The 57428-nt window shown below is 68.9% G+C and carries 46 protein-coding genes and 9 pseudogenes (2 of these 55 cut by a window edge); 24 read left to right on the forward strand and 31 right to left on the reverse strand.

Annotated features, from left to right (window positions below):
- The 3 genes from ACWC5O_RS30960 to ACWC5O_RS30970 form a co-directional block, all read left to right on the forward strand.
- On the forward strand, window positions 1-763 hold the 3' portion of the coding sequence (locus ACWC5O_RS30960; RefSeq protein WP_450588032.1) for an esterase/lipase family protein. Its footprint begins 485 nt before the window's first position; 763 of the gene's 1248 nt are visible here — the last part of the coding sequence; the start codon falls outside the window, past its left edge; it ends in the stop codon at window positions 761-763.
- Window positions 764-892: 129 nt separating this feature from the next.
- A complete protein-coding gene (locus ACWC5O_RS30965) occupies window positions 893-1765 on the forward strand; it encodes a hypothetical protein (RefSeq protein ID WP_450588034.1) in 873 nt (290 codons plus the stop codon).
- 557 nt (window positions 1766-2322) lie between these two features.
- Window positions 2323-2550: a hypothetical protein gene (locus ACWC5O_RS30970; RefSeq protein WP_450588035.1), complete on the forward strand. Its 228-nt coding sequence runs from the start codon at window positions 2323-2325 to the stop codon at window positions 2548-2550.
- Window positions 2551-2746: 196 nt separating this feature from the next.
- On the opposite strand, the gene ACWC5O_RS30975 is transcribed toward ACWC5O_RS30970, so the two are convergent.
- Window positions 2747-6442: an nSTAND1 domain-containing NTPase gene (locus ACWC5O_RS30975; protein WP_450781117.1), complete on the reverse strand. Its 3696-nt coding sequence runs from the start codon at window positions 6440-6442 to the stop codon at window positions 2747-2749.
- Window positions 6443-6571: 129 nt separating this feature from the next.
- Between ACWC5O_RS30975 and ACWC5O_RS30980 the strand changes: the two genes are divergently transcribed.
- Complete coding sequence (locus ACWC5O_RS30980) at window positions 6572-7255, forward strand: hypothetical protein (RefSeq protein ID WP_450588041.1); 684 nt, start codon at window positions 6572-6574, stop codon at window positions 7253-7255.
- A 390-nt stretch (window positions 7256-7645) separates the two neighbouring features.
- Window positions 7646-8152, forward strand: a complete 507-nt coding sequence (locus ACWC5O_RS30985; RefSeq protein WP_450588043.1) for a SigE family RNA polymerase sigma factor — start codon at window positions 7646-7648, stop codon at window positions 8150-8152.
- A gap of 1155 nt (window positions 8153-9307) precedes the next feature.
- Here ACWC5O_RS30985 and ACWC5O_RS30990 read toward each other — a convergent pair.
- The 7 genes and pseudogenes from ACWC5O_RS30990 to ACWC5O_RS31020 form a co-directional block, all read right to left on the reverse strand.
- On the reverse strand, window positions 9308-11653 hold the full coding sequence (locus ACWC5O_RS30990; RefSeq protein WP_450588045.1) for an FtsX-like permease family protein: 2346 nt from the start codon (window positions 11651-11653) through the stop codon (window positions 9308-9310).
- The gene (locus tag ACWC5O_RS30995; protein ID WP_450588256.1) at window positions 11650-12342 is read right to left on the reverse strand and encodes an ABC transporter ATP-binding protein; all 693 of its coding nucleotides are present in this window, start codon (window positions 12340-12342) and stop codon (window positions 11650-11652) included. The genes ACWC5O_RS30990 and ACWC5O_RS30995 overlap by 4 nt, the downstream gene beginning before the upstream one ends.
- A gap of 301 nt (window positions 12343-12643) precedes the next feature.
- Window positions 12644-12959 (reverse strand): annotated as a pseudogene (locus ACWC5O_RS31000) (transposase); the annotation flags it as partial.
- A gap of 124 nt (window positions 12960-13083) precedes the next feature.
- Window positions 13084-13773 carry a hypothetical protein gene (locus ACWC5O_RS31005; RefSeq protein WP_450588047.1) on the reverse strand — a complete coding sequence of 230 codons (690 nt, stop codon included), beginning with the start codon at window positions 13771-13773 and terminating at the stop codon, window positions 13084-13086.
- 39 nt (window positions 13774-13812) lie between these two features.
- On the reverse strand, window positions 13813-14397 hold the full coding sequence (locus ACWC5O_RS31010) for a hypothetical protein (protein ID WP_450588049.1): 585 nt from the start codon (window positions 14395-14397) through the stop codon (window positions 13813-13815).
- Window positions 14398-14701: 304 nt separating this feature from the next.
- Window positions 14702-15166, reverse strand: coding sequence for a YjfA family protein (locus ACWC5O_RS31015; protein ID WP_450588051.1), 465 nt, complete (start codon window positions 15164-15166; stop codon window positions 14702-14704).
- Between the two features lie 187 nt (window positions 15167-15353).
- Window positions 15354-16205: pseudogene (locus ACWC5O_RS31020) on the reverse strand (transposase); the annotation flags it as partial.
- A gap of 267 nt (window positions 16206-16472) precedes the next feature.
- On the opposite strand from ACWC5O_RS31020, the gene ACWC5O_RS31025 reads away from it, so the two are divergent.
- Entirely contained in the window at window positions 16473-17300 is an 828-nt protein-coding gene (locus tag ACWC5O_RS31025) for a hypothetical protein (RefSeq protein ID WP_450588053.1), read from the forward strand.
- Here the strand turns inward: ACWC5O_RS31025 and ACWC5O_RS31030 are convergent.
- The 8 genes and pseudogenes from ACWC5O_RS31030 to ACWC5O_RS31065 all read right to left on the reverse strand — a co-directional run bounded on the left by ACWC5O_RS31030 (window position 17288) and on the right by ACWC5O_RS31065 (window position 28752).
- The gene (locus ACWC5O_RS31030) at window positions 17288-18265 is read right to left on the reverse strand and encodes an ATP-grasp domain-containing protein (protein WP_450588055.1); all 978 of its coding nucleotides are present in this window, start codon (window positions 18263-18265) and stop codon (window positions 17288-17290) included. The two genes, ACWC5O_RS31025 and ACWC5O_RS31030, sit on opposite strands and share 13 nt — an antisense overlap.
- Window positions 18262-19011, reverse strand: coding sequence for a hypothetical protein (locus ACWC5O_RS31035; RefSeq protein ID WP_450588258.1), 750 nt, complete (start codon window positions 19009-19011; stop codon window positions 18262-18264). Before ACWC5O_RS31035 ends, ACWC5O_RS31030 begins: the two co-directional genes overlap by 4 nt.
- Before the next feature lie 5 nt (window positions 19012-19016).
- A complete protein-coding gene (locus ACWC5O_RS31040; protein ID WP_450781119.1) occupies window positions 19017-19922 on the reverse strand; it encodes a hypothetical protein in 906 nt (301 codons plus the stop codon).
- Between the two features lie 143 nt (window positions 19923-20065).
- Complete coding sequence (locus ACWC5O_RS31045; RefSeq protein WP_450588059.1) at window positions 20066-23767, reverse strand: hypothetical protein; 3702 nt, start codon at window positions 23765-23767, stop codon at window positions 20066-20068.
- A gap of 4 nt (window positions 23768-23771) precedes the next feature.
- A complete protein-coding gene (locus ACWC5O_RS31050; protein WP_450588061.1) occupies window positions 23772-27368 on the reverse strand; it encodes a hypothetical protein in 3597 nt (1198 codons plus the stop codon).
- A gap of 313 nt (window positions 27369-27681) precedes the next feature.
- Window positions 27682-27883, reverse strand: a pseudogene (locus ACWC5O_RS31055) (amino acid permease); the annotation flags it as partial.
- Window positions 27884-28165: 282 nt separating this feature from the next.
- Window positions 28166-28573 carry an integrase core domain-containing protein gene (locus ACWC5O_RS31060; RefSeq protein ID WP_450588062.1) on the reverse strand — a complete coding sequence of 136 codons (408 nt, stop codon included), beginning with the start codon at window positions 28571-28573 and terminating at the stop codon, window positions 28166-28168.
- Window positions 28525-28752 (reverse strand): hypothetical protein, encoded by a 228-nt coding sequence (locus ACWC5O_RS31065; protein WP_450588269.1) that lies wholly within the window; start codon window positions 28750-28752, stop codon window positions 28525-28527. Before ACWC5O_RS31065 ends, ACWC5O_RS31060 begins: the two co-directional genes overlap by 49 nt.
- 334 nt (window positions 28753-29086) lie before the next feature.
- Here ACWC5O_RS31065 and ACWC5O_RS31070 point away from each other — a divergent pair, with 334 nt between their 5' ends.
- From ACWC5O_RS31070 to ACWC5O_RS31080, 3 genes and pseudogenes are all read left to right on the forward strand, one after another.
- Window positions 29087-29230 (forward strand): hypothetical protein, encoded by a 144-nt coding sequence (locus ACWC5O_RS31070; protein WP_450588064.1) that lies wholly within the window; start codon window positions 29087-29089, stop codon window positions 29228-29230.
- 351 nt (window positions 29231-29581) lie between these two features.
- Window positions 29582-30484, forward strand: coding sequence for a Vgb family protein (locus ACWC5O_RS31075; RefSeq protein ID WP_450588066.1), 903 nt, complete (start codon window positions 29582-29584; stop codon window positions 30482-30484).
- Window positions 30485-30609: 125 nt separating this feature from the next.
- A pseudogene (locus ACWC5O_RS31080) lies at window positions 30610-30954 on the forward strand (transposase); the annotation flags it as partial.
- Between the two features lie 20 nt (window positions 30955-30974).
- Here the strand turns inward: ACWC5O_RS31080 and ACWC5O_RS31085 are convergent.
- Window positions 30975-31523: a GNAT family N-acetyltransferase gene (locus ACWC5O_RS31085; RefSeq protein ID WP_450588068.1), complete on the reverse strand. Its 549-nt coding sequence runs from the start codon at window positions 31521-31523 to the stop codon at window positions 30975-30977.
- Window positions 31524-31750: 227 nt separating this feature from the next.
- Between ACWC5O_RS31085 and ACWC5O_RS31090 the strand changes: the two genes are divergently transcribed.
- The 3 genes from ACWC5O_RS31090 (at window position 31751) to ACWC5O_RS31100 (ending at window position 34409) form a co-directional block, all read left to right on the forward strand.
- Entirely contained in the window at window positions 31751-32614 is an 864-nt protein-coding gene (locus ACWC5O_RS31090; protein ID WP_450588070.1) for an LLM class flavin-dependent oxidoreductase, read from the forward strand.
- Window positions 32615-33046: 432 nt separating this feature from the next.
- A complete protein-coding gene (locus ACWC5O_RS31095; RefSeq protein ID WP_450588072.1) occupies window positions 33047-33463 on the forward strand; it encodes a hypothetical protein in 417 nt (138 codons plus the stop codon).
- 709 nt (window positions 33464-34172) lie between these two features.
- Entirely contained in the window at window positions 34173-34409 is a 237-nt protein-coding gene (locus ACWC5O_RS31100) for a hypothetical protein (protein WP_450588074.1), read from the forward strand.
- Between the two features lie 94 nt (window positions 34410-34503).
- Here ACWC5O_RS31100 and ACWC5O_RS31105 read toward each other — a convergent pair whose 3' ends face one another.
- Window positions 34504-35214, reverse strand: coding sequence for a hypothetical protein (locus ACWC5O_RS31105; protein WP_450588076.1), 711 nt, complete (start codon window positions 35212-35214; stop codon window positions 34504-34506).
- Window positions 35215-35523: 309 nt separating this feature from the next.
- Between ACWC5O_RS31105 and ACWC5O_RS31110 the strand changes: the two genes are divergently transcribed.
- Both ACWC5O_RS31110 and ACWC5O_RS31115 read left to right on the forward strand, forming a co-directional pair.
- A complete protein-coding gene (locus ACWC5O_RS31110; protein WP_450588077.1) occupies window positions 35524-35808 on the forward strand; it encodes a DUF1540 domain-containing protein in 285 nt (94 codons plus the stop codon).
- Between the two features lie 284 nt (window positions 35809-36092).
- Window positions 36093-36236, forward strand: coding sequence for a hypothetical protein (locus ACWC5O_RS31115; RefSeq protein ID WP_450588079.1), 144 nt, complete (start codon window positions 36093-36095; stop codon window positions 36234-36236).
- 50 nt (window positions 36237-36286) lie between these two features.
- On the opposite strand, the pseudogene ACWC5O_RS31120 reads toward ACWC5O_RS31115, so the two are convergent.
- Together ACWC5O_RS31120 and ACWC5O_RS31125 are read right to left on the reverse strand one after the other, a co-directional pair.
- Window positions 36287-36466: pseudogene (locus ACWC5O_RS31120) on the reverse strand (IS630 family transposase); the annotation flags it as partial.
- Window positions 36467-36507: 41 nt separating this feature from the next.
- Window positions 36508-36684, reverse strand: a pseudogene (locus ACWC5O_RS31125) (transposase); the annotation flags it as partial.
- Between the two features lie 435 nt (window positions 36685-37119).
- Between ACWC5O_RS31125 and ACWC5O_RS31130 the strand changes: the two are divergent.
- Entirely contained in the window at window positions 37120-37398 is a 279-nt protein-coding gene (locus ACWC5O_RS31130; RefSeq protein ID WP_450588081.1) for a hypothetical protein, read from the forward strand.
- Between the two features lie 437 nt (window positions 37399-37835).
- Here ACWC5O_RS31130 and ACWC5O_RS31135 read toward each other — a convergent pair whose 3' ends face one another.
- Entirely contained in the window at window positions 37836-39308 is a 1473-nt protein-coding gene (locus tag ACWC5O_RS31135) for an FG-GAP and VCBS repeat-containing protein (RefSeq protein ID WP_450588083.1), read from the reverse strand.
- 220 nt (window positions 39309-39528) lie between these two features.
- Window positions 39529-40015: pseudogene (locus ACWC5O_RS31140) on the reverse strand (oxygenase MpaB family protein); the annotation flags it as partial.
- On the opposite strand from ACWC5O_RS31140, the gene ACWC5O_RS31145 reads away from it, so the two are divergent.
- Window positions 39990-40469: an FtsX-like permease family protein gene (locus ACWC5O_RS31145; protein WP_450588085.1), complete on the forward strand. Its 480-nt coding sequence runs from the start codon at window positions 39990-39992 to the stop codon at window positions 40467-40469. The pseudogene ACWC5O_RS31140 and the gene ACWC5O_RS31145 overlap by 26 nt on opposite strands.
- A gap of 269 nt (window positions 40470-40738) precedes the next feature.
- On the opposite strand, the gene ACWC5O_RS31150 is transcribed toward ACWC5O_RS31145, so the two are convergent.
- Window positions 40739-40876 carry a hypothetical protein gene (locus ACWC5O_RS31150; RefSeq protein WP_450588087.1) on the reverse strand — a complete coding sequence of 46 codons (138 nt, stop codon included), beginning with the start codon at window positions 40874-40876 and terminating at the stop codon, window positions 40739-40741.
- 272 nt (window positions 40877-41148) lie between these two features.
- A complete protein-coding gene (locus ACWC5O_RS31155; RefSeq protein ID WP_450588088.1) occupies window positions 41149-41484 on the reverse strand; it encodes a YciI family protein in 336 nt (111 codons plus the stop codon).
- Between the two features lie 118 nt (window positions 41485-41602).
- On the opposite strand from ACWC5O_RS31155, the gene ACWC5O_RS31160 reads away from it, so the two are divergent.
- Entirely contained in the window at window positions 41603-41926 is a 324-nt protein-coding gene (locus ACWC5O_RS31160; protein WP_450588090.1) for a M55 family metallopeptidase, read from the forward strand.
- Here the strand turns inward: ACWC5O_RS31160 and ACWC5O_RS31165 are convergent.
- Window positions 41899-43512, reverse strand: a complete 1614-nt coding sequence (locus ACWC5O_RS31165) for a phospholipase D-like domain-containing protein (RefSeq protein WP_450588092.1) — start codon at window positions 43510-43512, stop codon at window positions 41899-41901. The genes ACWC5O_RS31160 and ACWC5O_RS31165 overlap by 28 nt on opposite strands.
- A 262-nt stretch (window positions 43513-43774) precedes the next feature.
- On the opposite strand from ACWC5O_RS31165, the pseudogene ACWC5O_RS31170 reads away from it, so the two are divergent.
- Window positions 43775-43874: pseudogene (locus ACWC5O_RS31170) on the forward strand.
- 21 nt (window positions 43875-43895) lie between these two features.
- On the opposite strand, the gene ACWC5O_RS31175 reads toward ACWC5O_RS31170, so the two are convergent.
- Entirely contained in the window at window positions 43896-44318 is a 423-nt protein-coding gene (locus ACWC5O_RS31175; RefSeq protein WP_450588094.1) for a hypothetical protein, read from the reverse strand.
- 295 nt (window positions 44319-44613) lie between these two features.
- On the opposite strand from ACWC5O_RS31175, the gene ACWC5O_RS31180 reads away from it, so the two are divergent.
- Both ACWC5O_RS31180 and ACWC5O_RS31185 read left to right on the forward strand, forming a co-directional pair.
- A complete protein-coding gene (locus ACWC5O_RS31180) occupies window positions 44614-48351 on the forward strand; it encodes a CHAT domain-containing protein (protein ID WP_450588096.1) in 3738 nt (1245 codons plus the stop codon).
- 539 nt (window positions 48352-48890) lie between these two features.
- Window positions 48891-50984 (forward strand): HelD family protein, encoded by a 2094-nt coding sequence (locus tag ACWC5O_RS31185; protein WP_450588098.1) that lies wholly within the window; start codon window positions 48891-48893, stop codon window positions 50982-50984.
- Window position 50985: 1 nt separating this feature from the next.
- On the opposite strand, the gene ACWC5O_RS31190 is transcribed toward ACWC5O_RS31185, so the two are convergent.
- From ACWC5O_RS31190 to ACWC5O_RS31210, 5 genes and pseudogenes are all read right to left on the reverse strand, one after another.
- On the reverse strand, window positions 50986-51660 hold the full coding sequence (locus tag ACWC5O_RS31190; protein WP_450588100.1) for an HAD family hydrolase: 675 nt from the start codon (window positions 51658-51660) through the stop codon (window positions 50986-50988).
- Between the two features lie 80 nt (window positions 51661-51740).
- Window positions 51741-52307: a LysE family translocator gene (locus tag ACWC5O_RS31195; protein WP_450588101.1), complete on the reverse strand. Its 567-nt coding sequence runs from the start codon at window positions 52305-52307 to the stop codon at window positions 51741-51743.
- A 127-nt stretch (window positions 52308-52434) separates the two neighbouring features.
- A pseudogene (locus tag ACWC5O_RS31200) lies at window positions 52435-52539 on the reverse strand (IS5/IS1182 family transposase); the annotation flags it as partial.
- Window positions 52505-52852 carry an RICIN domain-containing protein gene (locus tag ACWC5O_RS31205; protein WP_450588103.1) on the reverse strand — a complete coding sequence of 116 codons (348 nt, stop codon included), beginning with the start codon at window positions 52850-52852 and terminating at the stop codon, window positions 52505-52507. The pseudogene ACWC5O_RS31200 and the gene ACWC5O_RS31205, both read right to left, overlap by 35 nt.
- A 580-nt stretch (window positions 52853-53432) precedes the next feature.
- Window positions 53433-53825, reverse strand: a complete 393-nt coding sequence (locus ACWC5O_RS31210) for a hypothetical protein (protein WP_450588104.1) — start codon at window positions 53823-53825, stop codon at window positions 53433-53435.
- A gap of 648 nt (window positions 53826-54473) precedes the next feature.
- Here ACWC5O_RS31210 and ACWC5O_RS31215 point away from each other — a divergent pair.
- The 4 genes from ACWC5O_RS31215 to ACWC5O_RS31230 all read left to right on the forward strand — a co-directional run.
- Entirely contained in the window at window positions 54474-54806 is a 333-nt protein-coding gene (locus ACWC5O_RS31215; RefSeq protein WP_450588106.1) for a DUF1877 family protein, read from the forward strand.
- 302 nt (window positions 54807-55108) lie between these two features.
- Window positions 55109-56806: a tetratricopeptide repeat protein gene (locus tag ACWC5O_RS31220; protein ID WP_450588108.1), complete on the forward strand. Its 1698-nt coding sequence runs from the start codon at window positions 55109-55111 to the stop codon at window positions 56804-56806.
- Between the two features lie 42 nt (window positions 56807-56848).
- Complete coding sequence (locus ACWC5O_RS31225; RefSeq protein WP_450588109.1) at window positions 56849-57115, forward strand: hypothetical protein; 267 nt, start codon at window positions 56849-56851, stop codon at window positions 57113-57115.
- A gap of 37 nt (window positions 57116-57152) precedes the next feature.
- Window positions 57153-57428: the 5' portion of a DUF2231 domain-containing protein gene (locus ACWC5O_RS31230; protein ID WP_450588111.1), read on the forward strand. It continues 273 nt past the right edge of the window; 276 of the gene's 549 nt are visible here — the first part of the coding sequence; it begins with the start codon at window positions 57153-57155; the stop codon falls past the right edge of the window.

Below are 57428 nucleotides of genomic sequence, written 5' to 3' on the forward strand. Positions count from 1 at the left end.
CCCGCACCGCGGCGCGTGGCTGCCCCTCGGAGTCCAGGCGTTCGCCCACTTCGTGAAGGACCACTGGGGCAACACCAACCCGTTCCTCAGCCTCTACTCCGACCTGGTCAACAGCCCGGCCGCACGCCAGATGCTGCGCTGGCACGTCGAAACCGGCACCGAGGTCACCCTCGACGTCGCCGCCGGCCAGGACCAGGAACGGACCGACTTCCTGGAAGCACTCCAGCGGATGGGCGACTGGCCCCAGCGCCCCCGCCTGCTCGGTGTCGCCAACGGAACGGGCACCGGCGCCGGGAACAACATCCCCGCCGACGACACCGCGATGGCCGCCCTCGGACCGAAGGCGAGCGCCCAGCTCCGCACCCAGGGCCAGGGACGGCAGACCGTCGCCCAGATGGCGGAGGCGCGCCAGGCCCCGGTCTCGATCAACACCACCGGCTTCCCCGAACTCGACAGCGCTCCCGGCGGCCTCTTTCCCAAGGCACCTCTCCTGGAAGACGCCGCCAACTTCGGCATGGCTGCCGTGCTGGCCGCGATGGTCAACGAACAGCCGGGGGAACTCACCCACAACACCTCCACCTTCGTCCCCACCATCAGCGCCGTGGCGTCGGCCGACATCGACGACCACACCGCCCTCTACACCAAAGTCGACCGTGAGAGGAGCGAACTCCACGACTTCCTTTGCGCCACCACCAATGAAGGCCACACCGTCATGACCCCGGAGCTGGGCCAGTGGATCCTGGCCCAGCTCCAGGAAACGTAACCACCGGCCAAGGACGCCTTCGGCGGGTACGGTTTCCGCGAATGGCTGCAACGCCGAACGCACCTGGCCGAGGACGTCCCCGACGACCCCGAGGACACCGAAGCAGGCAAAGACCTCCCGGCCGAGGTCATGCGGCAAATCTGCGAGCACCTGCCCTGTCTCGCCGGCACGAAGCGGAACGGCAACGAGAACCGGGTGGCCACGGAATTGCTGATCGACACCGGCCGGCGGCCAATGGAGATCTGCCAACTGCGGTGGGACTGCCTCAAGCAGGACGCCACAGGCCAGAATGTCCTGCTCTACGACAACTACAAGGCCGGCCGCAAAGGACGCCGACTGCCGATCTCCCAGGCCACCGCAGGAATGATCACCAGGCAGCAGCAACTGATCCGCGCCAACTTCCCCCTGACCCCCACCGCTGAGCTGATGCTCCTGCCGACACGGGTAGGCAACCCCCACGGCCGCAAGCCACTGGCGTCCGGCTGGCTGTCCAGCCGCCACCGCGAATGGATCCGGTCACTGCCCGAGTTTCTGGTCCCCACCCACGTCGAAATCAGCGGGCAGCAGGTCACCAAAATGCTGCCCTTCGACAAATCCAAGATCTTCCTCTACGCCTACCGGCACACCTACTGCCAGCAGCACGCTGACGAGGGCATCCAGCCCGGCGTCCTCCAAAGCTTGATGGACCATCGCCAACTCGCCACTACTCAGCGTTACTACCGGGTGAGTGAGCAGCGGAAACGCGAGGCCGTCGACTGCGTCTCGGCGATGCAGTTCGACCGGCAGGGCAACCGCATCTGGCGGCAGGCCAAGGAACTGCTGGACGACGAGTACGCCCGCCGCGCCGTCGGTGAAGTTCAAGCACCCTACGGCGTCTGCGTCGAGCCGTCCAACGTCGCGGCCGGCGGTCACGCCTGCCCCGTCCGATTCCGCTGCGTCGGATGCGACCACTTCCGCACCGACGCCTCCTACCTCCGGCGACCTGGAGGCATACCTCGCTGACCTGCTGCGAAACCGAGAACGCCTGGCCGCGTTCACCTCCGCCGATGACTGGGCAACAGCCGAGGCCACACCCTCTGACGAGGAGATCGCCCGAGTCCGTCGTCTTGTCCCGCGCGTCCGGGAGGACCTCGACGCCCTCACCGACGAGGACCGCACGCAGATCAAGGAAGCCACCACCGTCCTCCGCCGAAGCCGACGGCAGATCGTCGCGCTCGGGATGCCCCGCGTCGGACCGCCCATGCCCGACTTTCACCCCGGCAGAACAGCATGACCAACATGATTGACGGGCGGCGGGCCGACTCGGCCCGCCTCCGCGAGCGCGTTCTCAAGGCCCTCGACACGATGCTGCGAAGCGACGCCGACATCACCGTTTCGGCTCTCGCCCGCACGGCGCGAGTGGTCCTCTACCGGCACCGCGACCTGCTCCAGCGTGTCCACGCGGCCGCAGCCGCCCCCCTCAGGAAGGGCGAATCGCAGCTGTCAGCCGGGCCTCCCTGCAGGCCGACCTGGCCAACGCGCGGGAACGGAACAAACGCCTTGCCGCGCGGATCCGGCAGTTGGAAAAGTGCCTCTCCCAGGCCCTCGGCGAAACCCCCTGGGCCGAGTCCGGCCTGGGCGCGCCAGCCGACATCGACCAGCTTCAGCAACGCATCACGATGCTGGAACAGAACCTCGCCGACTTCCAAGGCCAGCTCGATGAACGGACCGACGAACTGGAGGCGGCCCGCACGGCCAACCGCGAGCTGACCCGGGCCCTGAACCAGAAGGGAGCCGCGGACGGGTAGCTCGGCTCGATGGGCGGCAGCAGATTGCACAGCCAACCGACGGAATCGGCGGACAGGGCGAGCAACTCCGGCTCAAGGATGTCTTGCTCGCGGGGCCGTGGCGCGTCCGGGATGCGGTCAGGACCATGCCATCTCGTTTTTGAGTTGAGGCCCTCTTGATCGGAACGGTGTGTGAGCACGGCTGTGATGGCGTCATTCACGGAGAGGTGGCGTCGGACGGCAGGTAAAGCGAGCGTTCACTCGGAGTGAGGGATCTACGAACTGCCTGTTGAATCTTTCTTATCGCGGAGAGGGGGCCGGGAAGCGAGACATCCCAAAGTCGGATCTTGCCATCGTGGCTGCCGCTGGCCAGGGTGCGGCCGTCCGGACTGAACGCCACCGGCGCCGTGCGGCCGGTCAGGGTCGCGCGCAGCCCGCCTGTCGCCACATCCCACAACCGGACCTTCCCGTCATTGCCACCACTAGCCAGAGTGCGGCCGTCCGGGCTGAACACCACCGACTCCACCGGGTCGGTGTGGCCGGTCAGGGTCGCGCGCAGCCCGCCTGTCGCCACATCCCACAACCGGACCTTCCCGTCATTGCCGCCACTAGCCAGGATGTTGCCGTCTGGACTGAACACCATGGGATCTATCAGGTCGTTGGCTTTGGTGACCTTTCTGGTGGCGCGTAGATGGCCTGTCGCCACGTCCCACGACCGGATCGTCCCGTCGTCGCTGCCGCTGGCCAGGGTGCGGCCGTCCGGGCTGAAGGCCACCGACCACACGTCGCTGGTGTGGCCGGTCAGGGTCGCGCGCAGCCCGCCTGTCGCCACATCCCACAACCGGACCTTCCCGTCATTGCCGCCACTAGCCAAGTTTCGACCGTCCGGACTGAACACCACGGTCCGCACCACGTCGGTGTGTGCGTCCAAGGAAGCTCGGAGACGCCCTGAGGCTATCTCCCATAGCTGGATCTTCCGTTCTTCCCGGCCGACAGCCAGGATGCGGCTGTCCGGACTGAACGCCAGTGACTCGACGTTGTTGGTGGTATTCAGAGTGGCGCGCCGGTGCCCCGTCGATGCGTCCCACAGTTGCACCTGGCCCTGAGATTCACCGCTGGCCAGGGGGCGACCGTCCGGATCGACACCACCGCTGGCCAGGATGTGGCCGTCCGGACTGAACGCCGTGGTTCCGTCAATGTAGGTACCGTTCAATGTGGCGCGCGGACTGCCCGCATCCCACAGGCGCACCGTGTTGTCACGGCCGCCCGTAGCCAGGGTGCGACCGTCCGGACTGAATGCCACCGCCCATACATCGCCGATATGCGCGTTAAGGGTGGTCCGCAGCCCTCCCGTTGTGACATCCCACAACTGCCCATTTCCATCGAGCCCGCCACTGGCCAGGGTTTGACCGTCCGGGCTGAACGCCACCGACGTCACCACGCCTTCGATCTGGCCGCCCATGACGGTGCGCATTCTTCCTGTCCTGACGTCCCACAACCGGATTTTCCCGTCTCCACTACCGGTCGCCACGGTGCGACCGTCCGGTGCAAACACCACTGAATCGCCAGCCTGCATGGGGCCGGTCAGCGTGGTGCGAGGCCGACCCGTCGCCGGATCCCACAATCGGACCTCCTTGTCATCCCCGCCGCTGGCCAGGGTCCGGCCGTCCGGGCTGAACGCCACCGACCACACGGTGCTGGTGTGGCTGGTCAAGACACTGCGCGGCCTGCCCGTTACGACATCCCACAGCCGGACCTTCCCGTCGTCCTCGCCGCTGGCCAGGGTCCGGCCGTCCGGGCTGAACGCCACCGACCTCACGATGTCAGTGGCATTCCACGTGGCGAGCAGATGGCCCGTGCCTGCATCCCACAGGCGCACCGTCTTGTCCTCGCCTGCACTGGCCAGGGTGCGGCCGTCCGGACTGAACGCCACAGAATCCGCGGCCTCGGTATGCCCCCTCAGAATAGTGCGTAGCCGCCCGGTCGCCGTGTCCCATAGCCGTACTGTCGTGTCGTTACTTCCGCTGGCCAAGGTGCGGCCGTCCGGACTGAACGCCACAGACTTCACGGCCTCGGTATGCCCAGTCAGACGGCACTGGAGCGGGCGAGCCGCTGCCACGAGGAGGCTGACAGTAGCCTCCTTTGTCCGACTAGTTCGGTACGCCTGGACTGCCAAGAGTGAGGCCAAGTCGGGGTCAGTCTCCAAGAGACCGGCCGACTGCGCCGCGAGCTGGCGGGAGAGCGCCATCCGCTGTGCCGTGAGCGCCTGCTCTCGCTGCTGCTCACTGGTCCGATACTGCTGCCACGCAATCAGTCCAGCGGTAAGCGCGAGCACAAGAAGGATGGACAAGGTCACGGTGAACTGACGCAGCCGCCGTGTAGTGCGGCCCGCTGCTTCCTCCTCTCGTTGGCGTGCCGTAACGCTGCACGTGAGGAAGTCGCGTTCCAGAAAGGTGAGTTCGCTCTCGGCGCTAGTGCGCATGAAGGTCTCTTCGGCTGCAGCGAGCCGGGTGCCGCGATACATAGCACCCGGGTCGCGCTCAAGATCGTTCCACGTCCGTGCGGCTTCGGTGAGCTGACGATGAAGACGCAGGCGGTCACGTGCTTCGTTGATCCATGACTGCAGCCGGGGCCACGCCGTGATCAGGGCTTCGTGAGCCAGGTCAACGGTGCCGTGCTCAAGGGTGAGCAGGCGGGCACGGGCGAGGTGTTCGAGGACCTCGGCCGTGTCTTGAAGGTCAGCGAAGTCGAGTTCCGTGCGTAGCGTGGGCCGTCGGGTGTCGGGGGTCCCCTCGCCCGGGGTGACCAGGCGCAGCATGATCCGGCGGGCGAGGTTGGTCTGGGCCGGGGTGAGGCGGGCGTAGGTGTCTTCTGCTGTGCGGGCGATTGCGCCGCGCAGGCCGCCCGCCGCCTCGTAGACTTCGAGCGTCAGGGCACGGCCGTTGCGCCGGCGCCACGTCTCCAGCAGTGCGTGCGACATCAGCGGCAGCGCGCCGGGTTCGTCTTCGACCTCGGCCAGGATGCTGGCTGTCAGGGAGCGCTCGACGATCAGGCTGGCGGTCTGGGCCGGTTTGACGATCGCCTCACGTAGTTCGTCCTGGCCCATCGGCCCGGCCAGCAGCATCGCGTCCTGCAAGGCGGCAGTGAGCCCCGGATGTTCAGCGCAGCGGCCGAGAAAGTCGGCGCGGACCGCAATGACCACCTGCAGCCGGGCATCCGGGCTGGTGGCGCCCAGGAGCCGATCGATGAACTCGTTGCGTTCGGCGGCGTCGGTACAGAGGGTGTAGAGCTCTTCGAACTGGTCCACGATCAGCCATGTGTCCCCGCCGCTGTCCTTCGGGATCAGCCGCTGTCCATGGGTGCGCAGGGGGTGCTCGCCAGGAGTGAGGACGCGCAGCGCGGCCGGCTGTGAGCCGGTCGGCTCAGGGGTGCGGAGGCGGGGAATGAGGCCGGCACGCAGTAGAGAGGACTTGCCACTGCCCGAGGGGCCAAACACCGCGGTGAACCGACGGGAACGGGTCAGATCGACCAGGCGGTCGGTGAGCTCGTCGCGGCCGAAGAACAGATCGGCGTCGCCCGGCTCGAAGCGGGCCAGGCCCCGGTACGGAGGCTCGACGTCCTCATCCTCGGCCCGGGGTTCCGCCGCTACTTCAGCGGCCGCCTGCCGCCAACGCTTCTCCCACTCCTCCGGATCACCGCCGCACGCCCTCACATAGGCCAGCACGACGGGCAGGGTCGGCAACCGCTCACCACCAGCGGCCTGCGACAGCGTGCTCGCCCCCTGCCCCCCGCGCTGCGCCATCGCCCGATACGTCGGGCCCCCTGCCTCAGCACGGAGCTTGCGTAACTCGGCCGCGAACCGCGCCACCGGCCCGATGCTGGGATCGAGTGGGCTCTCCGGACGTCCCGCCATCGACAGCTCACCCCTCTAGCCGCCCGTCTCCCCCGTGGACACGGCGCGAGGCCGGACAAGGTACGCAACCTCACGGGAGAAGCGCAATCCGAAGGCGTCTCCTTTGGCCATCGCCGCAACGCCATGCCCATGACCTGCACCGAGTCCATTGTTCAGGGCGGCGGAACCGGCTGCCCATTCAATCCCCGACCCGCTGAACTCGATGGCAAGCACCGGTTCGGATCCGCTCCACGAGCCGACATTGAGCCGGTGCCTACGCATCAATGCGTCTACAACGAGAGGAATCACGTGAACATGCGCAACCGCGTAGCACTGGCGATGACCACCGGTGCCACCGCAGTCGGCTTGGCCCTGGCCGCGCCGGCCGCCCAGGCGGACATCGCTGCCAGCGCCCATCCGGTGACCGCCCACGCCGCACCTGCTCCGTTCCAGGCAAAGGCGGGGCGTCAGACCGCAACTGCCCCAAGTGCGGAGGCGACAGTCAGCACTCAGTCACTTCTCTGGGAGGCCAACGTCTCCGCCAGCTACCTCAACAACCACGGGAAGAAGTGGGTTTCGGGGACATTCACGCCCGCGGACGGCGGGATCACCGCCGTCTGGAAGTGCTGGAACAACCACGATGGCGGCACGGCCAGGGTCCGGATCTACAACGTCGAGAAGCGCAAGTTCATCGAAAACAGCAGCCGCTACCTGCAGTGCAACAACAAACTCAAGACCATCACAGGTGACGCCTATAGGAAGGGCGAGGGACTTCGATTCGTCCTCCAGGTACGGGGCAAAGCACACACCACTCTCGTCGGGGCGGACCAGTAAACAACTCGGGGCTCGGCCGCCGTGCGCGAGCGAGAGGCCATGAACGCAGTGCACCTTCCCAGCCCGGAGTGCAGGGGGCAGTGAATCGACTGCCGGCACAAGTTCTTCCTAAACACCAAGCTCACCGTTGACTGCCGCGCACACAGCGGCCGCTGCGGTGGCGGAGTCCACTCCATGGACCTGGGACTGAACGGAACCGTCGAAACCCCTGCCCTGAGCAACACAATCTGGGTCCGCGTCGACGCCTATCGCAACGGAAAGGGCGTCCTGCGCGGCGAAAACAGCCAACAGTGACAACACATGCCAGGGTCCGGGCCTCGCGAGGGGTAGGCCCGGACCCTGGCCACGCCTGATGGCACCACTCACGCCATATCGAGAGGAACTCGACCCATGTATCCGCGTAAGCAGCCTGACCTGGCATCGGACTTCGAAGAGTACGTCCGCATACGGCATGCCGCTCTGCTGCGCAGCGCCCAGCGCCTGGTTGCCGACCCGCTCGACGCCCAAGACCTGCTCCAGACCGCGCTCGCACGAACGTACCTGCACTGGCACCGCATAGCGGACAAGCGACTCGCAGACGCCTACCTGCGCCGCGTAATGATCAACACCCGCACCGAATGGTGGCGGGCACGAAAGCTGCAGGAGCTCCCCACCGAGCAGCTGCCGGACACGAGCATCGAGGACCCCACCGAGCAGCCGTCCGACCGCCAGTTACTGATGGACCTCATGAAGACACTGACACCCCAGCAGCGCAGCGTCGTCGTACTACGGCACTGGGAGCAGTTGACCACGGAAGAGACGGCCGCTGCCCTCGACATGGCGGCTGGCACGGTCAAGAGCACGCTGCACCGGGCGCTCGCCCGGCTCCGCGACGAGCTACAGCGCAGCTACCTGTAAAAGCAGGTAGTGGCATGTGGGTTGCTCGGCTACAACAGTCAGTCATCCCGCGCTGCTCCTCATCGGACAGCTTCACTCGATCGGCGACAGCGCCACACCTCTTGCACCAATTACAGTGGGTGGTACCGGCGCTGAGCTGCACAGATCTCCGATGTCCTGCATTGCGCCACATCGTTTCGCCCAGAGAACCCATGTCCTCCAGGTGGTACTGGTGGAAGCGGATCGAGTGGTCCTCAGTCGCGTTCACCACGTTGATCGGCACCGTTATCTGGATCTGGTTCATGGGTGTGAGGGACGTGCGGTCAGGTCTCATCCGACCGTGTGGCCGATGAGTGTCTGATAGGTCGCTGGGGTGTGTGGCGCGTTAGTCCGTACGTGATCCATCGAGCTGAGAAAGCTGTGCCACCGAGCTCTTCAATGGTGGCCGTGGGTGGTCGTCGACGGGGGCTTCCGGCTTCATCGTGAGGCGACTGCGCTCCTCGACCAGGTGCGTGGTCTGGGCCGGTCGGTGAACACCGAGCGGAATGGGTCGAGTCGGGTGGCTCTGTATCTGACCTGGTGTGATGAGCGTGGAAGCTGCGGTGGTCGGAGCCGGGCTTCGAGAACTTGCTGAGGTTCCGGGACTGGCTGGTGAGCGTCCCCTGCCGCCGCGAGGCCGCACGAACCATTCGACGATCCGCTTCCGGCAGGACGGCAGCGCCAACGCGGTTCTGGGGTCTCGTCTGTGCCGAGGGTGTCCGCGAGCACGTCCAAGCGGCCATCCAACGGCAGGAACGGGCCCCGTCACCGCAGCTGCCCAAGGCCGCAGAGCAAGGCCCGCCAGCCTGCACGCCGACCTGGCCATGGCACGCGAGGAGATCAAGGAACTCCGCACAGAACGCGATCAGCTCCGGGCCGCTGTGCGACAGCAGCTCGGACATCAGCTCGGCCAGATCAGCAACCGGAAACTGACCGAGCGGATCACCGAACTGCGACCGCCGCACCCGCCTCAGCCCGCCAATTGGGCCGGGGACGTGATCAACGAGGCGCTGCCCAGGAGACCAGGCTCGCGAGATTCCCCGCGTGCCGCCGAGGGGCATGCCCGGTTCAGGCAACTCGCTCCCGCGCCAGGGGCAAGCCCACCTCATGATTCGTCGTTGTGACCGCGCTCCCTGCTCACTCGGTGCGCAGTACCCGGGCGATGGTCTGCCGTGCCGCCGCGCGTGCCGGGATCACCGCACCCAGTGCCGCGATCGCCACCCCGGCCAGTACCAGCAGTGTCATCGACCCGGGGTGCCAGACGTCCAGCATTCGTGCCGGGAAGGTGAGTTGGGCTGCGTGTTCGGTTATCGGGATCACCACGTGGTACGCCGCGACTCCGAGCGGCAGTCCCAGGATCCCGCCGAGCAGGCCGAGTCCAGCCATGGACGCCACCATCATCACCGTGATCTGGCGTGGCGTCATGCCGATCGACTTGAGCATCCCGAGGTCGCGCCGGCGCTCCCGTGCGCTGAGCACGACGGTGTTGAACACGCCCATCGCGGCGACCAGCGTCAGCATCAGGGTCAGCGCGGATGCGGAGCTGATGACTGTCACGGCGTCCGCGTTCAGCATGGTGTTCTTTGTCGGGTAGAGCCCCGGGTCGGCGGCTTGTACGGCCTTCGTGTAGGCGTTGAAGTCGGCGCCGCGGGTGAGCCGCACCCAGTACTGGTTGGCCTGCGCGTCCGGTGCCAAGGCTGTCACCGTCGACCAGTCCGCGCGCATCCAGTCCTGCGGGCCGGCCAGGATCTCCCCGACCAGGGTCACGCGCTCCTGCCGGCCGTCCGCCACGGTCAGGGTGAAGGAGTCACCGAGCCGCAGCCCCTGCTTGGCGAGGAATCTGCCGGAGGCCACCACCTCGCCGGGCCTGCGCATCCAACGGCCCCGCGCCAGGCCGTCCGGGAGAGTCGACCGTCCCCCGCGCACGCCCTCGATCGCCACTCCTTCGCTCCGGCCGAGGATCCGTACGTTGATGAAGCCCACTGCGGCCACGTCCGCGACATGCGGCAGACCGCGCAGGAGATTCTGTGTCGCGGCGTCGTCGTGGTGCGGGGCGGTCTGATCGAACCTGGTCTGTCCTCGCCAGACGGTCGACTGTGCCTTGCCGAAGTCCTGTTCCGCGTGGCCGTAGGAGACCATGGTGGCCGACAGACCGGTGGCGAAGGTCACCGTCGCCACGCCGAGCAGGACCGAGGCGACGGTGAGCAGCGCCCGTCCGGGCCGGGCGAAGGGCAGGCCCAGGCCGAGGGTCACCGAGCGCGGGAGCCGGACGCCGGTCAGCCACCGCTGTACGGCCGGCCCCCTTCCGCCGTGCGGTGCGCTGCCCGCACTGATGACGCGTGCCGCGGAGAGCCGGTGGGCGCGCAGGGCCGGGATCAGCGCGGCCAGCAGCACCGTCACGGGCATGCCGAGTGCGGCCGTCGCGTACGCCCAGGAGCCGATCGTCGGCTCCACGTTCGCGGTGCCGAGCTGTGCGCCCTGGAAGACCTGGTGCAGCAGCGGCCGTGCCACCACCCCGCCCAGCGCCGTGCCGACCGCCGCGCCCGCCGTGGCCGGGACGCAGACCATCACCAGGTAGACGGCGACGACCTGATTGGGCGTGAATCCCAGGGACTTGAGCACGCCGATGTGCCGGAAGCCGGAGACCACGGCACCGCTCACCACATTGCCCACGATCAGGACCGCCACCAGCAGGCCGAGGATCCCGAAGGCCATGAGGAACGGCACGAAGGTGTTGGGATTGGCTGCGACCTGCGCCTTCAAGGTCAGGTACGACTGGTGGGCGACCATCGATCCGGACGGCAGGCCGACCCTGACCGCCGCGGTGTCCTCGGCGACCTGACGGGGTGTCGCGGCGCGGTCGAACCGGTACAGCATCTGGTACGTCGTGGGGTGCAGGGCCGTGATCTGCCGCGGGGAGACCCATGCCTGCGCGGTCCCGCTCATGCTGGACGCGAGGCCCACCACGCTCAACGGCTGCTGCCCGGGCAGTCGGATCCGCTTGCCGAGCGGCGAGTGCGCCCCGCTGCCCATCCCGGGCGCATCCGGCAGTGACAGCACGATCTGGCCGGGCCCAGTGGCCCAGTGCCCTGCGAAGAGGTCCAGCCGGTCGACCGGGCCACCGGGGTCCGCGCGCCCCACGACCGTCAAGGGGCCCGGCGCCATCCCGGGCATCTCGGACGCCACGTTCTCCGGCATCTCGATCACGGCTTCCGGAAATGGTCCGGCCGAGGCCCGTACGCCGGGACGGTGCGCGGTCCGGGCCAGCTGCGCGCCGGAGACCTTCGTCGCGTCGAAGGTGGCGATGACGTGTGCGCCGTGCACCCGGCCGAAGAGTTGGTCGAAGGGTCCGGACACGACGTCCAGCAGCCCGAGCGCGACCACCAGAGCCATGCTGGAGACCAGCACCACCACCCCGATCACCGAGGTCTGCAGCCGGCGGCGGCGCACGGCCGCGATCGAGGCCCGCCACGCCGCGCTCATGCCGTCCGCTCCAGGGTTCGCTCGCCGGTGATCCGACCGTCCGCCATCGTCACCAGCCGGCTGGCGCACCGGGTGGCCAGCCGCTCGTCATGCGTCACCAACAACAGGGCCTGACCCAAACCGTTGAAGTCGATGAGCAGGTCCATCACCTGCTCCCCCGCGTGGCTGTCCAACGCGCCGGTCGGCTCGTCGGCCAGCAGCAGCGCGGGGCGGTTCATCAGCGCACGGGCCACCGCCACCCGCTGGCGCTCGCCGCCGCTCAGTACGGACGGGTAGACGTTCCTGCGGTCAGCGATGCCGAGTTCGTCCAGCAATTCCAGGGCCCGGCGCCGGGCCTGACGGGCCGGTGTCCCGGTGAGCTGGGCGGCCAGGGCGACGTTGTCGATCGCGGGCAGGTCGTCGATGAGGTTGAAGAACTGGAAGATCATGCCGATCCGGCGGCGCCGGAAGAGCGCCAGCCCGGTCTCGTTCATCGCGCCCAGGTCGTCGCCATGGACACGTACCTTGCCGGCGCTCGGCCGGTCCAGCCCGGCGATCATGTTGAGCAGGGTGGACTTGCCGCAGCCCGACGGCCCCATCACCGCCACCGCCTCCCCGGCACCGATCTCCAGCGACACCCCGTTCAGGGCAACGGTGTCCCCGTACTCCTTGCGTAACCCGCTCACCCGGACAACCGCCTGCTCCCGCATGGCGACCACCCCGGCCTCTGTGGCCGTGCCACTGCTCTCTTCGCTGATCATGACAAGGACGTTAGGCGGCGCCGCCCGACCCGGTCGTCAGCCCCCGGATGTAACCCAGGGCGGTGCTCATCCCGGGGATGTACGAGGATGGCCCCGCAGGTGGAACCCGGCGCACCTCTGGCCCGGACAGAGGTTGCCCCTGCGACCCCAAGGCGCCCACAGAGGAACCGGCGGCGCCGGTGAGACACAAGCCCTTCGACTGGTCGTGCACGAGCCATCCTGACCACCGCGCTTGGGATGGTCATCCAGCTCAGCCGCTGGCCCAGATCAAGATGGCCGCCAGGTGCAGGGCCGCCCGGTAGGCCAGAGCAAGTTTGTCGGTGCGCATCGCCAAACCACGCCCTTGCTTGAGGCGAATTGATGCACCGTTCGACGGTGTTGCGCTGCTTCTATGCCTCGGCATCGAAACCCGGCGGACGGCCTCCCGCACGGCCTCGCCGCAGGCGGTGTCCAACCTGCTCGGCGGGTTGCGGGATGACGGCACGGATGCCGCGTCGGCGGAGATGCCCGCGGATTGCGCGGGATGCATACGCACGATGCGCGAGGACTACCTCCGGTCGGGTTCGGGTGTACTGGGCGATGCAACCGGGCATGGCCTGCGTCCGTGAAATCTGCGATTCGGCCGGATGGTGCCAGTGTCCCGTTGAGGGCAAGGGATCGCAGCTTGTCGGGTCGGCGCTCGCCCCGGGGTCAGACGATGACGAACGGTGGCTTCGTCGCGAAGCAGTTGGCGATCATGAAGTTTCCCTGCTGCTTCGCTATGTTCTTCATCGCCGTCGTCGTGTTCGCGCCGTTGGAGTAGAACCACCACAGGTAGTTGGTCTCGTACGTCCAGGCACCGTCGTAGGCCCATTCGGAGTCGGCGCCGCTTCCCGCGTAGACCGACCACGGCGGGAAGTTCGCGTTGTGACCCTTGCCTCCCATGTGCCGGGCCTCGTGAAGGAGCGTGGACGCCCGTTCCACGACTACCTGCGCATACCAGAAGTCCTTGTACAGCTCGATCCTGTCGTCGACGAGCGGCCCGTAGATGGCGCGCGCGGTGGCGGTGCCGTCGCCGCAGAGGGCGCGGAGGTCGTCGACGTTCTCCCGAACGTACCGTCGGGCGAAGTTCAGGATCGGGCTGCTGTACGAGTCGTTCTGCCAGTCCGGCGCCGAGTAGGTGAGCGCGTACAGACCGGTGAATGTCCTGGCCAGGGGGAGGTCCGTGTTGTAGGGGTCCTCGTAACCCCATCCGTTCTTCCATGTCGCGGAGGCCGAGGAGTTCTTGAAGCCGTAGCTGTTCCAGAAGAAGTCCACCATCGCCTGACTGGCGATCAGCGGACTGTAGAAGTCGTCGCCGCTCAGAGCTTTGCTCGGTACGGTGGCTCCGCACACTGCCATGTCCAACACTCCAACCTGCGCTGACGGTGGTGCCCACCGCTACCGTGTGATGTCCGGCGGCGCGAGACCGTCCCCGGCACCGGGGTGGTTGACGTGGGTGCCGCCCTCGGGCTGGGGAACGTCCTCGATCCGCAGCCGGCGTGTCTTGAGCAGCTCGCGGTCCTCCGGCGCGGTTGCCTCGCGCAGCCGCTCCTCGTACTCGCCGCCCAGTTCCTGCAACGCCGCGACGGCTGCCGCCTTGACGGTCCGGTTCTCGTGGGCGACCGCGGCCAGGAGGCTCTCGGCGGCGGCGGCCGAACCGTCCGCGGCGAGCCGAGCGAGCCCTTCGACAGCGATCATGCGGATGACTACTTCACGGGCCCGGGTGCTGAAGCCGTGACCGTCGGCACTTCCGCGTTCCGGGGGCAGCCCTGCCGCCACGACGAGCCGCAGAAACTCCTCCAGTGCGCCGTCGCGGAGGTCCGTGGCGACCTGGGCCAGTGCCAGCCGCTCCAGGTACGCGTCTTCCGGCAGTTCCCGTACGGCTTCCGAAAGAGCTCTTGCGACCTCCGTGCCGGGCTGCGAGCGCACCAGGTCGAGTGCCTCCTGGTACGACCTCTCGGCATGCGGTCCCGACGCCGACATGCGGCTGACGGCGAGTCGCAGTGCGTCGGGAATGTCACCGTGCCCGTTGAGGGGAAACTCGTTCCGGCGCCCTCTCGGAGCGAAGGACGGCTCATGCGCGGGGTACGGCTGCCGGAACTGCGGGGGTGGGAATTCTGATCCGCTGCTCGATGCCATTTCGCCCCCTGTCTGGATTTCAACATCGCTATGGGCCAGACCCCCCATACATCAGGCTGACACAGGGGGCGAGACCACGCATCCGAGTGACGCCGCCGAATCCGAGGCCTTCAGGAGGACCACCACGGTGTGAGGGCGGTGAGCCGGCTCAGTACGAGATCGTGCACGCCGTCCCGGACTCGGCCGGCAGCGACGGAAGTTCGACACACGCCCTTGCCTTCACGCCCTTGTCGTCCACCATCGGGCTGTACACGCTGTTCCCGTCCCCGGGCATGACCGTGGTGCTCGTCACCGCCAGCATCGTCCCGTTGTCGTCCTCGCTCCGCACATAGGCCCTGTCGCCCGGCTTCCCGTACCAGAGCTGCGCCCAGGCGGCCCTGCACTGCGCGCTGTACCGCAGCCGGACGATGCGGCCGTCCAGTACGGCGTCACCGATCGTCACGGCGTCGTCGACACAGTGGGTCTCGATGGGATCGAGGTTGAAGCAGGAGCCGGCGTAGCAGGTCGGCGCCGCCTTCGGTGCGGCGTGTGCGGGGGCGGAGACGGCCACGATGGCCACCGTCGTGACCAGTACCGCGGCCAGCGACACCGCCGGACGGCCTGTGCTCATCATGACGTCCTACCTTTCGCGACTGGCTGACCTGATCATTCGTAAGAGAAAAAGGGGGGACGAGAGTCCTGGAGACCGGAAGCCGGAGAAGAGGACGTGCGTCGTGAGGGCCGAAGCAGTCGTTGCCGCCGCCGATTCCACAACACACCGCCTGCCGGGCCCCCGCAACTGGGCTCTTCCAACGTGATCTTTAACCTGGGCGGCGGGGCTTCGGGTTGGTTGAGCTCTTCGTTCGTCGTTTCGCCGGTTGTGTTTTGCGGCGTGTGTGCACGTCGTGGCGGGGTGTGGGCCGGGTGTTCTTTCGGCCCGGTGGCCGTCCGGGGCCGGGGCGGGAGGTTTTCGGTGCTCTGGCCGGGCAAGCGGTTTGTGGGCGGATGTGCCGCAAGTCGCGGCGGACGCGGGCGGGAGTGAGTCTGTCCGGGGAACTGGGTTTCTCCCAGGGCGACGCAGGTCGGCTGCGAGCGTGCGGGCGAGACGGAGTTGTGTGTCGGCGGCGAGGATCAGCCAGGTCCATCGGTCTGCAGCCTCGGGGGTGCGGATCTTCGGGCAGATCCAGCCAAGGGTCTGTTTGAACATGCGGAACGTGTGCTCGATGTCGAAGTGTCGCAGGTATGCCTGCCAGAGGCGGTCGGCGTCCGGCGGGGTGGCGTGGGTGCCTGACCACTCCGAGCGCATGCGGGCCAGCACGTGGACCGACAGGCCCTTCAGCAGCAACTCCAGACGGGACGCGCCATATCCGGCGTCCGCGACAAGGAGGATGTCGGGGTCACCTGCATGCCACTACCAGGCGGTGATCAGTTCGCTCGATGAGGCCGCGTAGCTGACGGGCGGTGACGGTGGCGGCGTGTCCCCGGGTGCCAGACGGAGCGCTCCAGGGGCGCGGTCCATGAGCTGCGACCGGGCTCGAGCGCGCAGACGACTGAGTGACGACTGAGTATGGCCAGCCGGGGGCAGGGATGTGCTGGTCCTTGCCCCGCCCGTAGGTGTGACACAAGATCCGTTCGGGCGAGGTGTGAGCGTCGGGCCTCAACCAGCAGGTGACGCCTCCTGCCGGGCATCGTGATGCAGCAGACTCATCCTCGTGGGCTTCGTGTTGGACGTGTGTGTTCCTTGGTCGGAGCACATGTTCGCCCGAGCCACCCCGGAAGGCTTCGGGGCAGAACCTTGTGGCGTGTCAGATCCGAGGAATCTCCTTCGGGAACACGGCCTCCTCAAGTGGCGTGAGCCAATGGCGAGGAGCACGCTGAAAAGAGGGCGGAACAAGGCTTCGGACCACGCCCGGGGCGCCTTGTCGTCAGGGGTGATGAGCATGACCGACAACATGGTGAAGGGTCAGCAGACCGACCTCAGCTCACTCATGGAGCGCGCTGCGCAGCGCGCTTCGACCATCCCATTCGAAGGATACAGCCGCGAGGACCGGAACATACCGGGGAACATCCTGATCGTCGAGTCGGAGAACTGCGTCTATTCGTTCGCCAACTCCGACATCATGGATCGTGAGCAGCTCGGTGACGACCGGATCCGGATCTGGGTGCGCGAAGGTGCAACGGCCTTCCGGCTTGCGAGGATACGCACCGGTGAGCCCGATCCGTTCACCGTCGCCGTGGAGAGGGGCGCAGACCCTGCGCCGACCGGCTTGGCCGTGAGCGCCGAGCAGATGGAACACATTCCTCCACCACCGGCAGTGGAGCTTCCGGGCGCACCGCGTTCCGCCGACGGCATCGCGCCTGCGGGCGCGGCAGTCAGGGCGTTGCCTTTGATGGCCTCGGTGGGAAGCCAGTGGACGAACAGCTGCCTGGGGGGTGACGCGTACGCCAACAACTGCGCACACTTCCTCTCGGACGCGTTCATCCGCGCGGGATACACGGAACTGGCCGTCGCGAACCCGTTCGTCAACGCCCGCTGCAACACATCCGCGCGTCGACCGATCCGGGCTCGGGACATGTGGGCCTGGTTCCAGTCGAAGGCGGTTCGTACGAGCAGCGTTCTTTCCCCGAACACCGGGTGGTGGGCCGTCTTCCAGCTCAACGAGGCCGTGTACTGGGGAGGGCACGTGGCTCTGCTGGACTCCAATGCGTGGATCTACTACGGGACCGGCTGGTACGGGTCCTGGAACCAGTACCTCTACCAGTGGTGAGACACCGCTGAGTCGCCGGCTGTGGCGGCCTCGCCCACGTCGCCCACCTCCCGACCGCTCCGGAGGGCTCGTGCGATGCTGCGGGCCAGTGGTTGGTTCGTGTGCGACTCGTAGTAGCTGAACGCCGGGCTGGGATTGACCTCGAAACAGTAGGTGTCACCGTCGTCGGCCAGCAGCAAGTCGATGCCGGCGAGGGTGAGGCCGAGCCGGGCGGCCAGAGCAAGGCAGCGTTCGGCCAGTTCGGAGGGCAGCTCCCACGGGGTCAGTTCGACACGCCCGCCGTCCAGTGACGCGTAGCGGTAGTCCACACGGTCGCTGGCGATGCGGGTGGCGAACACCTCACCGGCCACCGTGTGCACCCGCACGTTCGTGCCGGAGACATAGCGCTGGAACTGGACCGGGCATCCGCGGATGAGATCGAGCCTGTCGATGGCCTCCTCGTCGAGCATGTGCACGATGGACCGCACGGAGCTGATCGACTTGTAGATCAACCTGCCGTGCCGGGCCCGGAAGTCGAGGACCAGCTGCGGGTCGTTGGTCACCAGGGTTTCCGGCACCTTGAATCCGGCCCGGCCGATCAGCTGCGCCTGGTAGGGCTTGGAATGGTTGGCCACCGACGGGGCGGCGCGGTTCATCACACAGCCCGGTGCGATCTCCATCCAACTGCTGAGGGCCTCGTGCCAGGCCAGACACAGCCGCAGGGTCCGGTCGTCGGCTCCACGTGTCTGCGGAAGCGTGCGCCAGTCGACCAGGCGGTTGTACATGCCTGTCACCTGCGCGCAGTCGATGAGCCGGCCATGGGCCAGCAGGTGTCCGTGGACCCGGTCCGAAGCGACGGCGAGTTCGAGGGTGATGCCGCCGAACCGCCGTTGGTCGATCACCGCGTGGTCCACTCCTAGCCGGTCGAGAGCGGAACCGACCATGGCGAGCGGTGGATCGCTCGCGACACCGCACAGGACGATCATGTCCTTCGCACCGCCGGTCTGGTGGCGTCGGTGAAGTGACGGAACAGCCTGTCGAGGAGCCGGGGACCGCCGGCCCGCAGATCAGGCCGGGGGGTGGCGCCGGCGAACAACGCCTTCGGCGGCCCGGTGCCTGAGGCCAGACGGAACTCTATGCCCAGCAGAGCGGTGTCGGCGAGGAGGGCCAGTCGTCTGCATCCGTCGGCCAGCTCCGCCACGCCCTCGCTTGCGAAGACATGCTCCCGGAAGACGATGACCGTCCGAGGCGGGGCGGAGACGGCAGATCGGTCGGCGCCGCCGGGCAACGACAGGGGTGTCACCGGCAGTCCTGCGCGGGAAGCGAGCACGGTCCACTCGGCAGGCGACCGCCACGCCCCGGACAGGCCCCGGGCGGAGGGGCGGTTGACCGCCACCGGAGCGACGCAGGCGAGCCAGCTGAGCAGAAGAGCCCCTATTTCGGTCAGCGCATAGTGGGCATCGGCCGAGCTGCCGTCCGCAGAGGCGAGCCCGGCGGGGACCTCGGGCAGACGGTTCAGGACGCCCTTGACGTCCTCGCTCCTCAAGGTACGGCCGTCGGGCAGGGTGATGTCGAAAGCCGCCCGTCCCTCTTCGACGTAGTGCGCACAACGCGGGGCGAGGATCAGCGCTTCCGACGTGACGAGTTCCAGCGGTTGCAGACCTCGCGTCCGCAGCCCCATGTACGCCCACAGCGCCGCGTGGTCGTCGGGTGCGCACAGGACCAGCCACATGGCGGTCACTGATCGTCAGCCGGTGGCGACACGTCCGGCCGGAGCTCCGGGCGGATGAAGTGGACGAGCTGCGCGACACCTTCCTCCAGAGCGGACAGGCGGTCCGAGAGACTGGCCGCGGCCGTGCTGCTGCCGTCGGACAGGAGATCCCTTCCCGCCAGCTCCAGCGGATGACCAGGCTTTTCGATGGAGTCGTCCTTGGCGTCCTTGGTGTCCTTCCTGTCTTTGGTGAACTTGTCGTGCCCCTTGGGCGTGACGGGCCCGGGCTGTGCCGTGCCCGACCGCGTGAGCTTCACGGTCCGGTTCTGGGGGTTCCCCAGGTCGTCGCATCCGATGGCGTAATCCGTAGTGAGGTCCCTGGCGCTGAGTCCGGACGTGACTGCGGCAGCGCTGATCGTCAGACTGGCGCAGGTGTTCGGTGAGACGCGCGGCGGTTCGATGGACTCCAGGGTGAAGCCTCCCCCGAGGTCGCGCTTCGGCTCGTCGCTGATGGTCAGCGGCCCCGTACCGACGTTCTTGACGCTCACCACGACTGACGGCACTGCGTCCCCGAACGGCGCCGACCGAGTGAATTCCCGCTGTTGCAGGAAGACCCGCGGCTGCAGAGTGAACTTCTCCACCGGAGATGCCGCCCACACGAAGCCGAGCGGCTCCCGGTCGTTGTTGCTGACGCGCACTCTCCAGCTACGGCCCAGTTTCATGTGTCCTACCGACACTTTGAAGACGTCGTTCGCTTCGCGCACCCAGGAGGAGACCCCGACCTGGGTGGACGTCTCGTCGAAGATCCGCACTTCCGCCGGAGCCTCCGGCACGGTCGCCATGACCCCCGTGCCCGCCCGGAGCTCTATCGTCGGCGCCGCTCCTCCATGGGACTCACAGCCTGGGCCGATGGCCACGATGCGCAGGAACATGACGGGCGTGTCGCGTGACACCTCGAAGCCGACCTGGCCACTGGTCCCTGCGGGGGGCAGGTCGAGCTGCCCTCCCCCTTGGGGGAACATCTGCGCTGCGGGATGCGATTCGACGGGCATGGCGGTGCTCTTTCCTGTTCCTGTCAGAGCGGAATGACGTCCGCGAAGACAAGACGTCCGGCGTCCTCGCCCGTCGCAGCCGAGCCGGCCGACGGGCGGGTCTCGTACTCCTTGGTGACCACGCGCAGTGGTCGCCCTCCGCTGCTGGGGATGTCCACCGTGTGGCTCTGTCCGAGCGCCGCGGACGTACGGAAGACGGTGACCCAGCCGGTCGAGCCGCTCGCAGGGTCCTGCGCCTGAAGCTCGGTCCTGATGACGTTCGGTGCCGATCCGCCGGGGCCCAGGCCGTCGACGACGACGGCCGCATGTCCCGCCGTCCGCGAGACGGTGAGCCGGCGATGCGGGGGGAGCTGGATCGGCTCGGTCCGCACGGGCGGTGACACGCAGGGCACCCCCGGCATGGTGTGCCGCTGATAGCGGGCGAGGGCGAGCCGGACGAAGGGGAAGTAGGAGGAGGACACGACGGCGGAGAGGTCGATGTCGGCGTACCACCGCTTGCCCTCTGCGTCGGGCTGGACCGGGTACGCCATGGCCTCCAGGGTTCGCCGGGCCTCGGGGAGGTCGACCTGCACGACCGTCGGGGCGGTGATCTGGCCGTGGGTGAGCAGTGCGGGCGGTGCGCCGGTGCTCCACACCGGATCGCGCCCGGCGACGCTGACGTACGGGAGCACGTCGTCCGGCGCGGGGGGAGAGGGCCAGGCGAGCACAACGAGGGCTTCGTCGTCCCCCGTCGCGAACCAGGGCTGGTCGAGGAAGACTCTGAGCCCCCCACCGCGACGCGACCGGATGACCGACTGCGCGCCGCCGGTGGTCTGGGACCAGGCGAACGTCGGTATGGCGTACTGGAGATGCGGTGCGGGCGGCCGGACCGTGCTCGGTATGTCCGTGGGGTCGAGAGTGCCGTGGGCGAGGCAGCCGCCGGAGTCGGCGAGCGCCGGCGGGAAGCAGTCCTGGAAGCGTGAGACAGCCGTCACGGAGTACGTGATCAGGTGATGGCGGGTGTCGCCGATCTCCTGCCGGATACGCGGCAGCCCGGCGAGCAGGGGCTTGTGCGGAACGTCGAACGAGCCGACATGAGCGGTGTGCTTCTGCGGTTCCGGGTGGTCGAGCACGTCGTCCTTGTCCGTCCATGTGGCGTCGACGTCGATGCGTCCCGTGCTCGCCACGTCGATCCCGAGGCTGCCCGTCGTCAGGTCGACGTCGGTGCCTCCGGCCTGGCGCTGGGGCGTCAGCCGGCCCCCGGGGTCAGACAGGGGCCGTTGCACGGCGTGTACCAGGGTGACCTGGCGTGGCGGGGTGACCAGCGGGTTCAGCCCGCGCGCGATGTGCTGCACCCCCGGATCCCCCAGGTCCTGGGCGTTGATGCCCAGCCACCTGGTGATCCCGAAGAGCTGGACGTCGACATCCTTCGGGCAGGAAGGGATGTCGAACGTCACCTGTTCCGCCGGGCCGAGAGCGACCGTCAGAGTGCCGTAGTCGTCGGAGACGCTCACCGTGCAGCCCGCGGTGGCCTCGACCAGGCGCAAGGTCATGGGTCCCAGATCGGGCCACTGGCCCTGCCACAGCCCGATTCCGTTCTCGGGGAGGCCGTCGACCGAACCGGGAGAGCCCGTGTGCGGGTCGATCGGGCGGTCGGCGACGTTCAGCTCGATGTGCGTGCCGGCAGGGTCCGCCAGCCACGGCAGGGTGACGTCCTCCTCGGTGAGGGCGACGTAGGGGGCGCCCCGACCGGAGCGGCCGACCCCTTCGAACACCACGGCGCCGCGGGCGTCGCGCACATCGCGGTCCGCGCGTTCGGCGATCTCGAAGAGGCGGTTCAACTCCGAGGCGGGCGCGTCGGGCCCGAGCGCGGAGTCGAACAGGCCCTCGTGCTGCAAGGCCAGTTCGAGTGAGCACTTGGCCGCCAGGACACGACGCAGGTCGTGGTCGAGACACCCGTGCGCGGCCGCGTAGTCGTGGGCCGAGACGCCGCGATCGCTGCGGATGACCATGCGATCCTGTCGCTCGCCGTCGGCGAACTCGCTCGTGGGCACTATCTCGGGCGGCAGCAGCGGTTCGTAGCGCTGATGGGTGAAACGCTCGGTCTGCTCCTCGCCCGGGCGGACCTCGTCGGAACGGAGCCCTCCGCCGGCGAGATCGACCAGCCGTACGCGCAGCCGGTAGTCGTCCCCGAACCGGAGCCGCGGCAACGACCCTGGATCGCATGCGACCACCACCTCCAAGGGGGCCGCCTTCGGGGCCACCTGAGCCCCGTCACCGGTGTCCACGACCCGTTCAGGCCGAGGTACGACCGTACTCCAGCCGTCCCACCGCAGGACCGCCTGATGGAGGTACAGCGCATCCGCGGACGTGCCCATGGTGACCGGCGCGGGCCGGACCCAGCCCTCGTCGAGCAGCCCGCTGGCAAGGCCTCCGGAGGAGTCGTGCCCGATCTCCAGGGCGCCGATGCGGTACCGGACCCGCCGTCGGCCCAGTGAGAACCACCGGCCGGTCGCGACGTCCTGCACATCCAGGCGGTAACCGCCCAGCAGGGAGTCCGCCCCCAGCGGTGTCCCGAGGAGTCCGTCGGTCGTGCTGCGCTGCTGGGCTCGCTGGAGTTGCCTGGTGTGCTGCGCCTCGCGGTCGCGTTCGACGAGGGCGATGCCCTTCGTGCGCAGCGGGGGCAGCGCTCCGGGGGAACTAGCGGCGCCGACCAGCCGCAGCGCGGCACCGTCCACGTCGAACGGCATGAGTTCGTAGCGCGGATTGTGAGAGGGGGCCTGGCCGGTCCCGGCCAGAGGAAGCATGCCGTTGTCGAAGCCGGTGGACGCCGGGCCCGGAAGCGACGCCGGCACGAAGCGCTTGCCGGTCAGTGTGTAGGCCGTTCTCGGGGACAGGTCGTGCTGAACGGCGTTGGTCCAGTTCGGTGGCGCCTGAGTGTCCGGGACCGGCCAGCGTGGAACGACGCACAGGTCGGTGTCGCCGGCCTGGGCCAGCTCCGAGGCGGGCACGGCCAGGTCCACCAGCAGGGCGAGGGCACGGAGCAGGAGCGGATGGTCGGCGAGGCGGGCGACGGTCTCGTGGAAGTCCGGCTGCGGGGAAGGAGCGGCCGCCGGCTGCGGCGCCGAGGCGTGGCCGGCGAAGTCACGCCGGTAGAAGGCGTACGCGCGGGCGAGGGCGGACTGCCCGGACGCGCCGTCGGCGGAGGGCGGCAGACCGCTGCGCCACACGTCGTCGATGCCACGGAGCGCCTCCAGGAGGTCGGCCCGGTTCCGTGCGGAGAGCCCCTCGTGCGCGAGGTAGGCCCGGCCGGTGGCGGTGTAGACGCTGCGGATCTCCCCGGCCGCCTCCGCCGCGGGGAACGTGCGGACGTCATGCCCGTCGTAGGCGGTCGGCTGGTAGGGCTGCACCGGTGTGGCGTCGTCGAGCAGCGCACGCCAGGCGGACAGCTGGTCCGCCACCGAGAAGTGGATCGTCCGTCCCTCGGGGTCCAGATAGGGCACCTGGTGCGAGGTGAGAAGCCGCCCGGCACGGAAGACGTCGAAGCGGAGCCGGCCCAGACGGTCGGGCCAGCTCTGCATGCCGAAGTCCCGGACCGTCAGCGGCGCTGTGCCGGGCGCCTTCAGACGTGGGGTGAGCAGGACGGAGATCAGGGCCATGGGTTCGGACAGTCCGGGGACGCTCCCGACGCGTCCGGCCGGCAGCGCAGTCCACAGGAACTCTCGTTCCAGGCTGGTGGGCGACATGGGCTCACACCCTCGCGAAGGCCTGGCAGTAGATCTGCCACGGGTAGGAGTGCCCGTCGGGTCCGAGCGCGGCTGCGACCGACCCGTCCGGCGGCCCGCCCGCCGCCGTGTCCAGGGCGGCGGTGTGGGAAGCGGTGAACGTCTTGTGACAGGTGAGCGTGACGGACGTCGACCAGAACGTGAGATCGACGGTGATGACGACCTGCGCCGTTCCGCTCAGCACATTGGTCTGGAAGTCGTAGCTGAGGCTCACCATCAGTTCGACCGAGACCCCCACGAGCCCCAGGACCCGGACGCTGCCGCCGACCCGCAGATATCCGGTGACCTCGATCTCTCCGTCGTCGCGCTTGACGCAGACGACACCGCCGAAGGCATGGACCTCGCCCCGGGCGATACCGAAGTCCATGCTCAGCGAGGCGCCGAACTCGATGCCTCCCACGAACCGGCGCAGACCCTTGCCGGGGGCACCGGCGCTGACGCCGAGTTCCAGGTATCCGCCGCCCCCGAACCCGGAGACCGTGACCAGGAACGGACGCTCCCGCGTGCCGAACGCGAAGTCGAACGTCACCGGCGCGCCGGTCAGTGGAACGGTGAGGTCGGACTCGATGAGGAGGTTCTGGACGGCGAACACCAGCACGCCGATGGAGGGAACGGCGATCCGGTAGGAGGCACGCACCGCTGCCGGCGAGACGTCGACCTGCGGCCCTCCCGACAGCGCCTGCTGTATGGGCTGCGCCAGCGTGTGCAGGAAGCCGAGCTTCCCCGTCAGCTGCGCGTCGGCGAGGTCGAATCTCAAGGCGAGCGAGGAACCCGTACGGGCGCTGAAGTCCACGCTGCGGAAGGCGAGGCGCACCAGGGCCGCCGGTCCGTCCTCGGGGACGATCAGCGTGAAGTCGGTGACCGTTCCCTGCGTGGTCACGTCGGGGTGCCCCTGGACGAGCCGGGAATCCACCGTGAGCTTCACCAGCGATCCCGGGTTGGGATAGAGCGGGGGTACCTTGTTCGACAGGTGTTCCTGCCAGTTCAGTGTCGCCGACGGCCTACTGCCGTCCTGGACCCAGGACAGCTGCGGCTGCATCGTGATCCGGGCGACGATGTCCCGCAACGCGACGACACCGAACAGCTTCGCATCCGCGTCGAAGAGCTGCTGAGGGGTGGGTGTACCGCGGAAGACGGGGCCCGCCGCGCGCGCTATCTGGTTCACCGTCGCGTTCGGCGCGGCCAGCAGTCCGGTGCGCGGCCCCGCCGCCGCGAAGTTCAGCACCTGGGGTTGCAGCAGATCCAGCAGCGCGTCCGGGAGGGTTCCGCCCGATGGCGCGGACACGAACGCGGCGGAGTAGGCCGCCGGCACGCTCGGCAGGGCACCAAGTAGCTGTCGTACCGCCGGCAGACCCACCTGCATCTGTGTCACCTGCGGGTGGAAGCCCACTCCGTTCGGAGACACCGCGATGCCGGTGCCGCCGAAGGTCATCGACTCCACCTCCTGCACCGCGCCCGGAAGCGCGGCCGTGGCCGACTGCATGGCCAGCGGCAGTCTGCGGCCGACGTACACCGACGGCCGTACGCTGTCGTGGCGCTCGGCGACGGCCGGGCCGCGCGCGTACAAGGCGTCTAGGGCCGGGGCACTGGCGGTGCCGCACGCCGAGTCCGGGACGAACAGGAGGGGCATGCTCAGGGTGACGGGTTCGTCGCCGGCCTGCGCCCGCAACAGGAAGTGGACGGGCGAACCCGCGTGCGTCGGCCAGAAGCCCAGGCCTGACTGCCAGCACGGCTCGTCCAGCTCGGTCAGTTCGCGTGGTTCCACGGTGACGACCTGGAACGGGAACCTCCGTTCGTGCGGGCCACCGGCGCCGATGCCGTACGTCCGGGTGGGTTCGGTGACGATCAGCATGTTCCGCCTGCGCAGGCCCGCCACGGCCGGGTCGTGCTGATCGAACTGCCGCTCCGACACCTGGACGTATGCCGCCCGGTGCCCGAAGGGGAACAGGGCACCTGTCTTGAGGATCTCGACGTAGGAGTCCCGCCCCATGACGGCCCGGTGGGTCCAGTCGAGCTCGGGCCAGTGCACGCAAGCCGAGAACCAGGCTCCGTAAGCGCTCAGCATCAGACGGTCGACCGCCACCGGTGTGTCCGGATGGGCGACGCCGGCGGCGGCTATGGGCCCCACCCACTGACCCAGCGGTGTGTCCAGTGTGCTGTCGCCGGGCAGTGCCTCGCGGGGCTGCACGGTCAGCTGTCCGTCACCGCCGGACGCCGAGATCCGGCTGTGCCACAGCTCGGTGATCCCGCCGGTGCTCGTGGCCGGCCGTGAGCGGTGAGCGCACCGGGCCGGGGAACGCAGGGCGAGCACGAGCCGCCAGGGCAGCTCCAGACGGGTCGCCTCCTGCCCCGCCGATCCCTCCCCGACGATCAGCGGCAGCCGCGCCATCGCGTCGAGCAGCCCGTCCGTGGTGAGCGCGATCGGATGCTGGTCGACGGCGAAGTGCAACCGGGAGGCACCGGCCAGCCGAGCCTGGCTCGAGGTGTCCGTACCGAGCACGCTCTCGGCCATGTGTTGAGGAGGGAACTCGACGACGAGTCGTCCGCCGGACGCCCCGGGAACGAGTTCGGTGACTCCGTCGGCCCGTACGTGCTCCTGCAGACCGCTGCTCCGCACGGTCAGCGACACGAGGTCCTCCGGACGCAGCGTGGTGTGGACGCCGGGTGCGTCGTCCCAGAGGCCGACCAACTCCCAGTCGGACCAGATGCGGTCGAAACACCGGTGGACCAGCGCGGTGCCCGCCCACAGGGCGAACACATCGGTACGGCCGTCGGCCGAGGCGACGGCGGCGACCGGAACCTGCCGTCCGTCGCGCGCGGTGAGATCGCCGCCCATGGTCTCCCAGCCCTGTCGTGGCCCGTCGAGGGCGCGGTGCCACAGCTCCGTGGGGCCGGCGGCGAAGAGGTCCCGCTCGGTCGCGGTGAAGGACAGGGCTCCCGGCCCCGAGTGACCGCAGCAGGGTGAGTCCGCCTCGGGGAACCCCTCCAGCTCCTGCCACCGCACGGGTCTGCCGGGTTCGTAGTCCCCCCGCAGGAGTGCATCGTGCTCGGCCGAGGACGCCAGCAGCTCCACACGGTCCGCCGGGAGCCGCACGGCCCGGATGCGCCCGACGGCCCGCGGAACCGTACAGAGCCGCGTCGTTCCCCGCTGCGGGTGCCACCGTACGACGTCGGGCGTGCCGTCACCCTCCACGAAGAAGACGTTCACCGCCTCGGCATCGGCGGCGACGGCCGTGAACGCTGCCACGGGCGGCCGTGCGGTGAGGGATCCGTACAGCGACCAGGGAGCCCAGCTGCCGTTCGACAAGCGCCGGTACCAGAGTTCCCCGCCACCGCCCAGGACGAGCAGCTCCAGGTCGCCGGAGCCGGACGCCGTCGCCGAGAGCCAGTCCCCGTCGGGCACGGTGGACACGGAATCGGGGCGGCCCAGCGGAGACCATGGGCCCCAGGAGCCGTCGAGTGTCGTGTGCCAGACGGAGCCGTCATCCACGCCGACGAAGACATGAAGTGAACCGGTACCGGTCGAACAGGCGGTGAGGGCCTTCACGGCATAGGGGTTCATGGCGACACCGGAACTTTCGACGGTGTTTCCGGAACGGCTTTCCGACAAGTCCCGCACGCCGCCTGACCGGGGGCTCTGCTCCGACTGGGCTTGTCAAGTCCTCTTCCACCATCAGACAGGGGGTGCTTGATGTCAACCGCGCTCTGCCCCATGGCCCTTACTGTGCCGTTCAACGAAATCGGCAGTTCGTGTGGCGTTCAACATTCCCGCCACACAGCCGAAGAAGAGGCTTCAGACGGCCATTCCCTGATTTCCGCTTCGCCGTGCACGACTTGTCGGCACACGGCACGGTGCCCCTATGCCTGTGCCTGTGCCGCTGCCGACGGGCCGCCAGCACCGCGTGCACGATGACCCCGACGAACAGGAACAGCACGCCCTCGTACACCGCCGCGTAGCCGGCGCCCGCCATCAGCCGGACCGAGAAGGCGGCCGCCACGGCGGTGATCACCGAGTCCCGCACCAGCCGTGCCCGGTCGACCGAACGGGCCGGAGTCCAGGTGGAAGATCTGCGCAGCGCGCGATTCAGAAATGCGGGAACGGACTGAGCAGCGGGAGGAGTCGTCGGACGACGTGCGGGATGAGTTCGGCGCCTGGACGAATGAGTCCGAACTGCTGAGGGTTGGTCACAAGTCTCTGTCGAGGCGGTGGCATAGCTCTGCCAGTGCCTTTTGAGCTGCGACGGCTACGGCTGGCTCGGGGTCGTCGAGAGCCGAGCGGATCAGGTTGGCGTGTTCGCTCTCAGCCCTGGCTCCAGGCCCACACCGATGCGGCTCGCACCCGGGCAACGTCGTCTGCCGTCAGCGCTGCCAACAGTTGGACCGATTCGGCCAGTTCTTGGATCGTGGCCAGCTTCGCCGCCGTTTCTCGTTCTCGGCGGTGACAAGGCGTACTCCTCGCGCCGCAACCGCCGCTACCTGCGCAGACGGCAGATCGAGCACACCAGCCCGAGCCGAACAGCCAGCGGGCCGACCGCAAGCGCCGCGGCAGCCAAGGCGGGCGGGGACTCCAGCCGCCGGTTGGGGCTGGTGTTGAACGTAGTGGTTGGTCTCGTGCTCGTGGGGTGGGATGTCTCCGATCGCTGTGTGGAGGCGCTGATCGTTGAACCAGTCGATCCATTCCGAGGTGCCGAGTTCGACGTCGGCGAGGCCGTGCCAGGCTAGACGATCCCGGACCAGGTGGCGACGTAGGTGAATTCGGCCACCCATCGCTCGTTCGGACGGGAGGCGGTGAGGCTTTTCGGCCTTGACCGCTTGATCTCCGCGGCCTCCTCTGAGGTGACGCCAGGTCGTTGGCCTGTGTCGACCTGAGATTCGCGGACCCAGGTCCGCACCGTCTCTGCGGCGCCGATGCCCAGCTTCGCTGCGACCGCCTTCATCGCGGCCACTCGGTCGAGTAGTTGGGGCGGACCTCCGGACCTCCGCGACCATGCGCACCGCGCGCTCAGGAAGCTCGGCAGGGTAAGGCGATGGACGGCCATGACTCGATCCCCTCAGGGAATCGAGCCTCCACCAGACCCGGAACGGTTCGCTGAGCCCCCGTCACGGCCCATGCGCCTCTCGCCATCTGCCACAGCCGGTCCTGCTCCATCTGGGCGCGGCCGTGGCGTCCCGTCGCAAGATCGTCGCCACCCGCGCTGCCCGGACCCGCGGCCCCTCGGCCCCCTCGGCCGCGACGGCGCGCTGCCGCTCACCGCCACCCGCAGCGTGCACACCGTCGGCATGCGCTTCACCAACGAGGTCGCCTACCTCGACAGCCGGCTGCGCGTCACCGGCCGGCACACCCTGCGACCGAACCAGATCCCAGCACCCCGCTCACGCGCCCGCGACGTCCTGGAAGCAGAAGCTGGCGCCCTCGCCCGATGAGGGATCCAATCCGGATGCCAGCCGACCGTCAGCCCTGAATGCTCGGCATCCGACACAGGCCGCGTGCTGTGGCCGAGCGTCGAGTGAATGGCCACGCCCTGACGCCGACTGACCTGCGAGCCCACGTCCCCATCCGCACCGACTGTGACCCGCCCCCACGGTAAGGAGGGCTGGTGCGGACGCTGCTGTCCCGACCCGCGATGTCGAGGACGGCCTCGGCGGTTGACCCGATGCTGCGATCGGGCGGTTCACCGCCCGCCGGGCGGCGTGGCGCGGCCCGGCTCGGCAGGCGGTGGCAGGGCCTGGGGTTGAGTGAGGTTCCTCCCTCGCTCCCTTCCTCAAGGAGCTGTCGTGACCGCCAAGAACAGACTCCCCGCCGGTACCATCCTGCTCTCCGATTCGGACGCTCTCGGCTGCCAGGGTGGGGTGCATTTCGTAGACCCGGGCACGGGCATTCCGGGATTCTTCGCCCTGGGCGGCGACCTCGTGGGAGCCACCGGAATCGCTCTCGAACCCGACGACAACGTCTTGGTGACCAAGGACCGACCCCATCCCGGCACCGGCACGCTGCTGCGGCTCTCCCGGTCCGACGGAAAGACGGCGCAGACCACGGTGTCGTCCGAGGGAAACTTCGTCACCCCGATCGCCGTTGCCGTGGAGAACGACGGCAACATCCTCGTGGCCGACCTCTTCTCCAAAGGCCCGGGCGCCGTCATCAGAGTCAACCCCGTCACCGGGGAGCAGACCGTCCTGTCGATGAGTGACGCCACGGTCGATCCTCTGCGTCCCTGCGGGCTGTGCGTGGCCGCCGACGGCACCATCGTGCTGGTGGAGCAAGCCGGCCCCATCCCGGAGCCCCCCGCACCTCGAGTGGTCCGGATCGACCCGGTCAGCGGCGCGCGCACGGTGATCTCGTCCGGCGGCAAGCTCGTCAGCCCCGTGGACGTGGCGATCGACCACGCCGGCAACATCCTGGTCGTCGACGCCAACGCGTTCGAGGACTTCAGCGGCGGGGTGATCAAGGTGGATCCGGTGAGCGGGGCGCAGACCGTCATGGCCTCCGGTGGCAGTTTCGACAGCCCTGCCGCGATCGCCGTCGAGGCCGACGGCAACCTGCTGATCACCGACAACAATGCCCTGACCAGGGAGTCCACCCTGTTCCGCGTGAACGCGGCTACCGGCGACCAGCACGTCCTCGCATCAGGCCCGCCCTTCCGGGCCCTCACCGGCGTCAGGGTCGTCCCCACCCCCTGAGCTCCCCCACTCGACCGGTTACCCGTTCCAAAGAAGCGAGGGGCTGGACCGCACCAAGGCCAAGGCCGGCATGCCCGCGCAGCCACTGGCGCGGACACGACGACGGCCGACGGTGCCCGTCAAGCCTGCGGGTTCCCCAGCCGGTCGGGCGCCCCCGCATCACGCCGGAAGTGGTGCTGGCAGACAAGGCGTACTCCTCGCGGGGCATCCGCGATCACCTGCGGTGGCGGGGCATCCGGGCGGTGATTCACCAGCCTGGGGGCCAGGCCGCCCACCGCAAGCGCCGTGGACGGGCCGGAGGCAGACCACCCTCCTTCGGCCGCGACGCCTACAAGCAGCGTGACACCGTCGAGCGCTGCATCAACCGCCTCAAGCAATGGCGCGGCCTGGCCACCCGCTACGACCAGACCGCCGCCGTCTGCCTCGCCGCACTCCACATCGCAGGCATCTTCATCTGGTCAGCCACATGATCCGAAAGAAGCGACCTGGCTCAACCGGACGGTGTGGCCGAGGACCACACGCCGAACCACTGCTCGGCGCCGTACTCCGCAAACCGCTCCACCTCGGTGAACCCCAGCTTCGCCGCGAGGCGCATCGAGCGGACGTTGGCGGTCTGGGTGCAGAGCACCACCGGCTCGCTGGGAAGCGCGCCGGCGAACCACTCGAGTGCCGCTGCGCACGCCTCGACGGCGTACCCGCATCCCCACGCCTCCGGCAGGAACATGTAACCGAGCTCGGCTTCCCCAGCAGCCTGACGGACGTGACCCGGACGCTCTGCAGCGCGCCGATCGAACGTGATCATGCCGATCATCGCTCCGTCGAGATCGATCACGAAAAGGCCAGGGCGCCGCCCGGGCACCTCAGGCACCGCGCGATCGAGCTCATCACTCGGTCGAGGGCCACCGATGTAGGTGCCCACCTCTGGCGATGCGAACAACTCGATGAACGCCGCACGGTCTCGGGCCTCGGACTCACGGAGCACGACCCGTTCGGTCCTTATCGGGGCAGGTGGCCAGGCGACGGGTCCGAGTCCAGTCATGGCGGGCAACCTATCGCACGCCTGTGAGAGTGATCCGAAAGAGAAGGCACAGGTTTGCGCGAGTGCGGCGGAGACCGACGGGTCAGTCCGTGCCAGTCCGGCCGCGGTTCGGGAATCCCGATGGAGCGCGGGTAGCCCTGGCCCTGCGCCTGTCAGCGGCCTGCCGTGAAGTCGCCCGCATCCGGAATCCGATTGCTCCTCAGCGGCCAGCTGCGCATCCTGCTGGGATGCGCTTCTCCATCAACATCCCCAACTTTGGCGCCTTCGCCGATCCCCGCAACGTCGCGACGGTGGCAGCTGCCGCCGAACAGGCAGGCTGGGACGGGCTCTTCGTCTGGGACCACGTACTGCACCGACAGCACCAGGGGCGTCCTTTCGGAGATCCCTGGATGCTGCTGACCGCGGCCGCGCTGGCGACCTCCCGGATCCGACTCGGCACCCTGCTGACGCCGGTCCCCCGCTACCGTCCGCAACAACTCGCCCGCCAAGTGGCCACACTGGACCACCTCAGCGGCGGCCGGGTGATCTTCTCCGCCGGCCTGGGCGGTCCGATCGAGGACGAATACCACAGTTTCGGCGACGCCGCCCAGCCACGCCTCCTCGCCGAGCGGCTGGACGAGGGACTGGAACTGTTGAGGCGCTTCTGGTCCGGCGAGCCGGTGAACCACCACGGCCAGCACTACGAGGTCCGGAACGTGACGCTGCTGCCCGCCACCGCGCAGCGGCCCGGTCCGCCGGTGTGGATCGGCGGGTTCTGGCCGCGTCGAGCGCCCATGCGGCGGGCAGCGCGGTGGGACGGCGCGGTGCCGCTCTTCGAGACGGCTCGGCATGGGCATGTGCCGGATGTGGCGGAGGTACGGGATCTGGTCGGCTATATCCGCAAGCACCGTGCGGCCGGGGCCGAGCGCTCCTTCGAATTCGTGCTCGGCGGTGCCACGTCCCCGGACGCGGCCAAAGCCAGGGACGTGATCGGTCCGCTGTACGACGCCGGCGCCACCTGGTGGGACGAGCGACAGGTCCAGACCGGACCCGACCTGGACAGCCTGCACCCAGTGCTGCGCCGCATCGAGGCAGGGCCGCCGGTGGTCTGATTGGCCGTTCGACGGTGTGCCAGATGCGGTCGACATCCCCTTGGCCATCGTGACCCGAGGGTGGGGAAACAGGTGAGGTTGATCATTCAGATCGTGGGAAATACGTGCCCGCCGACCGCCGGAGTGTCGATGGGGCGTTCGTGGGCGGTGGTTCAGGCCTCGGGCTTCTCGTGGTCCCGGCGTTGTCGGGGGGCACGACGGCGGGCCAAACAGGCGGCGGAGTCGACGTCGCGCGTAGCCAGACCTGTGGCGATCGCGTCCTCGTAACCGCAGGGAAGGCCATCGCGGCGGCCGCAGTCCGTCGGAGCTGCTCAGTGTGGAGGACTGGATGACAGTGATCTCCACCGGCGATCGCATGACGGCATACGGCTCCGCCGGTTTCGCTGTGCCTCCCCCGCAAGGAGCGACACGAGAGGTGAAGGGACAAATAACATGACGACGTGGGGGCTGGTCATCGAAACGACCGTGGGCGTTGGGGAACGCAAGCACACCGAGGCACACGTGGTGGCTCACATCACCGGACTGCGTGAGGAGGCACTCGCAGAGCTGGAACGGCGGGCACGAAGCCACTCACCCGAGCACCCGAGAAGCCCCAAGCGCCGTCGGCTCCTGCGACAGAACGACGGGTTCCTTCTCGTCATCGACGGGGCATGGCAGTCGTTCGTCACTCGGTTCAAGGTGGCGGAGCTGCTGGAGGACTCTGACGCGCCCGCCGTCCCAGAACCTGTGGCGGAGGCATCGACCGTGCCTGATGCTGCACCGGCCCAGCCGGTGGAGCAACAAATCGAGCGGTACCCGGACGGGGTGCCTGTCAGGCCGGCGTGGCTGGGACGAGACGACCTGCCATGAGTACGTACGCCGACGGCGCGAGGCATCAACGTCCCCTGGATAACGGAAGTCACCGCCGCGACACCAACAGGATGGGCAGGCAATCAGCGGCTGAGCAACGTATCACCACGTCGTTGCCGTTGCGCCGGTCACGGACCACCGGCGCAACCAGTCTCCGGTCTCTCCCATCGCTACAGAAGCGCAGCGGAAGCCGCGCGACCCCTTCTCGGTGATCATCAGGGCGTGCTCGACGAGGTGGAAGAGGCAGAGCGCCGCTCCCCCGAGGGGCACGCCGCGTGATGGAGCTGTACATCGACGTCCCCTGGATCCTGCGGGTCGCCGAGCTCGCGGGTGCTGGGGACGCCACCTCGGCGACTACGGAGTGCCTGTAGCAGCAGTCGCCTGCCACCGGGCCACTTCGACCGCCGACAGGCCCCCTGCCCCAGGGCCAGGTCAGCAAGGGACGGCACTGCCCCTACCCGACCTCCTCGCCCCACGACGGCGTCGCTGATCGTGGCGAGGTTCACCAAGGGCCATTGCAGCCGTGTCCGGTCCGCACTAGGTGCACAACCTCCCGTGAAAATGCCCGGAACGGAGGCTTTCCCCCGCGGGAACTCCGCGACCTGCAAGTTCGTGTCCGCGCCGAGCAGCAGACGCCCGATTGGCAGGCCCGGTGTGCGGTCGGCTCCGGAGTGAGGGCACCGTCAACGAGTTTGCTCACGGACATGGCATGCGCCGCTGCCGCTACCGCGGCCGACCCAAAGTGCACCTGCAGCACATCTTCACGGCCATCGCCGTGAACATCGAGCACCTCAGCGGCCTGCCGCCGACCGGAGAATTGCCGCGTCCCCGGCCGCCAACCACCTTCCAGAATTTCCTGGACCAGCACGAGATCCTCCGGCTCGGTCCTGGCGGGCCGTCAGCGATTGACAAGATCCCCGACAGAGTCAAGCGCGCTTGTTTCTGATGTGGCCATGTCGCGGCGGCAGGCGGAGGCCCTCGCGGACTGTGCACCGGCCGTCGGGCGGCTCACTGCTGACCGGCACCTGGGCTGGGCACGGTCAGTCTGTCTTCCTCGCAGGGGGTGTACCGGTCTGTGTGGGCACGCTGGTCGGACTAGGGGCTTCGGGAGGGGTACCAGACGGCTCGCCTCGATAGCACGACCGGTCGCTCTTGTCCGCGGGGTTTGCCGGCCAGTCTTTCCGGATTGGCAGGAAGTAGCCGGGGTAGGCCTTGATCTGCGCGACGCCCTTGGCAGTCAGAGTGAGACACCAGCGGACCGTCAGCGGTCGAGAGTCCGTCGCCCGACGCACTGTCAGGGTTGCGCGGTAGGTGCCGGGCGTGAACAACCAGTTGTCCGCGCGGAAGGACATGTTGGACACCGACGGCTTGTCCCTGGTCACCAGGAATGGTGAGGAGTCGTTCTCCTCGATGAAGCCGTACTGGTCCGTGGTCACGTCCCCCTGCCAGCGTCCGCTTGCGTACCACAGGAAGTCGGCCTGTCCGCCGGGCTGCTTTGCCGACCCCTCGCGCCGCATCTGCATGGCGAGCCCGGTGACCGTCTCTGCCCGCTGGCTCTCGCCCAGGACAGCGATGACCGGCTGCATGAGGATCTTCGAGTAGGTGCCCTTGCTGTCGACAGCGAGGCGGGTCATGTCCGGCATCACCACGGTGATGCCCGGGGCGGAACGCACGGCGATGAAGCTGTACACGGAGATGACCAGGGCGGTCAGAGAAGCCACCAGGGGCACCCACGTGACGGCAGTCTCCACGTACTTGCCCGTTCTTCGCCTTGTGCGTGGTCCCGCCTCCTCAGCCTGTGACCGGGGGACGTGTGCGTGCTGCTCGTCCGACACCGAGACCTCCCGCCCACGCTGCGCCGGCCAGAACAATCAAATGATCAACCCGCCACGAAGAAGGCCGCCACGCAGGTGGTCCGACCCGCTGCTCCATTTGGCTGCGGCCCTGGCCGTGTGAACAGGCAGGCGGAGGCGCCGCGTGCGAGTGTCGTTGCGTAATCGCGCCCCCTAGCCAAGCACTTCTGAGGGGCAAGTACGGCGAGGGCCTGAGGAGGGTTCCCGATGGAGATGCCTGTCGTGCGGGAATGCGCGGTAGAGGACTGCGCGTACAACAGGGATCACGCTTGCCATGCGCTGGCCATTACCGTGGGGGATGTTCACCACGCGCACTGCGACACCTTCTTCACCGCCTCCACGAAGGGCGGAGACCCGGCGGCGACCGGACGTGTCGGCGCCTGCAAGGTGTCCGACTGCACGCACAACCAGCAGTTCGAGTGTCGTGCTCCCGGGATCACCGTGGGCTACGTCGAGAACGAGGTGGACTGCATGACCTATGAGCCTGCCTGAGCCTGCCGTCATGACACGGTGCCTGCGCTACGGTCGGCGTGGATCAAGGGACGGTCCCGCACCGCGGACGAGACCTCGCCCGAGGATGCGGCGGAGAGCCGGGAGGAGATCTCGCCCGAGGAACGTGCGGCTCTGCTCGTCGAAGTCCTCGATGACCCTGCGGCGCGGGAGGACGAGAGGTCCGACGCGGCGATGGATTTGGAGTTCTATTCCGGCCCGCTCGTCGAAACGTGCCTGATCCGTATCATCCGCGCCGAGGACTTCACCAGCGTGCTGGCCCAGCAATGTGCGGAGTCCCTCGGCGGGATCTGGGCCAGGACCGGCCGAGTGGACCCGGCCTTATGGCGGAGCTGCGGGGTCTGGCGAAGGACGAGGTCTTCGGCATCCTCGGCATCCGCGCCCCGCACCTGCTGCCCCCCGCCCTCTAGAGATCTTTACGGGGGCGGGTTACGGGCTGTGCTGACGGCTGAGGAGCGGGCTCCTCGTGGCCGGCGTGGTCGGTGCCGTCCAACGCGAAGGAGCGGAGGGCGGTGAACTGGGCCTCGATGCGGTGCAGTCAGGAGCTGTTGGTCGGCGTGTAGGTGAACTCGACGTTGTTGGCAGCGGCCCCGTCACCGACCCGGGTGTCCTTCTCTGCCGTCAGGTGCGGGAAGACGTTGCCGAGCGGAGTTGGACGCCGATCCGGGAGCAAGAGTTGGCCTTGGTCCGAAGCTTCACGGTCGAGAAGGTCGACTCGATGGGGTTCGTGGTCCGCGGGCGGATCCAGTGCCCGGCCGGGAAGTCGTAGAACGCCAGCAGTCCCTCCGCATCGTCGGTGAACTTCGCGACCGCTTTGGGTCGCTTCGTCCCGTAGGTCTTCGTAAACGCTTCGATCGCCTGTGACTGCTTTCATCGCGGCCCACTCGGTGTCGCACTCAGGCCGCACCTCCGGGAGCCATCCGCACCGCACGGCGGCGCAGCTCGACGGGATCCTCGCCGGATGTGCCCTGGCCTGAGGGAATCAAGCCTGCCTGATGTTGACGGCCGAAGCCTTGGCCATTGCCACGGGGTTCAAGAAACGCAGTGCGGGCGTACACCATGAGCGAACTGTTGAGGTTCGCCCCGACCGGTTGCGGCCGGGGCGACCGCCTCTGCCAGGCGGCAGCGCGCGATGAGTCGATGGCGCGGCACATGTGTCTGTTTGCCTCCCGGGCGCGGCCACCAGTATCTGGCCGCCGACTACGCCAACGCGTGGACGCCGTCGCACGAGCTCAGTTGGTGAGTGGGGGCGGGCATGTCCTGCTGTCAGACCCACGTGACAGGATCCATTGCATGGATCTTGCAGCCGTGTATGCAGACCTTGACCGGGTTGCCTGGCCGGAACTTGGCCATGCCTATGGTCCCGCCGATGATGTGCCCGGTTTGCTGCGCGCGATGACAGGCGCAGACGAGGAGGCCGCGGCAGAGGCCGAACAGGAACTGTGGAGCAGCATCGTGACTGCCAACGGGGCACGACGCATCGTGGGCTCGGGCATCCAGACCGAGATCATTCACAACGCCTCGGAGTTCCGCGTCGTCGCCCGGCGCGTGCTGGCGGACCTGGCGCACTGAAAGGCGCGCGCCGACCTCGATGGCATCCTGATGCGGAGCCTCCTGACACATTCCGGCGACCGTCACTGGTCTCCAGGGTTGCCGTCCGACGGTCGGCAACCCCTCGTGCTCACACTTTCCAACGTCCCCACACCCTTCAATACCGGATCGGCTGAGCAGCAAGAGCAAATCTGACTCGAATTCAGGAAGTCTCATCACGATCCACGAGGACGGCCTCTGGTCGGATCCTGGGCGGCGGAGACGACGCGGGTCTCACCTTCGCCTGCCGGTTCGTTCCGCTTCCCCTGAAGCAACCGCTGGCAGACGATCAAGACACATGGCTGAGCCACATCAATCCGCGTTGGAGCACCGTCGGCCAGTAACCGGCCGCCGAACCCGCACAACGAAATCGGAGCCACTGCCTTGAGGAACCAGCGGAACCTGCGGAACCGGAAGACCTACGGAATCACCAGCCCCGGCCCGTTGTCCCCGCCCAGATTTCTCCCGAACTGCGCTCGCGTGGCCGGTGCTCCCAGATCCACCGGGTTCTCCGCGAAGGCTTTCGACGCCGTCAGACCGGAAGCCGTGCCGCGCAGCAGCCACACCGCGCCGCCGTTCGCGACCGTGCCCAGGTCCTCCCCCGGCGCGCCTGCCGCCAGGTCCGCCTTCCCGTCCCCCGTCACGTCCAGCAGCCGCACCGAGCCGCCGAACAGGTCGCCCTTCTCCACGCTTCCCGGCACACCCGGTGTGCCCTGGTGGAAGGCCTGCGCGCCCGTGCCGGAGAGCCCGCTCCTGCCTCCCTTGAGCAGCACCACCGAGCCGGCCCTCGCCACCGAACCGATCGCCTCGCCCGGGTCGCCCACGGCCAGGTCCGCGTATCCGTCGCCGTTCACGTCGCCCGCGCTCAGCCGCGCCCCGAACTGGTCGCCCTTCTCACTCACGCCGGGCACGCCTGCGGTCTCCTGCGTGATCGTCTTCGTACGGGTCGTGCTGGGCCCGGCCGGCGAGCCGTAGTAGATCTTGATCGTTCCCGGGTCGTATTGCAGATCCGTCTCGCCGTTCGGGTAGACCCGGGTGGCGAGATCGGCGTAGCCGTCCTTGTCGAAGTCGCCGACGGCGGTGGTGTTCGCGGAGGGCAGCCGTTGAGGGACGGTGGACAGGCCCTGTCGCGTGCCGAGCCACAGCTTGCCGCCCTCGGCCTGGTCCTCGTAGACGTAGAAGGTCGCGAGGTCGTCGATGCCGTCGCCGTTGAAGTCGCCTGCCGCGGTGGAGCAGATCGTGTTGTCGGTGCTGAACACGGTCAGCTGCTGCTCGCGCGCCGGTGCCCCGTTCCGGCCGAACGGACCGTAGAGCACCGCGCGGAAGTCGAAGTCTTCGGCGTTGCGCATGAACAGGTCCGTGTGCCCGTCGCCGTCGAAGTCGCCCGCGGTGATGTCCTCGCCGACGAACGCGTTCACCGGTGCGGGAATGCGGACCGCGCCCTTGCCGGAGATTCCGGTTCCGCGGCCCCACAGGACGATCACGGAGCCGCTGATGTTGTTCGTCGGCTGGTGCTCGTTCGTCACCACGGCCAGGTCGGTCAGGCCGTCGCCGTCCAGGTCGCGGGGGATCAGCTCGTAGCCGAAGCCCTGGTTGTCGCCGGAGGCGCCGGGCACACCCGGGGTGTCCTGGGTGATGATCGTGGTACGAGCCGGGCCGAGGCCCTTCGCCGAGCCGTAGCTGACCGCGACGTAGCCCGCCCAGGAGTGGCCGCCCACCGCGGCGGCGGGGGCGGCAACGGCGAGGTCCTGGTAGCCGTCGCCGTTGAAGTCCTCGCGCACGGTGGCGTTGGCCTCGGCGGCGGACGCCGTGTCCCCGGTGAGCGGCACGGTGAACGCCCCGATCAGCGCGGCGGCTGCTGTGGCTGTGACGGCCGGTCTGCGGATGCCCACGATTCCTCCTTGAAGCGCGAGCGGTGCCGAAGCGCGAGCGCACGCGGGTGAGATTCGACTGTGAGACACGCGGCGACGGCAGATGGTTGTGCGGTGAACGGCATGTGAACGGCCTGGGCTCGTAAGCAGTCGCGCCCCTGCTCTCACTCCAACGCGAGCGTCGGGACGATCAAAGAAGTGTGACGGCCGGTGGGGTCCACCGGTGGGTGCGAGGCGTCGCGCCGGGTACCACCTCCTCGTAGCGGTCGATGAGTTGCCGGGTCAGGTGGGCGCCCTCCTCGGAGGGGCCCATGTGCCGGATCATGTACCGGTCTAGGAAGTGGCGGGCCTCGTCGAGGGGCTTGGGGACGGTGTCCTGGTCGACGCCGAGCATGGCGCCGACGACACGCCAGGCGTAGTAGTAGGCTTCCGTGCCTTCCTGTGACATGTGGATGCCGAGGCGGTGCACAGACTGTCCAGCACGAGCAGTGAGAAGAACATCTGCCCGCCGATCATGTTCTCCTGGTTGATCGGCGTGCCGAGTACGTCGGTGTCCCACCGGTTCTCGCGCCTGAGGTGGTGGTGGATGGAGGCGTGCCGGAGGCGGACCTTCTGTGCGGCGGGGATGCAGCGGCTGCCGGCTTCGAAGGCGTCGGGCTGCATCAGGTAGACGGTGAACTGGCCCGTCCCTCCGCCATCCGCTTGGACGGGTGGTTCAGCCCGTGGCTGCGGTCGCCGACGCGCCCGGGCCACCCAGCGCACCTGCGGCTGCTCCCGCACACGGGGCCGGCCCGGCCGCCGTACGCGCGGGCAGCGCGCCGTCGGCGTGCTTACGCGGCCGCGCTGAGCGCCCGGGAGCGGCGGCGCGATCTGGGAATGCTCAAGTCGATCGGCATGACGCCACGGCAGGTCACGGTGATGATGGTGGTGTCCATGGCCGGGCTGGGGCTGGTCGGCGGGGTCCTGGGACTGCCGCTGGGTGTCGCGGCGTACCGCGTGGTGATCCCGAGGACCGAACACAGCGCCCAACTCACCTTCCCCGCACGAATGCTGGACGTGTGGCACTCATGGACCACGGCGCTGCCGGCGCTGGCCGGGGTGGCGATCGCCGCGCTGGGCGCGGTGATACCAGCGCGTGCGGCGGCCCGGCAGACCATCGCCCGGGCGTTGCGTACCGAGTGACGGCCGCGCGCTGCGACGGGGGCAGTGCTCCGCCAGGGCCCTGGCGGCTCAGCGGGCGCCCGCGGTGGCGCCCGCCCCGACCCTGTTCGCCGCTACGCCACGATCACGACCGAGCAGACAGCGAGGGCGGCCATCGCCAACTGGCACGACGGCCAGGTCCTCGACGTACTCCCAAGAGAGGAGGCATCTCGTCACGATGATCGCTGTTGGGACCCGGTTCACCGGGGCTCTGACAGCAGAGGCCGTCCGGCGAACCACCGGTGAGCTCCTCACCACACTGGAGGGGTGTACGCGGGGAGTTCCCCCGTCTTCGGACTGAGGTCGCCCCGCCAGGACATGACCACCTGGCCCAGCTCGCCGAGGTCTTCGTTCGCCCCCGCGAGCACCGTCTCGTCGGCGAGCGCCATGCGGATGGCTTCGGCGGCCTGTTGCGGGTCGGCGGCCGTCGGGGACTGCCTTTGACCGGGCCGGAACGATGCGCGTCCGGATGTCGTCGACGACTGTGCCGTCGGTGCTGAGCGCAGTCACGTGACCGCCCGGACAAGTCCCAGGCGGTGTCTCTTCGATCAGTGACTCGTTGTTCTGGCCATGCTCAGTGGAGGAGATCTCAGTGACGACGAGTGGGCGGCGCTGGAGCCACTGTTGCCGACGAGCAACCATGACCGAGGAGGCAGAGCACTCACCCCTCGAGCTTGAGGTCCTCCAAACCAGACGCGACCAGCAAGGGTACGAACTCCACGACGCTGTGCGAGGCAACACCGTTGAGCACGTAGGGATCGGTGGCGAGGATCTGGTCGAGGTCCTCGACAGGCATCTCGGCAGCAAGGTAGACGCCACCCACCAAAGGAACTTGGCGCCCAGCTGCCAGAAGCAGTCGCCGTGAAATGAGGTCGTTCAGCCAGTCGCCGTGGGCTGGTCTCCACGGGGCTACTTCCTCCAGCGGTGCCGTATAAGTCACTGTGACAACGAACATCTTCGGACCGTAGCCGAACCCGAGGTACTCCAGCGACCCCATTCCATGATCCGGGCAAACAGGCCCTAGTTCGTCCTGGCGGAAGTACCGACGACGTAGAGCCCGCCCGAACCGGTGGCTGCAGTTCACGACCACGATCGACCGCGCCGGCATCCGGGCGGTGGTGGTGAAGAACTCGGTCTCCCGTTTCGCCGCCGACAGCCTGCGCCCCGAGCAGGCTCGCGAGGTGATCACGGAGGCCGCCGGTGCCGCGGTGCGGCGGCCGGCTGACGCCCGACTGCCCGCGATCCCCCTGCCCGCCACCCTGACCGTCCGCTTCCGCAACGCCGACCTGGCCGAGATGGTGACCTGGATCGACGGCGTGGTCCGTGCGGACGAAGTCACCGTCCACCTACGCGACGACGACCCCGTCCGCCTGTACCACACTTTCGTCACTTCCTTGCGGACAGCGGGACTTCAGATCTGGCAGATCCCCCGTTCGTAGTCGACCGTGGCGGACTCCTTGGAGTAGGTCCACTGCGGGCTCAGCAGCCGGGTGTCGAGCTGCTGGGCGGCGCGGGGGCTCTCGACGATGTACCCGAAGTCCTGCAACCACGCCGGGTAGAGGTTCTTCGAGCCGATGTAGAACGCGGAGCCGTCGACCGAGACCAGCTTGTGGTGCTGGGCGTAGGGGTGTCCGTCGGCCCACTTCGCGCTCGGGGAGCTGCGGAAGGACGCGAGCTGCAGGTTGGAGCAGAGCGCCGCCGTGGCGCTGCGGTCGTCGCCGGTGACCCGGGTGAGCCGGCTGCGCAGTACGTCGCTGATCTCGGAGAGGGACTTGATCTGCGAGTAGCCTCCGCTGCCGACAGCGCCGCGGTTTGCAGGGTCGCTGACGACGATGCGCACCTTGACGCCGGCGGCGAGCTTCGCGGCGAGGGCGTCGTAGACGCGGGTGTCGTAGCGGGGCAGCGGCGGGCAGGTCGCGTTGAGGTCCTGCTGCGAGATCTCGATGTGGCTGGTCGCGCTGGAGATCAGTGAACGCAGGGCGCTCTCTTCGGGGTTGACCGTGTCGTAGTCACGGTCGGCGTTGGTGTTGTCGTGCAACCCGATCACGCACCGGGTGCCGGACGTGGCCGGCGGGGTCGGACGCCAGGTGGAGGTGGGATCGGTGTCCTGGATGCCCACGCCGAGCCCGCCGACGGCGATCACCGGTACGTCGCCGGTGGCGGGGACGGCACGGGGGTTCGTGTCCCGCTCCATGGTCGCCATGCAGTCCCCTCCGCCGGAGGCGGCGTACCAGACGCTGGCGACGTTGTTCTGGTTGCGGCAGGTCCAGGTCCACAGCTGGTCCAGGTACCGGCCGGCCGTGCCGGCGGCGGGGCCGGTCAGGGCGAGGTCGACGTCGGTGACCGGGTGGGCGGTGTCGAGGTAGTCGCCCTTCCAGTCGTTGATGCCGCCGGTGATCGCGGACTCCCCGTCGACGACCAGGAGCTTGGAGTGGTTCCACGAGAAGGCGGTCTTCGACGTGGTCATCGAGGCGACGTCGAGCGTGACGGCATCGGCCGCCGAACCGAGCTTGCTGCGCAGGTCGTCCCGGTACTTCGAGGGCAGCACGTTCAGGTGGTAGAGGGGCGCGGCCCCGACGAGGACGCGGACCTTGAGCTTGTGGCCGGAGTCCACGGAGGACTTCAGGCCCGCGACGATGGCGTCCTGGAAGGCACCGTCCGGGAAGGGCGCGAGAGTCGAGATGTCGACGGTCCGTGTCGCCCGGGAGATGTTCTCGGTCATCTTCGCCAGCAGCCGCTCGGTGCCGACGCGGTCCGTGCAGTCGGCGTCGCCCCAGCAGCCGGGCGTCTGGAGCAGCCAGTCGGCGGGGTCGCCGTCCGCGGTGTCGAGCCGGTTGCCGCTCGTCCGCTCCCACACGTTCCCTTCGAGGCCGGGCGAGACCTCGCGCAAGGTGCCTTCCACGGCGTCGAGATGGGGGGTCGCCGAGTCGGCGGCGGTGGCGGGCGCGGCGGGCAGCGCGGCCAGGGAGAGGGCGGATATCAGCGTGACGCGTGCCAGGCGGTTTAAGCGGGAGGAAATGATCACCCAGAGAAGTTACCAGGCAGTACATCTCACGTACTGCGGGGACCGCGCCCCTGTCGGACGGGAGACACGTACGTCGGATCGCGTGGCCACGCATGACATGGCCGGGGCTCCCGACGACTTCGCCCACCGGGTCCGAACAGCCCCGGTCAGCAGGGCGACGCGGACATCCTGGGGGCATGTCAGATACGCATCAGGCCGACGTCAGTGAGCCCTGCCAATGTTGTTCACGTGAACGGCGCGGGACACCGGAAGCCGGTCACGGGGAGAGGTGCCCGGAGTGGCTGATCGGGGACCAGCGAGCACGCCTCGAGGTCGGGCCCCTCAGGGGGCCCACGCAGGTTCGAATCCTGCCCTCTCCGCCAGTACGTTTCCGGATACGTCGCTCATGCTGTGCCGGCCGGCGTCCACGGCTTCTCGGGAGGCGGCGGTCCGTCCCAGGCGCTGCGGAACTTCTCCTTCAGGCTTTTGGGCGGGGCTTCCTTCTCTTCCCGTGAATGCATGAGCCGCGCCGTGGTCACTCGTACATGGCACTCCCGGTGCCGCTGCCTCACAAGCACCACCCACGCACCGTCCGGGGCGAGGAAGGCATACCGCGCCGGCTCGTCTCCCGGGCGGGCATGCCGTGCGAGAACCTGTGGCACGTAGTGCAGGGCTGCGTCCTCGGCCACTGCTGCAGCCTGTGCCTCATCCCCCTCGATGCGGTGAGTACCCACCAGCATCCAGTGATGCAGCTTCAGTTCCGCGCCTTGGACGCGCTCTGTCAGTCGAGTGTCCTCTTCGATGAGGACGTACCACTCATCACTCACGGGCGGTGCCTACCTGTCTTGCCGGGCCGGACGGGCCGACGAGCGGTCGTACAAGCCTCACCGAGGTGACCAGCGCAGACGCTCTTCGACCAGCACGAAGATCGTGCTGGTTGTTCAGCCCCGCGAATCCTGTCATGTGGATCATCAGGAGCGGATATCAGGGCCCCTGGAAGGGGACGAAGCCGACGAGCGACTGAGGCTTCTCCGCGGCGCAGGGGCGGTGGGCCCCTTCCACGTTCTCCACTTCGAATGATCTGCTGTGTCACCCAGGATCATCGGTCGCGGGGGGGGATGCATGGCCGACGAGAAGCAGCGGGACCACGGCGAGGGAGACGTCGCGGGGCTCCGGGCCTGGGCCGCTGTCGCCGTTCGTCAGGCGCATGAGTTGTGGCCCCAGGCGCAGAAGAATCCGCAGCTGGCCACGTTACGGATCGTGACCGAGCATCTGGCCACGGTCGAGAGGCTGTTACCGGCGGAGGACCCGGCCCGGGCGGCCGTCGTGCCCTGGCTCGGGCTGCTGATGCAGGCGCGGCTCAAGGGCCGGCCGGACGCCGATCCGCGGGAGCGGGCGGCCGCCTTGAGCCATCTCCGGTGGACCGACCGTGCCAGGCCGCTGAACGACCGGCTCGCCATGATGGCCCGGAGCAACCTGGCCGGGCTGCTCATCCCGCCGGGCGTTCCTCCGCAGGCGCGCGACGGCTCCGGGCCGCCCGGCCTGGTCGAATCCCTGCGGGAGCAGTTGACCGAGGCCCTGAACGTTCTCGCCCGCATCGTCGCCGGGGACCTGACGACGCGGGAGAGTGTGCTGGCCGTCATGGAGCACGTCGCGACGCTGCTGTCCTCGCTGCCCGGCCAGCCCGGGGGAGGTTCGCCGTCTCCGCCCCGGGAGGGCAACGATGGCGAGGAGGTGGCGGGGCCGGCCGGTACGGTGACCCGAGGGGAACCCGTGGAGGATGCGCTGGCCGACGCTGTCCAGGGGGTGGTGGACTGGGCCTTCCGGGACGCGGTGCGGTTCACGCGTCTGCTGGAGTGGCTGTGCGTCACCGTGAACGATCCCTGGGTCTCCATGGCGGACGCCGGCCGGGAGCTGGCGGATCTGGGCCTGGACCAGCCCGAGTTCGCGCCGCTGCGTGAGCTGCTCGCCGCGCTCAGATCGGGCGGGCAGGATCCCCGGTCGCTCGTCGAACGCGTCCACAGCGCCGCTCAGGCGGCCAGGGAGGTGCTGCTCGCCTTGCCTACGGATGCACCCGAGCGGATCCGCGTCGCCAAGTTCCACGCGTCCCTCCTGGTGGCGGGGAACCGCCGGATGCCCGAGACGCTGGACTTCGGCGAGGTGGACGCGGCCGCGATGCGGCCGGACCCCGACCCGGCGGCGCGTTCGGCCTGGCGGCGAGAGCTGAGCCTGGAACTGATCCTGTCCACCTCGATCGACAGCCTGTGGGTATCGAACGGCGAGATCGCGCGCGTGGAGCGGAGCGCGGCATGGCTGCGGGAGTGGATCGACGCCCTTCCGGCGGACGGGGCGAACGCCGCGGCCGCCCGGCGGTACCTGTCCGTCCTCCTCGCCCATCGCGTCGCCACCGCCGCCAGGCTCGGAGGCAGCCTCCAGGACGGCGTCGCCGCCCGGGCGATGGCCGAGGGGCTGTCTGCCGCGGATGAAGACGACGATGTCCAGGCGCTGTTCAGCCTCTTCACCGGGTTCCAACTGGCCCGCCGCAGCCGGGACCAGGCCGCGCTGGCCCGCGCGGCGGAGGACCTGATCCAGACGTTGAGCGACCGGTACACCTCCCCTGCGCCCGACGGGGGCACACGCTTCATCATCACCGGCACGCTGGGCCTGGCCCACGGCGAACGTGCCGCCCGCACCGGAGACCAGGCCGACCTCCGCGCCGCCGCCCGGTACCTGCGGGAGGCCGTGGAGATCGATCCGGCCACGGTCCCGCCGCTGTTCGCACCGTACTTCCCCACCACACGGGCCCAGCTGATGACCGCGCTGGCCATGGCCGACCCCCGCCGGGAGGTCATCGACCGCGCCATCGCGGAGGTCCACCGGGTGATCGAGGAATCGCGGACGTCGCCCTGGGACGAAGCCCAGCTCCGGCTCGCCCTCGGCCGGGCCATGCTCCGCGCGACCACCCACCGCAGTGACCTCAGCCTGCTCGACCCGTGCATCGCCGAACTGAGCCGGGTCCGCGCCCTGGCCGCCGAAGGCCACGGCCTGCCGTTGAACGTCGAGGTTCTGACGGAGCTGTCCACGGCCCACTGGATGAGCGCGGTTACCGGTGGCCCGCGCGCGAGTGAGGACCGGAAGGCGAGCCTGAACACCCGCCGCGAGGCACTGGAGCTGATGGCCGCCGATGTCCTCCTTCAACTCGGCGCCGAGCACGCCCTGTCGGTGGCCCGGGCCGCGACCGGCCACGTGCTGTGGCTGGCCCTGCGGTGCGCCGAGGACCGCCGCCCCGCCGAGGCCGTGGAGGCGCTGGAGCTGGGCCGGGCCCTGGTGCTGCAGACGGCCGCGGCCGCACACGGCGTGCCCCGGCTGCTGGCGGACCGGGGTCACTCCGACCTGGCCGAGCGGTGGCAGGCGCAGGCACCGCGGCATCCACTCCGGCGGGGTCCGCGCGAGGGGGATGAGGTTGAGGGGGACGCGGGCGAGGGGCATCCGGCTGAGGGGAATCCGCTGCGGCCGAGGACGGCGGCCGTGGTGGCGGCCCCAACCCCCGGCGCCGAGCTGCCGAGCAGCCTGCGGCGCAAGGCGCTCGCCGCGCTGGGCGCGGGCAACGGCACCGGCGCGCGGGAGTTGCTCGGCACTCCGGACGCCGCCGCACTGACCGCCGCGCTGGCCGCCTCAGGGGCCGATGCGCTGGTCTACCTGGTCCCCGGCGAGGGCTTCCGCCCCCACATCCCGGGACGCGCGCTGATCCTGCGCCCCGGCGGCGCCGAGCCCTCCGTGCTCGCCCTGCCCCTGCTGCTCTCCCCCGGCAGCCACCAGCTGGAGCGTTACCTCGCCGCCGCCGCCGACCGTTCCCGCAAGGCGGCCGACCCGGACGCGTCACGTGCGTCGCGGGAGGCCGCCGAGACGGAATGGCGGGCGGCACTGAGCGAGCTGTGCGACTGGGCCTGGCCCGCTGCCGTAGGGCCGGTCCTCGACTCCCTGGAACCCCTGGGCCGGCCGCCGCGGATCGTGCTGATCCCCTGTGGGCCCCTCGGTGTCGTCCCCTGGCATGCGGCGCGCAAGCACATCCCGCTGGGCGGCTACCGGTACGCCTGCCAGGACGCGGTGTTCAGCTACGCCCCGTCCGGGGCGCAGTTCCTGCGGGCCGCCGCCCGCGACCGGCTGCCGGCCACCGGGCGCCGGGTGCTGGTCACCGACCCGCGGCTCAGCCTGGTGTGGGCCGAGATCGAGACGGAGGCGCTGCGTTCCGCCTGCTACCCGGACGCACGGCGCTACGGCGAGTTCGTGGCGGCCGAGGGTGTGCCGGATGCGCCGGGGAGCTGCGAGGACCTGCTGGCCGTCCTGCCGGGCGGCGGTCAGCCGGCGGCGGTCTTGCACGTGTCCTGCCACGGCGTGGCCGGTCCGAGTCCTGCACGGTCGGCGCTGTCGCTGGCCGACGGCGAGCTGACCGTCGCCCGGATCCTGGACCATGCCGCGGCCGCGGCGCCCGGCCCGGACGGCCCGCTGGTCGTGCTCAGCGCCTGCGAGACCGACCTGAGCACGGGCGACCACGACGAGGCACTGACCCTCTCCACCGCCCTGGTCGCCCGGGGTGCGGCCGACGTGGTCGGCTCCCGCTGGGCCGTCAACGACAGCGCGACCGCGCTGATGATGGCCCTCTTCCACCACTTCCTCACCCGTCAGGACCTCGCTCCCGCCGACGCGTTGCGCGCCGCCCAGCTGTGGATGCTCGACCCGGACCGTCGGCCCCCGCCCGGCCTGGGCGACCCGCTGCACCGCGAGGCCGCCCGCGCCGACCTGCACGAGATCCACCTGTGGGCCGCCTTCACCCACCAGGGCAACCCCGCGGCACGCTGAGCACCGCCTGCGCTGCTACTTCTCCTGAACATCCACGGACCTCCCGATCCGCACCTGCTGCCCGGACTGGCGGACAAACGCTGCCCCTGGAAGGGTTCTGGCTCAACTTCTGGGGTGGGCTCACCGGCCTTGATGCGGTGGCAGGCGGTGGGACGGCCGCACTCTGTGGGCCGCTTGTGGGAGTTGAGCCAGAACCGTCACTCGTGAACAAAGCCAGAATTGATTCTGCGTGAGCAGGATCTGACCGTGGTCAATTTCGCGGCAGCGGGCAGGACGGCAGGCGGCGAGGCCGGGGGTTCCTCCCGCCTCATGCGGCGCGGCGGCGCGAGCAAGCGGAATTCGATGCCGGAACCGCAGCCGGGCGTGGTGCCGCATCAGAGGCCACATTCCATCTGGTTTGGTCAATATTTACTTTTCCGGAATCCGTCTGCATAGTGGCGCCTCGAATATTGGCGGGTTGAACAGGGGGCCATTTCTTGTCGCAGATCAACGATGGTGCCGCGCGCGAGGTGGAGCTTGAGCGAGCTCAGGTGTCCGTCATGGGCGAGCTGTTGGACGAGCGGCTGGCCGGGGCGCGGGCGCAGCTGGCGCGCGTGCTCGCGACGCCGTCCGATGGCGCGGGCGAGGCGTACGAGCGGGAGGTGGTGGCCGGGCGGCTGGCGAGGGAGGTTCGTCGGCTGGAGGGGGCCGAGGACGGGTTGGTCTTCGGCCGGATCGACCTGGCGGACGGAACCGCCCTGCGGATCGGGCGGCTGGGGCTGCACAGAGACTCGGACGAGCTGCCACTGCTGGTGGATTGGCGGGCCGAGGCCGCGCGGCCCTTCTATGAGGCGACACAGGTTCATCCCATGGGGCTGCGGCGGCGTCGCCATCTGCGCCTGGCGGGCCGCACGGTGGTGGGGGTGAGCGATGAGCTGCTTGACGGCTCCGCACCCACCGGACAGGACGTGGTCGGAGACGGCCCGTTGACGGCGGCGCTCCAGGAGAGGCGCACGGGGCGGATGGGTGCGGCGGTTGCCACGCTCCAGGCCGAGCAGGACGCGATCGTCCGGTCGCCGCACCGCGGGGTGACGGTGGTGCAGGGTGGTCCGGGCACCGGAAAGACGGTTGTGGCGCTGCACCGCGCCGCGTATGTGCTGTACGCGTTCCCGAAGGCATCAGAGCGCGGCGTGCTCGTAGTGGGGCCGAACGCGCGGTTCCTGGACTACATCTGCCAGGTCCTGCCCTCGCTCGGGGAGAACGATGTCGTCTTGGCGACGTGCGAGGAACTTGCCGGTGTCGTGCCGGCCGCCGCGGACCCTTTCGAGGCGGCGCGCCTGAAGGGGAGTGCCGTACTGGCCGACGCGCTGGCCGCTGTGGTCCGCTCACGACAGGCCCCGGGCGGCGATTTCGACGTCCGGGTCGGGCAGGAGTGGATTCGTCTGCAGGACAGGGATGTCGCACAAGCGCGGGCATCGGCACAGACCAGTGGGCTCGCGCACAACCGGGCACGTCGGCTGTTCAAGGAGCTGCTCGTCGACGCCCTCGTCCGTGAGCTTGCCCGCAGTGGCGCCGAGACGCTTGAACGTATCGACGCCGAGGTCGCGCAACTGACCGGCCTCGACCTGGACCGGGCCGCGGCAGCGGACCTGCGCCGCCTCGGTGTTGACGACGCGCCCGCCACAGGTGCCGACGAGTTCGACACCGAGCGGGTGCGCGCCGACCTCCTGGACGATGCCCTGCTCGATCAGGCCGTCGAGGACCTGTGGCCGCGGCTCACGCCCGGCGACGTGGTCCGCGCCCTGCTGACGGATACTGACGCGCAGGCCGCGTACCTGCGGCAGTTCACCGACGACCAGCGGGCCCTGCTGCGGCGAACGCCCGGTGCGCCCTGGACGGACGCTGATGGGCCGCTTCTCGACGAGGCGGCGAGCCTGGTCGACGGCCCGCCTGAGCACGTCTTCGGACACGTCGTCGTCGACGAGGCACAAGAGCTCACCGCCATGCAGTGGCGGATGATCGTGCGCCGTTGCCCGGGCAGGTCCATGACGCTGGTCGGAGATTTCGCCCAGGCGGGCCCGGCGGCGGTGGCCCGGGACTGGAGGGAGGCACTCGGCCCGGACCTCGGACGGCGCTTCGACCTGCGCACCCTGACCGTCAGCTACCGGACCACGCAGGAGATCCTCGCCACCACAGGGGACTTGCTCGCGCGGATCGCCCCGGGCCGGCCGGAGATCCGGTCGATCCGGCGCGGCGAGGTGCCTCGAACCCTCGCCGCGGCCCCGGAGTCGCTCGTCACCGCCCTCGTGCGGGAGCTGCGGGAGCAGGGCGCCGCGCACCCGGGCGAGTTGGTCGGGGTGATCTGCGCCGATGGCAGGACGGAGCAGCTCACGGCTGCGGGGATCGAGCAGCATGCCCGACTGGTGCCGGCCTCACAGGCGCGCGGTCTGGAGTTCGACGCCGCGGTCGTGGTCGACCCGGACGGGATCACCGCCGCCCGCCCTGGGGGCGAGCGCGACCTGTACGTCGCCCTGACCCGGGCCACCAAGCGACTGTGCACCATCACCGTCCCGCCTACCGTGAAGATCACACGCGAGATTCAGCCTCCGGCGGAAGTCGGCCTCCATTCGTACACGCCTTTCCAACGAAGGTAGGTCAGCAGGCAGTGCCATGCCCCAGCGCCCTGGCCCACTCCTGCAATTCGGGCTCGGCCAGGCTGGTGCCCAGCCAGTCGTGGTCGAGGGCGACGCCTGGAAGGGAGGGTACGACCGCGACGTAGAGCCCGGCAGCACGCGCCGAGGCGATGCCTGTGGCCGAGTCCTCGAAGGCGACGGAACGCTTCGGGGCCACACCGAGTGCTTCGCATGCCGTGAGGTAGAGCTCTGGTGCGGGTTTGGGCGAACGTACCTCGTCAGCGGCGAACGAGTGGGTGAAGCAGTCGGCGAGGCCGGCCGACCACAGTGCCGCGTCCAGCAGTTCCCGGGGGCTGTTGCTGGCTACGGCGATGGGCACGGCTGCACGGCAGGCGCGCACCAGTGCCGCCGCCCCGGGGAGGGCTGTGGCGCCTTGGGAAAGCTCCTTGCGGACTCCTTCGAGGAGCTCGGCGGCGAGCTCGGCCCCGGCGCCGGGGCATCCGAGGTACTGGGCCATGGCTTCTCCAGCGGCCTCCACGGTTCGGCCGATGACGAGGGCTTTCTGTTCGGGACCGAAGGGATGGCCGTGCGCGGCGAAGATGGCCGTTTCCGCAACGGTCCAGCATGCTTCGGTGTCGACCAGCAAGCCGTCGCAGTCGAAGACGACCGCGTCGGTGCTGGTGGGGAGCGTGTACATGAAGGGTCCTTTCGCTTCGGGTGATGCGGGGTTGCCCGTGCAGCGGCCTCCGGTGGTCTTGCGGTGCGCCGACAGCTGCCTCACTGCCCGAGCGCGAGCCGGATGCCGAAGGCAGCGATGACCGTGCCGGTGATGCGGTCGAGGTAGCGGCGGGCCGAAGGCCGTTGCAGACGGACTCGGAGCACGTGCGCGAATGCGATCAGCACGCAGGACCAGACGACGGCCAGGAGGATGTGCACACCGGCCAGGAGGACGCCTGCAGCAACGTGCGAGGCGCCGGTGGGGACGAACTGCGGGAGCACGGCAACGTAGGAGGCACCCATCTTCGGGTTGGGAAGATTGGTCGTGACCCCTTGGCGCCAGGTGGCCCGCAGCAGCCTGCCGCCCATCCACACCAGATACGCGGCTCCGCTCCAACGAACACTGTCGTATGCGAGGTGAGATGCCGTCAGAAGTGCGGTGACACCGAGCGAAGTGAGCGTGCCCCAGACCAGCGTGCCGCTCTGGATGCCGAGGACCACGCCCCAGGCGCGACGCCGGTGCCCGAGCGCCGCGGTGCGCAGGATGAGGGCGGTATCCAGTCCGGGAGTGAGCGTGAGAAGCCCCACTATCAGGGTGAACGTCTCTATCGCGTCCAGGGTGATCATGGCCGGTAACCCTAGGCCGGAGACCAGAGAACGTCTATGATCCTGCCCGAAATCGGGCAGGATTGGCGGCATTCAGTGATGAGGTCAGCCCCGTCGGCTTGGGATCCTCTGGCACGAGGGCGGCTACGGGCTGCCGACGGATCGCTCGGATCCGTCGCCTCCGCAGGTATTGCCGGTTTCGGCGCGAGCTGTAGCCCTTATCGCCGCACAGGTAATCCGGACGCGTCCGGGGGAAGGCCATGGCCGAGGGGCCGGTACCGGAGCTGGTACTTGTCGCCGTCGTTGCACTCGTGCATGTAAACGGAGTTGCCGTTGCTGTCGAGGTACTCCCCGGTCTGCCGGTTGCGCCGCTTCCAGTTGCCGCCCCCGACGCTGATCTCGTCCCAGCGCTGCCAGTTGTTGCCGCTGCACGGCTCCATGCAGGCGTCGTGGTCGGTGTAGGCCGTCAGGCAGTAGCCGGTGTCCGCCGAGCTCTTCTCGAGCCAGCTGCCGTCGCCCAGGTGCACGTCGTGCCACTGGGCCCAGACGTCCGAGCTGTAGGCCAACGTACGTCGTCCGGGTGGTTGTTGGCCCACGTCACCATCAGGGCCTTGCCCGAGTTGCGGTGCACCCAGTGCACGTCGCCGCCGGCGTGCGCCGCCGTGGTCATGGTCAGCGCCAGGGCCGGTGCGAGCGCGGCGGTTCCGAGAACCTTGGCCATGCGGGCGGTGTTGATGCGCATGGGAAATCCCCCTGTGTGTCGTTGTCCGTGGTCGGAAGGGTGTATCGGAAGGAGCCGACGGCTCAGTACCAGAGCCGGTACTTGTTGTCGTTGTTCCAGCCGCCCGGGCCGAGGTAGACGCTCCTGCCGTTGCTGTGATCGTTTCGGTGGCAAGCGCAGCGAGCCGTTCGCCTTCCGCAGGGCGCCCCGGAGCGTCCCGCGCCGTCTCGGGACAGCGCGTCCCGCGCCCCGGGACGGCACGGGACGGAACCTTCGCTCGGCGGCGGACGCCAGTTCGGTGACCTCGTCCAAGCCCTCTCCACCGCACAGACCGCCGGGCCCCTGACCGCGGCCGGCCCTGCGGTGCCCGCCGTGAATGATCACGAACAGTCCCAGGTCTTCGCCTCGGCAAGCTGATGACCGCGTTACGAGGCGCGGGTGCGGGCACGGTTCGCAGGTTCGGCCATGGAGCCTGCCGTTGGAGGCCGCGGGCCGGTCGGGCGGAGACGCGTCGGGCTCTGCCGAGACCAAAGCCCCGACGCCGTGATCCCGACTCGCGGTCCGGTCTCGGCCTCCTCGTCGGTCAGCTCGCCGAGGAAGCCGTACTTGCGCGGGGACGGCCCGTCGGAGCGGCGGTCGGATGCCCGGGCGAGTACGAAGAACTCGACGCCGGGCGCCAGGCTCTGGTGCACGTTGCCGCGCATTCCCTCCATGGCGGCGACGTCCTGCGCGTAGTTGAGCAGCCGGACTGCCGTGGCGACGTCGAAGCGCCCACCGGTGGGCCGCAGTTCGGACCCGTCACCCACCTCGTAGCGCACACCCGGCGGTTTGCACTCCTGTCGAGGACCGACGTGCCGAGCGCGTCCCCGACCATGGCCAGAAAGGTGCAATTCACCGAGCCGCTGATTTCGACGTACATGATCCGGCCATCCACGACGTCCAGGCACAGCATGCCTCGCGAAGGGAGGAGCGGCACGCACCGGCGGCCGGCGCCGTAGGGCTGCCCCTGCGGATGAGGTGTGATCTGGAAGCTCTGGCAGAACTCGTCGCCGCAGCCGCACTCCTCGACCAGGATCACCTCTGCGACGAGATCCGGGAAGACATCACGGACGAGGGGGTGGTCCTGCTCCGTCAGCGGACGGTAGCTGGAGCCGTCATCCAGTACGCCAGCGATACTTGCAGGACAGCCCTGAGTCAGCTGCCCGCTGCTGCACCCACTCGGTGTCAGTGCCCCGGGATACGCTTGCGGCTTTGACGGCCCGCGCACGTCGGGTCGCTCGTGACGAGGGGTGCCATGAGCTTCCACATGCATCTGCGCGCCGTCCGGAGCTCCGAGGTTCAGCTCGATTTCGGCTGGCTGCAGGAGTTCATGGGAGCTGCCTGGGACTGGGACGTCCATCAAGCGGAGTCCGACGCGGGGATTGCGGAGTCCATCGAGAAGGACTTCAGTTCGCTGCACCAACTCTATGAAGCTGGCAGTGGTCTTTCCGAGGGGCGAGGGGGAACGTGGGAACTGCCCATCTTCGGCGGTGACATCGTCTACCACCCTGACGACGACCAACCCCCCCTTCGTCCACCTGACCCCGGACACGGTGCGGCAGGCATCAGCCTTTCTCTCGGACGTCTCGTTCGACGTCCTCTGGGAGTCGGCGGGCCCCAAGTTGCACGCAACGTTCGGTCCCGGCTGGGCTGAGGAGGACGTCAGGGACATCTGTCTCCGTCACCATGCTGACCTCCGCGGCTTCTACCAGCGCACCGCCACGGCCGGAAAGGCAGTCGTCAAAGCATTCTGGTACTGAGGTCCGTCTTCGCGCCGATCTCGCCTTGGCGCGCTGGATGATGTCCCATACGAAGGCGCCCTTCGCTTTCCTGGAAGCAGCGCTTGGTCCGTTCGGCATTGTCCGTTCGGCCCACGAGGCCCATGCCAGTCAGCGGGCCCAGGAACGCGTCCGTCGGCGCTTCCACCCGGACACCACGCCCGGGTACTTTTCTGCATGAATGGGCGGTATCCACCCCCGTCCGTCGCTAGGGTCGTCGCACCGGCCACCGTCGTGCCGTCCCAGTGACCGGGACGGCCGGCCGACAGCCTTGAGGAGCTCGTATGCAGTACTACGACCTCGGCAGCCACGGCCGGCGCGTGACAACGTCGTCCTCCGAGGCGCAGACGTGGTTCGACCGCGGGCTGAACTGGACGTACGCCTTCAACCACGAGGAGGCCGTCCGCTGCTTCGAGGCGGCCGCCGCGGCGGATCCCGACTGTGCCATGGCGGACTGGGGCCTGGCCTACGCACTCGGCCCCAACTACAACAAGCCCTGGGACTCCTTCGACGAGCAGGACCTGAGCCAGTCCGTGGAGCGTGCGCACGCCGCCGTACAGCGCGCCCGTGCGAAGGCCGCCGGCGCCACCCCCGTCGAGCAGGCACTCATCGACGCATTGCACGCTCGCTATCCACGGGCCCAGTCCCCCGACGCCGAGGACTGTTCCGTGTGGAGCGCCGCCTACGCCGACAGCATGCGCTCCGTCCACCGAGTGGCGCCCGACGACCTCGACGTCGCCACCCTCTACGCCGACGCCCTGATGAACCTCACACCCTGGCAGCTGTGGGACATCCGCACGGGCAGGCCGGCCCCGGGCTCACGCACCACCGAGGCCAAGGCGGTGCTCGATCGGGCGATGGCCACAGAGGCGGGCGCACGGCACCCGGGCCTGCTGCACATGTACATCCACCTGATGGAGATGTCCCCGACTCCCGAGGCCGCCCTGCCGGTGGGTGACCGGTTGCGCGGCCTGGTGCCGGACGCGGGACATCTCCAGCACATGCCGTCCCACCTGGAAGTGCTCTGCGGCGACTACCGCCGTGTGATCGCCGACAACCAGGCCGCGATCACGGCCGACGAGAAGTTCCACGCCAGGGCCGGGGCGATGAACTTCTACACCCTGTACCGGTGTCACAACTACCACTTCAAGATCTACGGCGCGATGTTCCTCGGCCGCTTCCAGGACGCGATCGACACGGCGGACCGGCTCGAAGCGGCCGTGCCCGAGGAACTGTTGCGTGTGGACAGCCCGCCCATGGCCGACTGGCTGGAGGGATTCCTCGCGATGCGGGTGCACGTGCTCATCCGCTTCGGCCGCTGGGACGACATCCTGAGCCTTCCGATGCCCGCCGACGCCCAGCTGTACTGCGTGAGCACGGCCATGCTGCGGTACGCGCGCGGAGTCGCACTCTCCGCCACGGGCCGGGTCGACGAGGCCGACACGGAGCGCGAGCTCTTCCGCGAGGCGGTGGCCCGGGTCCCGCAGACACGGATGTTGTTCAACAACACGTGCACGGACATCCTGGCGATCGCCGCGCAGATGCTGGACGGAGAGCTGGCCTACCGCAAGGGGAAGCACGAAACGGCGTTCGCGGCACTGCGCCGGTCGATCGAACTGGACGACGGCCTTCCGTACGACGAGCCGTGGGGGTGGATGCAACCCACCCGGCACGCATACGGCGCACTGCTTCTCGAACAGGGCCTGGTCGCGGAGGCCGAGGCCGTCTACCGCGCCGACCTCGGACTCGACGACACGCTGCCGCGCCCGCTGCAGCACCCGGGCAACGTCTGGGCCCTGCACGGCCTCCACGAATGCCTCCTGCGGCTCGGCAAGGAGGGTGAGGCGCACATCGTGGCCCAGCAGCTGAAGATCGCCGCGGCGATGGCGGACGTACCGATCGAGGCGTCCTGCTTCTGCCGCCTGGAAACCGCCACCGCGGGTTCCGCATCCGGGGACGGTTGCTGTACCGGTGAGCGGTGAACGACAAGGACCGTGACCCCACCCCCTCCCGCCGCTGCGGGCATGGTCCGTCACGAACTCGTGGCGCCGGTCGGGGAAGATCACGGACCTCTGGGCATCGGTGGGCTCGTACACCTTCGGCCGTCTGCCGACCTTGCGGATCCCGCCGGGCATTTCGTAGCGGGCGCGCAGCAGACCGGCGGCGACGGGTTTGTCGAGGTGGAAGGCGGCGAGTTTGCGGGAGATCCCGGCGCCGGCGGCGGCCTCGTCGCAGGTGACGGCGCGGCGGGCACGCCGGATGAAGGTGAACATGCGCCGCCGCGCAAATAAGGCCAACAATTGTTAGTGAACCTAGTGGGAGGTTGCGATGGTCACCGAGTCGCGGCTTCAGGCGAAGCATCCGGTCAGCGCCACGCTCGCCGGCCCCTACGGCCACCCGTTCCACCCGATCCTGGTGACGGTGCCGATCGGCGCCTGGGTGACCAGCCTGGTGTTCGACATCGCTTCCCATGTCGTGCACCGTCCCGGATTCCTGACCCAGGGCTCGGAGTGGTTGATCGCCATAGGCGTGCTCGGAGCCCTGCTGGCTGCCATCGTCGGATTCCTCGACCTGTTCGCGATTCCGACCGGCACCCCGGCCTAT

It is taken from the genome of Streptomyces sp. NPDC001450 (assembly GCF_053597295.1).

Bases quoted from the DNA above. Each gene is read 5' to 3' on its own strand.
- ACWC5O_RS30965 (WP_450588034.1), top strand. From the start codon at position 893: ATGCGGCAAATCTGCGAGCACCTGCCCTGTCTCGCCGGCACGAAGCGG.
- ACWC5O_RS30975 (WP_450781117.1), bottom strand. From the start codon at position 6,442: ATGGCGGGACGTCCGGAGAGCCCACTCGATCCCAGCATCGGGCCGGTG.
- ACWC5O_RS30980 (WP_450588041.1), top strand. From the start codon at position 6,572: ATGACCTGCACCGAGTCCATTGTTCAGGGCGGCGGAACCGGCTGCCCA.
- ACWC5O_RS30985 (WP_450588043.1), top strand. From the start codon at position 7,646: ATGTATCCGCGTAAGCAGCCTGACCTGGCATCGGACTTCGAAGAGTAC.
- ACWC5O_RS30990 (WP_450588045.1), bottom strand. From the start codon at position 11,653: ATGAGCGCGGCGTGGCGGGCCTCGATCGCGGCCGTGCGCCGCCGCCGG.
- ACWC5O_RS30995 (WP_450588256.1), bottom strand. From the start codon at position 12,342: ATGCGGGAGCAGGCGGTTGTCCGGGTGAGCGGGTTACGCAAGGAGTAC.
- ACWC5O_RS31005 (WP_450588047.1), bottom strand. From the start codon at position 13,773: ATGGCAGTGTGCGGAGCCACCGTACCGAGCAAAGCTCTGAGCGGCGAC.
- ACWC5O_RS31010 (WP_450588049.1), bottom strand. From the start codon at position 14,397: ATGTCGGCGTCGGGACCGCATGCCGAGAGGTCGTACCAGGAGGCACTC.
- ACWC5O_RS31015 (WP_450588051.1), bottom strand. From the start codon at position 15,166: ATGATGAGCACAGGCCGTCCGGCGGTGTCGCTGGCCGCGGTACTGGTC.
- ACWC5O_RS31025 (WP_450588053.1), top strand. From the start codon at position 16,473: ATGACCGACAACATGGTGAAGGGTCAGCAGACCGACCTCAGCTCACTC.
- ACWC5O_RS31030 (WP_450588055.1), bottom strand. From the start codon at position 18,265: ATGATCGTCCTGTGCGGTGTCGCGAGCGATCCACCGCTCGCCATGGTC.
- ACWC5O_RS31035 (WP_450588258.1), bottom strand. From the start codon at position 19,011: ATGTGGCTGGTCCTGTGCGCACCCGACGACCACGCGGCGCTGTGGGCG.
- ACWC5O_RS31040 (WP_450781119.1), bottom strand. From the start codon at position 19,922: ATGTTCCTGCGCATCGTGGCCATCGGCCCAGGCTGTGAGTCCCATGGA.
- ACWC5O_RS31045 (WP_450588059.1), bottom strand. From the start codon at position 23,767: ATGTCGCCCACCAGCCTGGAACGAGAGTTCCTGTGGACTGCGCTGCCG.
- ACWC5O_RS31050 (WP_450588061.1), bottom strand. From the start codon at position 27,368: ATGAACCCCTATGCCGTGAAGGCCCTCACCGCCTGTTCGACCGGTACC.
- ACWC5O_RS31060 (WP_450588062.1), bottom strand. From the start codon at position 28,573: ATGGGTGGCCGAATTCACCTACGTCGCCACCTGGTCCGGGATCGTCTA.
- ACWC5O_RS31070 (WP_450588064.1), top strand. From the start codon at position 29,087: ATGCGCTTCACCAACGAGGTCGCCTACCTCGACAGCCGGCTGCGCGTC.
- ACWC5O_RS31085 (WP_450588068.1), bottom strand. From the start codon at position 31,523: ATGACTGGACTCGGACCCGTCGCCTGGCCACCTGCCCCGATAAGGACC.
- ACWC5O_RS31090 (WP_450588070.1), top strand. From the start codon at position 31,751: ATGCGCTTCTCCATCAACATCCCCAACTTTGGCGCCTTCGCCGATCCC.
- ACWC5O_RS31095 (WP_450588072.1), top strand. From the start codon at position 33,047: ATGACGACGTGGGGGCTGGTCATCGAAACGACCGTGGGCGTTGGGGAA.
- ACWC5O_RS31100 (WP_450588074.1), top strand. From the start codon at position 34,173: ATGCGCCGCTGCCGCTACCGCGGCCGACCCAAAGTGCACCTGCAGCAC.
- ACWC5O_RS31110 (WP_450588077.1), top strand. From the start codon at position 35,524: ATGGAGATGCCTGTCGTGCGGGAATGCGCGGTAGAGGACTGCGCGTAC.
- ACWC5O_RS31115 (WP_450588079.1), top strand. From the start codon at position 36,093: ATGTGCGGAGTCCCTCGGCGGGATCTGGGCCAGGACCGGCCGAGTGGA.
- ACWC5O_RS31130 (WP_450588081.1), top strand. From the start codon at position 37,120: ATGGATCTTGCAGCCGTGTATGCAGACCTTGACCGGGTTGCCTGGCCG.
- ACWC5O_RS31150 (WP_450588087.1), bottom strand. From the start codon at position 40,876: ATGGCGCTCGCCGACGAGACGGTGCTCGCGGGGGCGAACGAAGACCTC.
- ACWC5O_RS31155 (WP_450588088.1), bottom strand. From the start codon at position 41,484: ATGGGGTCGCTGGAGTACCTCGGGTTCGGCTACGGTCCGAAGATGTTC.
- ACWC5O_RS31180 (WP_450588096.1), top strand. From the start codon at position 44,614: ATGGCCGACGAGAAGCAGCGGGACCACGGCGAGGGAGACGTCGCGGGG.
- ACWC5O_RS31185 (WP_450588098.1), top strand. From the start codon at position 48,891: ATGGGCGAGCTGTTGGACGAGCGGCTGGCCGGGGCGCGGGCGCAGCTG.
- ACWC5O_RS31190 (WP_450588100.1), bottom strand. From the start codon at position 51,660: ATGTACACGCTCCCCACCAGCACCGACGCGGTCGTCTTCGACTGCGAC.
- ACWC5O_RS31195 (WP_450588101.1), bottom strand. From the start codon at position 52,307: ATGATCACCCTGGACGCGATAGAGACGTTCACCCTGATAGTGGGGCTT.
- ACWC5O_RS31215 (WP_450588106.1), top strand. From the start codon at position 54,474: ATGAAGCTGGCAGTGGTCTTTCCGAGGGGCGAGGGGGAACGTGGGAAC.
- ACWC5O_RS31220 (WP_450588108.1), top strand. From the start codon at position 55,109: ATGCAGTACTACGACCTCGGCAGCCACGGCCGGCGCGTGACAACGTCG.
- ACWC5O_RS31225 (WP_450588109.1), top strand. From the start codon at position 56,849: ATGGTCCGTCACGAACTCGTGGCGCCGGTCGGGGAAGATCACGGACCT.